At 64.9% G+C, this 56,299-nt stretch carries 51 protein-coding genes and 2 tRNA genes (2 of these 53 only partly in view); 29 read left to right on the top strand and 24 right to left on the bottom strand.

What is annotated here, in order from left to right; all coding sequences use genetic code 11:
• On the top strand, positions 1-1,398 hold the 3' portion of the coding sequence (locus OOZ48_RS06625) for a bifunctional acetate--CoA ligase family protein/GNAT family N-acetyltransferase (protein WP_269496705.1). Its footprint begins 1,077 nt before the window's first position; 1,398 of the gene's 2,475 nt are visible here — the last part of the coding sequence; the start codon falls outside the window, past its left edge; its stop codon occupies positions 1,396-1,398.
• 26 nt (positions 1,399-1,424) lie between these two features.
• Here OOZ48_RS06625 and OOZ48_RS06620 read toward each other — a convergent pair whose 3' ends face one another.
• Both OOZ48_RS06620 and yjgA read right to left on the bottom strand, forming a co-directional pair.
• The gene (locus OOZ48_RS06620) at positions 1,425-2,108 is read right to left on the bottom strand and encodes an alpha/beta hydrolase (protein WP_269496704.1); all 684 of its coding nucleotides are present in this window, start codon (positions 2,106-2,108) and stop codon (positions 1,425-1,427) included.
• The gene (gene yjgA, locus OOZ48_RS06615) at positions 2,105-2,665 is read right to left on the bottom strand and encodes a ribosome biogenesis factor YjgA (RefSeq protein ID WP_442867545.1); all 561 of its coding nucleotides are present in this window, start codon (positions 2,663-2,665) and stop codon (positions 2,105-2,107) included. Before yjgA ends, OOZ48_RS06620 begins: the two co-directional genes overlap by 4 nt.
• A gap of 75 nt (positions 2,666-2,740) precedes the next feature.
• On the opposite strand from yjgA, the gene pmbA reads away from it, so the two are divergent.
• The 7 genes from pmbA to erpA all read left to right on the top strand — a co-directional run bounded on the left by pmbA (position 2,741) and on the right by erpA (position 8,717).
• Positions 2,741-4,108: a metalloprotease PmbA gene (gene pmbA / locus OOZ48_RS06610; protein WP_269496702.1), complete on the top strand. Its 1,368-nt coding sequence runs from the start codon at positions 2,741-2,743 to the stop codon at positions 4,106-4,108.
• A 123-nt stretch (positions 4,109-4,231) separates the two neighbouring features.
• Complete coding sequence (locus OOZ48_RS06605; RefSeq protein ID WP_269496701.1) at positions 4,232-5,329, top strand: TRAP transporter substrate-binding protein; 1,098 nt, start codon at positions 4,232-4,234, stop codon at positions 5,327-5,329.
• Between the two features lie 251 nt (positions 5,330-5,580).
• Positions 5,581-6,009 carry a 50S ribosomal protein L13 gene (rplM, locus tag OOZ48_RS06600; RefSeq protein ID WP_269496700.1) on the top strand — a complete coding sequence of 143 codons (429 nt, stop codon included), beginning with the start codon at positions 5,581-5,583 and terminating at the stop codon, positions 6,007-6,009.
• A gap of 12 nt (positions 6,010-6,021) precedes the next feature.
• Positions 6,022-6,414: a 30S ribosomal protein S9 gene (gene rpsI / locus OOZ48_RS06595; RefSeq protein ID WP_269496699.1), complete on the top strand. Its 393-nt coding sequence runs from the start codon at positions 6,022-6,024 to the stop codon at positions 6,412-6,414.
• Between the two features lie 129 nt (positions 6,415-6,543).
• Entirely contained in the window at positions 6,544-7,602 is a 1,059-nt protein-coding gene (gene argC / locus OOZ48_RS06590; RefSeq protein ID WP_269496698.1) for an N-acetyl-gamma-glutamyl-phosphate reductase, read from the top strand.
• An 18-nt stretch (positions 7,603-7,620) separates the two neighbouring features.
• A complete protein-coding gene (locus tag OOZ48_RS06585; RefSeq protein WP_269496697.1) occupies positions 7,621-8,355 on the top strand; it encodes a DUF6776 family protein in 735 nt (244 codons plus the stop codon).
• On the top strand, positions 8,352-8,717 hold the full coding sequence (gene erpA / locus OOZ48_RS06580) for an iron-sulfur cluster insertion protein ErpA (protein ID WP_269496696.1): 366 nt from the start codon (positions 8,352-8,354) through the stop codon (positions 8,715-8,717). Before OOZ48_RS06585 ends, erpA begins: the two co-directional genes overlap by 4 nt.
• Before the next feature lie 69 nt (positions 8,718-8,786).
• Here erpA and OOZ48_RS06575 read toward each other — a convergent pair whose 3' ends face one another.
• Both OOZ48_RS06575 and OOZ48_RS06570 read right to left on the bottom strand, forming a co-directional pair.
• Positions 8,787-9,932: an anhydro-N-acetylmuramic acid kinase gene (locus OOZ48_RS06575; protein ID WP_269496695.1), complete on the bottom strand. Its 1,146-nt coding sequence runs from the start codon at positions 9,930-9,932 to the stop codon at positions 8,787-8,789.
• A 41-nt stretch (positions 9,933-9,973) separates the two neighbouring features.
• Positions 9,974-11,317, bottom strand: coding sequence for a M23 family metallopeptidase (locus OOZ48_RS06570; protein ID WP_269496694.1), 1,344 nt, complete (start codon positions 11,315-11,317; stop codon positions 9,974-9,976).
• 189 nt (positions 11,318-11,506) lie between these two features.
• On the opposite strand from OOZ48_RS06570, the gene tyrS reads away from it, so the two are divergent.
• The 7 genes from tyrS to OOZ48_RS06535 all read left to right on the top strand — a co-directional run bounded on the left by tyrS (position 11,507) and on the right by OOZ48_RS06535 (position 17,269).
• Entirely contained in the window at positions 11,507-12,733 is a 1,227-nt protein-coding gene (tyrS, locus tag OOZ48_RS06565; RefSeq protein ID WP_269496693.1) for a tyrosine--tRNA ligase, read from the top strand.
• Between the two features lie 30 nt (positions 12,734-12,763).
• Positions 12,764-13,396 (top strand): YbhB/YbcL family Raf kinase inhibitor-like protein, encoded by a 633-nt coding sequence (locus OOZ48_RS06560; protein WP_269496692.1) that lies wholly within the window; start codon positions 12,764-12,766, stop codon positions 13,394-13,396.
• Positions 13,397-13,514: 118 nt separating this feature from the next.
• Complete coding sequence (gene glyA, locus OOZ48_RS06555; protein ID WP_269496691.1) at positions 13,515-14,759, top strand: serine hydroxymethyltransferase; 1,245 nt, start codon at positions 13,515-13,517, stop codon at positions 14,757-14,759.
• 35 nt (positions 14,760-14,794) lie between these two features.
• Positions 14,795-15,262 carry a transcriptional regulator NrdR gene (gene nrdR, locus OOZ48_RS06550; RefSeq protein WP_269496816.1) on the top strand — a complete coding sequence of 156 codons (468 nt, stop codon included), beginning with the start codon at positions 14,795-14,797 and terminating at the stop codon, positions 15,260-15,262.
• Between the two features lie 7 nt (positions 15,263-15,269).
• Positions 15,270-16,403, top strand: a complete 1,134-nt coding sequence (gene ribD, locus OOZ48_RS06545; protein ID WP_269496690.1) for a bifunctional diaminohydroxyphosphoribosylaminopyrimidine deaminase/5-amino-6-(5-phosphoribosylamino)uracil reductase RibD — start codon at positions 15,270-15,272, stop codon at positions 16,401-16,403.
• Positions 16,404-16,445: 42 nt separating this feature from the next.
• The gene (locus OOZ48_RS06540) at positions 16,446-17,069 is read left to right on the top strand and encodes a riboflavin synthase (protein WP_269496689.1); all 624 of its coding nucleotides are present in this window, start codon (positions 16,446-16,448) and stop codon (positions 17,067-17,069) included.
• Between the two features lie 109 nt (positions 17,070-17,178).
• Positions 17,179-17,269 (top strand) — tRNA-Ser (locus OOZ48_RS06535).
• A gap of 21 nt (positions 17,270-17,290) precedes the next feature.
• Here OOZ48_RS06535 and OOZ48_RS06530 read toward each other — a convergent pair.
• Positions 17,291-17,704 (bottom strand): low affinity iron permease family protein, encoded by a 414-nt coding sequence (locus OOZ48_RS06530; protein WP_269496688.1) that lies wholly within the window; start codon positions 17,702-17,704, stop codon positions 17,291-17,293.
• Positions 17,705-17,774: 70 nt separating this feature from the next.
• On the opposite strand from OOZ48_RS06530, the gene OOZ48_RS06525 reads away from it, so the two are divergent.
• Positions 17,775-18,311 (top strand): hemerythrin domain-containing protein, encoded by a 537-nt coding sequence (locus tag OOZ48_RS06525; protein WP_269496687.1) that lies wholly within the window; start codon positions 17,775-17,777, stop codon positions 18,309-18,311.
• Positions 18,312-18,342: 31 nt separating this feature from the next.
• Here the strand turns inward: OOZ48_RS06525 and OOZ48_RS06520 are convergent, their stop codons facing one another.
• Positions 18,343-19,392, bottom strand: coding sequence for a quinone oxidoreductase family protein (locus tag OOZ48_RS06520; RefSeq protein ID WP_269496686.1), 1,050 nt, complete (start codon positions 19,390-19,392; stop codon positions 18,343-18,345).
• Between the two features lie 133 nt (positions 19,393-19,525).
• Here OOZ48_RS06520 and OOZ48_RS06515 point away from each other — a divergent pair, with 133 nt between their 5' ends.
• The 4 genes from OOZ48_RS06515 (at position 19,526) to OOZ48_RS06500 (ending at position 24,534) form a co-directional block, all read left to right on the top strand.
• Complete coding sequence (locus tag OOZ48_RS06515) at positions 19,526-21,616, top strand: AAA family ATPase (RefSeq protein ID WP_269496685.1); 2,091 nt, start codon at positions 19,526-19,528, stop codon at positions 21,614-21,616.
• A 42-nt stretch (positions 21,617-21,658) separates the two neighbouring features.
• On the top strand, positions 21,659-22,615 hold the full coding sequence (locus tag OOZ48_RS06510) for a helix-turn-helix transcriptional regulator (RefSeq protein ID WP_269496684.1): 957 nt from the start codon (positions 21,659-21,661) through the stop codon (positions 22,613-22,615).
• Between the two features lie 56 nt (positions 22,616-22,671).
• Positions 22,672-23,619, top strand: a complete 948-nt coding sequence (locus OOZ48_RS06505; RefSeq protein WP_269496683.1) for a DNA translocase FtsK — start codon at positions 22,672-22,674, stop codon at positions 23,617-23,619.
• A 90-nt stretch (positions 23,620-23,709) separates the two neighbouring features.
• Positions 23,710-24,534 carry an isocitrate lyase/PEP mutase family protein gene (locus OOZ48_RS06500; RefSeq protein WP_269496682.1) on the top strand — a complete coding sequence of 275 codons (825 nt, stop codon included), beginning with the start codon at positions 23,710-23,712 and terminating at the stop codon, positions 24,532-24,534.
• On the opposite strand, the gene gorA is transcribed toward OOZ48_RS06500, so the two are convergent.
• From gorA to gloB, 5 genes are read right to left on the bottom strand one after another with little or no spacing between them, the layout of a single operon-like run.
• Positions 24,521-25,873 carry a glutathione-disulfide reductase gene (gorA, locus tag OOZ48_RS06495; RefSeq protein ID WP_269496681.1) on the bottom strand — a complete coding sequence of 451 codons (1,353 nt, stop codon included), beginning with the start codon at positions 25,871-25,873 and terminating at the stop codon, positions 24,521-24,523. The two genes, OOZ48_RS06500 and gorA, sit on opposite strands and share 14 nt — an antisense overlap.
• A 16-nt stretch (positions 25,874-25,889) precedes the next feature.
• Positions 25,890-26,720 carry a 5'-methylthioadenosine/adenosylhomocysteine nucleosidase gene (locus OOZ48_RS06490; protein ID WP_269496680.1) on the bottom strand — a complete coding sequence of 277 codons (831 nt, stop codon included), beginning with the start codon at positions 26,718-26,720 and terminating at the stop codon, positions 25,890-25,892.
• Positions 26,721-26,775: 55 nt separating this feature from the next.
• Complete coding sequence (fabI, locus tag OOZ48_RS06485; protein ID WP_269496679.1) at positions 26,776-27,558, bottom strand: enoyl-ACP reductase FabI; 783 nt, start codon at positions 27,556-27,558, stop codon at positions 26,776-26,778.
• Positions 27,559-27,591: 33 nt separating this feature from the next.
• Positions 27,592-29,025 carry a transglycosylase SLT domain-containing protein gene (locus tag OOZ48_RS06480; RefSeq protein ID WP_269496678.1) on the bottom strand — a complete coding sequence of 478 codons (1,434 nt, stop codon included), beginning with the start codon at positions 29,023-29,025 and terminating at the stop codon, positions 27,592-27,594.
• A gap of 7 nt (positions 29,026-29,032) precedes the next feature.
• The gene (gene gloB / locus OOZ48_RS06475) at positions 29,033-29,842 is read right to left on the bottom strand and encodes a hydroxyacylglutathione hydrolase (RefSeq protein ID WP_269496677.1); all 810 of its coding nucleotides are present in this window, start codon (positions 29,840-29,842) and stop codon (positions 29,033-29,035) included.
• Here gloB and OOZ48_RS06470 point away from each other — a divergent pair.
• The 5 genes from OOZ48_RS06470 (at position 29,841) to OOZ48_RS06450 (ending at position 33,776) form a co-directional block, all read left to right on the top strand.
• Complete coding sequence (locus tag OOZ48_RS06470) at positions 29,841-30,632, top strand: class I SAM-dependent methyltransferase (protein WP_269496676.1); 792 nt, start codon at positions 29,841-29,843, stop codon at positions 30,630-30,632. The two genes, gloB and OOZ48_RS06470, sit on opposite strands and share 2 nt — an antisense overlap.
• The gene (gene rnhA, locus OOZ48_RS06465) at positions 30,625-31,086 is read left to right on the top strand and encodes a ribonuclease HI (protein ID WP_269496675.1); all 462 of its coding nucleotides are present in this window, start codon (positions 30,625-30,627) and stop codon (positions 31,084-31,086) included. Before OOZ48_RS06470 ends, rnhA begins: the two co-directional genes overlap by 8 nt.
• A 43-nt stretch (positions 31,087-31,129) precedes the next feature.
• Positions 31,130-31,867, top strand: coding sequence for a DNA polymerase III subunit epsilon (dnaQ, locus tag OOZ48_RS06460; protein WP_269496674.1), 738 nt, complete (start codon positions 31,130-31,132; stop codon positions 31,865-31,867).
• Positions 31,868-31,966: 99 nt separating this feature from the next.
• Positions 31,967-32,041, top strand: a tRNA-Val gene (locus tag OOZ48_RS06455).
• 238 nt (positions 32,042-32,279) lie between these two features.
• Positions 32,280-33,776: a beta-1,3-glucanase family protein gene (locus OOZ48_RS06450; RefSeq protein WP_269496673.1), complete on the top strand. Its 1,497-nt coding sequence runs from the start codon at positions 32,280-32,282 to the stop codon at positions 33,774-33,776.
• A 56-nt stretch (positions 33,777-33,832) separates the two neighbouring features.
• On the opposite strand, the gene OOZ48_RS06445 is transcribed toward OOZ48_RS06450, so the two are convergent.
• Together OOZ48_RS06445 and OOZ48_RS06440 are read right to left on the bottom strand one after the other, a co-directional pair.
• Complete coding sequence (locus tag OOZ48_RS06445) at positions 33,833-34,594, bottom strand: glucosamine-6-phosphate deaminase (RefSeq protein ID WP_269496672.1); 762 nt, start codon at positions 34,592-34,594, stop codon at positions 33,833-33,835.
• Between the two features lie 152 nt (positions 34,595-34,746).
• Positions 34,747-35,577 carry a universal stress protein gene (locus tag OOZ48_RS06440; RefSeq protein ID WP_269496671.1) on the bottom strand — a complete coding sequence of 277 codons (831 nt, stop codon included), beginning with the start codon at positions 35,575-35,577 and terminating at the stop codon, positions 34,747-34,749.
• A gap of 337 nt (positions 35,578-35,914) precedes the next feature.
• On the opposite strand from OOZ48_RS06440, the gene OOZ48_RS06435 reads away from it, so the two are divergent.
• On the top strand, positions 35,915-37,756 hold the full coding sequence (locus OOZ48_RS06435) for a phosphoenolpyruvate carboxykinase (GTP) (RefSeq protein WP_269496670.1): 1,842 nt from the start codon (positions 35,915-35,917) through the stop codon (positions 37,754-37,756).
• Entirely contained in the window at positions 37,675-38,337 is a 663-nt protein-coding gene (locus OOZ48_RS06430; RefSeq protein ID WP_332108257.1) for a helix-turn-helix domain-containing protein, read from the top strand. The genes OOZ48_RS06435 and OOZ48_RS06430 overlap by 82 nt, the downstream gene beginning before the upstream one ends.
• 23 nt (positions 38,338-38,360) lie before the next feature.
• Here the strand turns inward: OOZ48_RS06430 and OOZ48_RS06425 are convergent, their stop codons facing one another.
• From OOZ48_RS06425 to OOZ48_RS06405, 5 genes are all read right to left on the bottom strand, one after another.
• Positions 38,361-39,638, bottom strand: coding sequence for a TRAP transporter large permease (locus tag OOZ48_RS06425; RefSeq protein ID WP_269496668.1), 1,278 nt, complete (start codon positions 39,636-39,638; stop codon positions 38,361-38,363).
• 34 nt (positions 39,639-39,672) lie between these two features.
• Complete coding sequence (locus tag OOZ48_RS06420) at positions 39,673-40,167, bottom strand: TRAP transporter small permease (protein ID WP_269496667.1); 495 nt, start codon at positions 40,165-40,167, stop codon at positions 39,673-39,675.
• A 9-nt stretch (positions 40,168-40,176) separates the two neighbouring features.
• Complete coding sequence (locus tag OOZ48_RS06415; RefSeq protein WP_269496666.1) at positions 40,177-41,151, bottom strand: TRAP transporter substrate-binding protein; 975 nt, start codon at positions 41,149-41,151, stop codon at positions 40,177-40,179.
• Between the two features lie 68 nt (positions 41,152-41,219).
• Positions 41,220-42,128, bottom strand: a complete 909-nt coding sequence (locus tag OOZ48_RS06410) for a 2-hydroxy-3-oxopropionate reductase (RefSeq protein WP_269496665.1) — start codon at positions 42,126-42,128, stop codon at positions 41,220-41,222.
• A 32-nt stretch (positions 42,129-42,160) separates the two neighbouring features.
• Entirely contained in the window at positions 42,161-42,754 is a 594-nt protein-coding gene (locus OOZ48_RS06405) for an amino acid synthesis family protein (protein WP_269496664.1), read from the bottom strand.
• Between the two features lie 541 nt (positions 42,755-43,295).
• Between OOZ48_RS06405 and OOZ48_RS06400 the strand changes: the two genes are divergently transcribed.
• Positions 43,296-45,551 carry an arylsulfatase gene (locus tag OOZ48_RS06400; protein ID WP_269496663.1) on the top strand — a complete coding sequence of 752 codons (2,256 nt, stop codon included), beginning with the start codon at positions 43,296-43,298 and terminating at the stop codon, positions 45,549-45,551.
• Positions 45,552-45,576: 25 nt separating this feature from the next.
• Here OOZ48_RS06400 and OOZ48_RS06395 read toward each other — a convergent pair whose 3' ends face one another.
• The 5 genes from OOZ48_RS06395 to OOZ48_RS06375 all read right to left on the bottom strand — a co-directional run bounded on the left by OOZ48_RS06395 (position 45,577) and on the right by OOZ48_RS06375 (position 51,972).
• The gene (locus OOZ48_RS06395) at positions 45,577-47,895 is read right to left on the bottom strand and encodes a penicillin acylase family protein (protein ID WP_269496662.1); all 2,319 of its coding nucleotides are present in this window, start codon (positions 47,893-47,895) and stop codon (positions 45,577-45,579) included.
• A 14-nt stretch (positions 47,896-47,909) separates the two neighbouring features.
• Complete coding sequence (locus OOZ48_RS06390) at positions 47,910-49,193, bottom strand: TRAP transporter large permease (protein ID WP_269496661.1); 1,284 nt, start codon at positions 49,191-49,193, stop codon at positions 47,910-47,912.
• Positions 49,190-49,705, bottom strand: coding sequence for a TRAP transporter small permease (locus OOZ48_RS06385; protein WP_269496660.1), 516 nt, complete (start codon positions 49,703-49,705; stop codon positions 49,190-49,192). The genes OOZ48_RS06390 and OOZ48_RS06385 overlap by 4 nt, the downstream gene beginning before the upstream one ends.
• A 60-nt stretch (positions 49,706-49,765) precedes the next feature.
• The gene (locus tag OOZ48_RS06380) at positions 49,766-50,737 is read right to left on the bottom strand and encodes a DctP family TRAP transporter solute-binding subunit (RefSeq protein WP_269496659.1); all 972 of its coding nucleotides are present in this window, start codon (positions 50,735-50,737) and stop codon (positions 49,766-49,768) included.
• A gap of 65 nt (positions 50,738-50,802) precedes the next feature.
• A complete protein-coding gene (locus OOZ48_RS06375) occupies positions 50,803-51,972 on the bottom strand; it encodes a mandelate racemase/muconate lactonizing enzyme family protein (protein ID WP_269496658.1) in 1,170 nt (389 codons plus the stop codon).
• A 100-nt stretch (positions 51,973-52,072) separates the two neighbouring features.
• On the opposite strand from OOZ48_RS06375, the gene OOZ48_RS06370 reads away from it, so the two are divergent.
• The gene (locus tag OOZ48_RS06370) at positions 52,073-52,984 is read left to right on the top strand and encodes a LysR family transcriptional regulator (RefSeq protein ID WP_269496657.1); all 912 of its coding nucleotides are present in this window, start codon (positions 52,073-52,075) and stop codon (positions 52,982-52,984) included.
• A 52-nt stretch (positions 52,985-53,036) separates the two neighbouring features.
• Here OOZ48_RS06370 and OOZ48_RS06365 read toward each other — a convergent pair whose 3' ends face one another.
• On the bottom strand, positions 53,037-56,299 hold the 3' portion of the coding sequence (locus OOZ48_RS06365; RefSeq protein ID WP_269496656.1) for an autotransporter domain-containing protein. It continues 1,114 nt past the right edge of the window; 3,263 of the gene's 4,377 nt are visible here — the last part of the coding sequence; the start codon falls outside the window, past its right edge — the gene reads right to left on this strand; the stop codon is at positions 53,037-53,039.

The raw sequence follows: 56,299 nt of genomic DNA, 5'->3' as shown, positions 1-56,299 counted from the left end.
GCGGTCGACGGCGTGCTGGTGCTGCTGGCGCCCGACCGGCTGTCGGACATGGCGCCGGCCATCGATGCCCTGGCGGATTTTTCCGCCCATGCCCAGAAACCCATCATGTGCTGCTTCATGGGGGATGCGTCGATGCGTCCCCTGCGCCATCGCCTGGATCTGGTGGGCCTGCCGGCGTTTCGCACGCCCGAATCGGCCGCCAACGCGTTCGGCATCCTCGCCTCGTATCAGTACAACCAGACGCTGGCCCAGCAGGCCCTGCCCCCCGAGATGCTCAATCGGCCGCCGCGCCTGGACGAGGCGCGCGCGTTGCTGGCCGACGCCCGCATGACCGGCCGCACGCATCTGGATGCGCACGCCTGCCGCTGGCTGTTCGACTGCTTCGACATGCCCGTGCTGTTCGCGGACCGTCCGCTGGACCCGGCCATCCGCGCGGGCCTGCCCATGGCCGTCCATATCCGCCAGGACCTGCGCTTTGGCCCGTACATCCAGTTCGGGCCGGGCGGACGGCTGGCCGAGATCGCCAATCCGAACCGCGAGATCGAGCTGCCGCCGCTGAACAATTACCTGGCCCGCCAGCTGATCCAGCGCGGTAAGTTCTGGAGCCGCGCACTGTCGCGCACCCTCAGCCCGGCGGTCTTCGAGCGGCTGCGCGAGACGCTCGAGCGCGTGTCCGAGATCGCCAGCGAACTGCCCGGCATCCGGCGCCTGTCGATCGATCCTCTATGGGCCGACGATACGGCCTTGTATGCCGAGGCCGTCGAGGTCGAACTCGACGTCCATGACGACGGCGAGCGGCCCGAGAACCGCGCCTATCGCCACATGGCCATCCATCCCTATCCGCGGCGGCTGGTGCGCGCCATGCAGTTCGACGACGGGCAGGAATGGCTGCTGCGCCCGATCCGGCCCGAGGATGCGGCGCTGCTGCAGGAATTCGTGCGCGACTTGTCCGACGAATCGCGCTACATGCGTTTTGTTTCGATGCTGCGCGAACTGACGCCGCGCATGCTGGCCCGCTATACCCGCATCGACTACGACCGCGAACTGGCCCTGGTGGCCACGATCCAGGTGTCCAATCCCGAGAACCGCGGCCTGCTGCGCGAGCGCATCATCGGGTTCTCGCACTATCTGCGCAATGCGGACGGACAGGGCGCCGAGTACGCCCTGGTGGTTGCCGACGATTGGCAACGCCGGGGCCTGGGCCAGGAATTGATGCGCGGCCTGATTCGCGCGGCGCGCCGCCAGGGCCTGGGTTACATCGACGGCGTGATCCTCGCGACCAACCGGCCGATGCTCGGCCTGATGGCGCATCTGGGGTTCCGCAACGATCCCGACGAGGACGACCCGGGCATGCGCCGGGTCTGGCTGGACCTGAAGGCCTCGGACGCCGGCGGTTGAGCCGCCGCGCCGCGGGCCTTGGACTCTTAGCCTTCCTGCGGCGTCGCCAGGACGCGGGCCAGAAAATCCCGGATGTCGGCGATTTCCTGCGGGTGGACCGCATGCGGCATGGGGTAGGTGTGCCATTCGGGGGCGTAGCCCAGTTCGATCAGCACGTCGCGGCCGGCCTCGCCGCGCGACAGGTCCACGACCGGGTCCATGGTGCCGTGCGCCACGAACAGCGGGACCTTGGCGTTGGCGGGGTGGCGCTCGGTGGCCGTGGTGTTGCGCAAGGGCAGGTAGCCCGAGAGCCCGATGATCCCCGCCAGGGGCTCGTCCATGCGCAGGCCCGTGTACAGCGCCATGGCGCAGCCTTGCGAAAATCCCGCCAGGACGATACCCGTGCTGGGGACGCCGCGATCGTACTCGCGGGCAACGAGTTCCATGATGGCGTGGCGCGACGCCCGGATGCCGTCGATGTCTTCGTGGGCGTCGGGGCCGAAGTCGAAGATGTCGTACCAGGCGCGCATCGGGATGCCCTGGTTGATGGTCACCGGGCGCACCGGCGCATGCGGAAAGACGAAGCGCACCGGCGGCATGCCGGGGGCTTGCAGTTCGGGCACGATGGGCAGGAAATCATTGCCGTCGGCGCCCAGGCCATGCATCCAGATCACCGCGTGGCGGGGATCGGGGCCTGTTTCGTGTTCGATGCAGTCGAGCAGATCGGTCATGGTCGGTCCTCGTCGAATTCCAGTTGCTTGAGCGCCTGGAACAGGGCGCGATAGTGCTTGCGCGCCGGTTCACGGCCCTGGGGCAGGGCCTGGTTCTGTTGTGATTCCTTGCGTGCGGCGCGGATCTGGGCCCGCAGGGCCTGGACGTCCAGCGATGGAAAGCGGTCGATCACCGGGGTCAGGGCCTCGTCGTCGGCGATGAGCTGCTCGCGCAGCGCCTCGAGGCGGTGCATGGCCCGCGCCTGCTCGCGCGAGCCGCTGTCCCAGAGGTCCAGTTGCGCGCGCAAGGCCTCGGCGTCGGCCTGGCGCATGAGCTTGCCCACGTAGTGGATCTGGCGCCGGCGGCCCTCGTGGCTGCGGATGCGCTGCGCCAGGGCGATGGCCTCGCGCAGAGGTTCGTCCAGGTCCAGCGCCGCCAGCCGGGCGGCGGGCAGGTCCACCAGCCGCCGGCCCAGGGCCAGCAGGGCGTGCATGTCGCGCTTGACCTGGGATTTGCTGGGACGATCGTGCGCGAGGGGCTCGGAGTCCTCTGGGATGTCGTCCATGGGGATGAGCATAAAATGGTCGTCAATTGACTATGATAACCGTCCGGCGGACAGATCGCCGCCGGACCACAGCAGCAGGATGCGCGCATGAAAGAGAATACCGAGGTCCTCCTGGACATTCCCACGCAGCAAGGCGTGTTTCGCCAATTGGTGGCCGACACGCTGGATCATGCCCGCGCGGCGGGCGCCACCGACGCCGCGGTCGAGGTGTCCGAAAGCCAGGGCCTGTCGGTGGCCGTGCGCCAGTGTGCGATCGAGACCATCGAGCAGACGCGCGACCGCTCCCTGGCGGTGACGGTGTTCGCGGGCACCCGTCGGGGCTCGGCCTCGACCTCCGATTTCTCCCCCGAGGCCGTGCGCAAGACCGTCGACGCCGCCTGGCACATTGCGCGCTATACCGCCGAGGATCCGGCCGCCGGCCTGCCCGACGCGGACCTGCTCGCCACGAATTATCCCGATCTGGATCTGCACCAGCCCTGGGCCATCGACGCCCGCGAGGCCGCCCGCCTGGCCATTCGCGCCGAACGTGCCGCGCTGTCCGTCAGTCCGTCGATCACCAACACCGAGGGCGCCTCGGTCGATACCATGGAAGGGCACTTCGTCCTGGGAAATTCGCGCGGATTTCTCGGTGGCTATCCGTATTCGCGCCACAGCCTGTCGGTGGCGCCCATCGCCGGGCGGGGCTCGGGCATGCAGCGCGACTATTGGTACACCTCGGCGCGGCGGCCGGGCGATCTGGCCGACCCGGTGCGCGTGGGCCGTTACGCGGCCGAGCGCGCCCTGTCGCGCCTGGCGGCGCGGCCCGTGCGCACCGGCCATTTCCCGGTGCTGTTCGAGGCGCCCCTGGCGGTGGGGCTGCTGGGGGCGCTGGTGCAGGCCGCCAGCGGCGGAGCGCTCTACCGCAAGGCCAGCTTCCTGGTCGACGCCCTCGGCAAGCCCGTGTTCGCCGATCACCTCGACGTCATCGAAAACCCCTACATCCCCGGCGCCCAGGGCAGTTCGCCCTTCGACGGCGAGGGGGTGCGCCCGCAGGCCCGCCGCGTCGTGGGCGCCGGCGTGCTCGAAGGCTACTTCCTGTCCACCTACACGGCGCGCAAGCTCGGCATGACTCCCACCGGCAACGCGGGCGGATCGCACAACCTCAGCCTGCGCTCGCGCCTGACCCGGCCGGACGACACCCTCGAGGCGATGCTGCGCAAGATGGACACGGGCTTTCTGGTGACCGAACTGATCGGCCAGGGCGTGAACTACGTCACGGGCGATTATTCCCGGGGCGCCTTCGGCTATTGGGTCCAGGGCGGCCGCATCCAGCATGCGGTCGACGAGGTCACGATCGCGGGCAACCTGGCCGACATGTTCCGCCACATCGTCGCCGTGGGCGCCGATGTGCACGGCCGCGGCGCCAAGTCCACGGGCTCGGTGCTGATCGAGCGCATGGCCATTGCCGGCCGCTGAGGCGGCGTGGTGTGCGCCGCCAGATGCGCATTCGCGGGCGTCAGGTGTAATATCGGGGCCACCCCACAATAAATTGACAGTTTGTATCGTCTTCAACGAGACCCCAAAAGGAGATCACCCACTATGCAGCGTCGCTCATTCCTCAAAAAGGCCGGCCTCGGCGCGGTCGCCGGATCGGCGGCCGTCGCGGCCCCCGTATTCGCGCAGGGCACCCCCCAGATCAACTGGAAGATGACCTCCACCTACGGCCCGCAGCAGACGGCGCTGTTCCCTACGGCGCAGATGTTCTGCCAGTTGATCAAGGAGGCCTCCGACGGCAAGTTCGACATCCGCCTCTATCCGGCGGGCGAACTGGTGCCGGGTTTCGGCGTGATGGACGCGGTGGGCAACCGGACGGTCGAGTGCGGCCAGACCGCCTCGTACTACTACTACGGCAAGGACCCGTCCTTCTGCTTCGACACGGCGGTGCCCTTCGGCCTGAACGTACGCCAGATGTATGCCTGGATGTACGAGGGCGACGGGCTCAAGCTCATGCGCGAACTCTTTGCGCCGCACGGGATCATCAACTTCCCGTTTGGGAACACCGGTACCCAGATGGGTGGCTGGTACCGTAAGGAAATCAAGTCGATCGAGGATCTCAAGGGGCTCAAGATGCGCACCGCCGGCTTCGCGGGCGAGGTGCTCGCACGCCTGGGTGTGATTCCCCAGCAATTGCCGCCCAGCGACACCTACCCCTCGCTGGAAAAGGGCGCCCTCGATGCGGTCGAGTTCGTCGGGCCCGTCGATGACGAAAAGCTCGGCTATCAAAAGGTCGCCAAATATTATTACTATCCGGGCTGGTGGGAGGGCTCGGCCCAGGTGTCGCTGTACGTCAACGACAAGGCCTATGCCGAACTGCCCAAGTCCTACCAGGCCATGATCGACATGGCTTCGCGCGCCGCGGGCAGCCGGATGGTCGCCGACTACGACACCCGCAATCCCGCCGCGCTGCGCCGTCTGATCGCCAGCGGCGCCGTGCTCAAGAGCTTCCCGCGCGACGTGATGGACGCATCCTTCAAGGCCTCCAACGAGGTCTACAAGGAATTCTGCGACAAGAACGCGGGCTTCAAAAAGATCTTCGACAACTACATGGCTTTCCGTGACGGGATCGTGCCCTGGTTCCGCGTGGCCGAAGGCTCCTACGACAACTACCTCAGCGTCGCGCTCAGCAAGGCCGGCTAAGTCACGGCCGACCAGGCAATGCAACGGCCTGGATCCTCGGATCCAGGCCGTTTTTGCTTTATTTCCAATTGCTTGCTAAAATTTATGGCTTTTCGCGGTATTGGAAAATCATCTTCACGGGCGTTTTGCCGTTTGCGCATGATTTCCAGTGGCGTTGGCGGGGTTTGTACGGACGGGGTCAAAACGTCCTGGCGGGCCTATCCATATGCGCTTTGCGGAATGCTTTCTTTCATTTTTCCTTAGGAACCATCATGAAGACCTTTGTGGCCAAGCCGCATGAAGTCAAGCGTGACTGGTTTGTGATCGATGCCAAGGGCAAGGTCCTTGGCCGTGTGGCCAGCGAAGTCGCACGCCGCCTGCGTGGCAAGCACAAACCCGAATTCACGCCTCACGTCGACACCGGCGATTACATCGTCGTCGTCAATGCGGCCGACATCGTCGTGACCGGCGCCAAGGCGCAGGACAAACGCTACTACCGTCACTCGACCTATCCGGGCGGCATCACCGAGACCAACTTCGAGAAAATGCAGCAGCGTTTTCCGGGTCGCGCATTGCAAAAGGCCGTCAAGGGCATGCTGCCCAAGGGCCCGCTGGGCTATGCGATGGCCAAGAAGCTCAAGGTCTATGCCGGCGCCGAGCATCCGCACGTGGCGCAGCAGCCGCAACCTCTGGACATCTAAGGACGGGCCATCATGATCGGTAATTGGAATTATGGCACCGGCCGCCGCAAGACCTCGGTGGCGCGTGTGTTCCTCAAGAAGGGCACGGGCAAGATCATCGTCAACGGCCGCCCCGTTGACGAGTACTTCGCCCGCGAAACCGGCCGCATGGTCGTGCGCCAGCCCCTCGCCCTGACCAACCACCTCGAGTCGTTCGACTTCCACGTCAACGTCCATGGCGGCGGTGAATCCGGCCAGGCCGGTGCCGTGCGCCACGGCATCACGCGCGCCCTGATCGACTACGACGAAACGCTGAAGCCCTCGCTCAAGCAGGCCGGGCTGGTCACGCGCGACGCCCGTGAGGTCGAACGTAAAAAGGTCGGCTTCCACAAGGCCCGCCGCCGCAAGCAGTTCAGCAAGCGCTGATCCGGTTCGCGGCCTTTCGCGCCCGCCCAGAAACCCCGGCCCGGCGCCGGGGTTTTTTGTTATAGGGCCGCGGCGGATTCAGTTAAGCTAATACCAGCCCATGGACATTTCTTCGGAATGGAACAGCATATGAACGCAGCATCACGGATCAAGGCCGGCATCGTCGGGGGCACGGGATACACCGGGGTCGAGCTATTGCGCCTGCTCTCGACCCATCCCCATGTGCAGTTGCATGCCATCACCTCCCGCAAGGAGGAAGGCATGCCGGTCGCCGACATGTTTCCCAATCTGCGCGGCCACGTCGACCTGTGCTTCCAGACCCCGGAGCACGCCGCCCTGGAACAATGCGATGTGGTGTTCTTCGCCACCCCGCACGGCGTGGCAATGGAGCAGGCCCGCCACCTGCTGGATCATGGCGTGCGCGTGATCGACCTGGCCGCCGACTTCCGCCTGCAGGACGTGGACACCTTCCAGAAATGGTACAAGATGCCCCACGCCTGCCCGGACATCCTGCGCGACGCCGTCTATGGCCTGCCGGAGCTCGACCGCGAGGCCATCCGCCAGGCCCGTGTGGTGGGCAATCCCGGCTGCTATCCCACCACCGTCCTGCTGGGCCTGGCGCCCGTCCTGCAGGCCGGCCGGCCGCTGATCGACGCCGCCCACGTGATTGCCGACTCCAAGTCCGGCGTCTCGGGGGCGGGCCGCAAGACCCAGGTCGGTTCGCTGTTTTCCGAGGCCAGCGACAATTTCGCCGCCTACGGCGTGGCCGGCCATCGCCATCACCCCGAGATCTCCGAGTGCCTGCAGCGCATAGCGGGCGCGCCGGTGGGGCTGGTGTTCGTGCCGCACCTGGTGCCCATGATCCGCGGCATGTTCTCCACGCTTTACTTGCGCATCCTGCCCGAGGCCATGGATACGGATTTCCAGGCGCTGTACGAGGCGCGCTATGCCGACGAGCCCTTCGTCGACGTCATGCCGGCCGGCAGCCTGCCCCAGACCCGCTCGGTGCGGGCCTCGAACATGCTGCGCATCGCCGTGCACCGTCCGGCCGACGGCGACCAACTGGTGGTGCTGGTGGTGCAGGACAATCTGGTGAAGGGTGCGGCGGGGCAGGCCGTGCAAAACATGAACCTGATGTTCGGGTTCCAGGAAACGGCCGGCCTGCAACACGTTGCAGTCCTGCCTTGAGGCGGGCAGGGGCGCGACATGGGCATGCGACGCCTGATCCTGCGTGGGCTGATCACGGCCTTGACGCTGCTCCTGGTGTTCCTGGCCGGCGCGCTGGCCATGCATTTCGGCATGCACGCCGGCGAACGCCAGCGCATCCTCGACCTGCAGGCACGGGTGGATACCCTGCGGATGACCGAGGCCGAGACCAATGCGCGCGTGGCCAAGCTGCAAGGCGAGCTCGACGTCGAGCTCGCCACGCGCCGCGGCCTCGAGGACACGCTTGCCAAACAGCAGCAGGAACTCGGCCGGACCCGCGACCAGCTCGCCTTCTACGAGCAGTTGATCCCGCCCGGGCCCGCGGGTGCCGTCGCGATTCGTGCCTTCGATGTCAGGCCCCAGGGCGGTTTCCTGCATTATCGGGTCCTGCTGACGCGCAATGCGCCCGCCCAGGAAACCTTCAGAGGCCGCATGCGTTTCATGGCCGATGCACTCGAGGGCGGGAATCCCGCTAAAATAGAGTTGGCGGCGGCGACGGCCGAGGAATCGGCCGCACCGCCGCCGGGCACCGAGTCCGGCCCTGCAGGCGCCGACCCGTTCGCCCTGGCTTTCGAGCAGTTCCAGCGCAGTACCGGCGTCCTGCGCCTTCCGCCCGGCGTGGCGGTCCGCTCCGTCACCCTCGAGATCCTCGAGGATGGACTGATCCGCGCCACCCAGGACGCCGTTGTTGAGGGCGCCGCGCCCGTGGCCGGCACCCCAGGAGTCACTCCATGAGCACGATCGAGCACGTCGATTTCGACATTCCCCCCACCCCGCTGCTGTTTACCGACGCCGCCGTGTCCAAGGTCCGCGAATTGCTGGCCGAGGAGGGCAATCCGGATCTGAAGCTGCGCGTATTCGTGCAGGGTGGCGGCTGCTCGGGATTCCAGTACGGGTTCACCTTCGACGAGGAAGTCAGCGATGACGACACCACGATCGAGCGCGAAGGGGTGCAACTGCTGGTGGATCCCATGAGCTTCCAGTATCTGGTCGGCTCCGAGATCGACTACAAGGACGACCTCGAGGGTTCGCAGTTCGTCATACGCAATCCCAACGCCAACACCACCTGCGGTTGCGGCTCGTCCTTCGCGCCCTGATTCCCTTCTTGCCGTCCTTGCACTCGGTCCGGTCGCCCGCCTGAAGGCGGGCGGCGGCCGTCCGCGCGTTCAGGCGGGATACAGGCAACCCGCAATCGTGGCATGTTTTGCGCCCGTCACCGCTGGCAGGCAAGCGGCATGGCCGTGGACGTGCGCGCGTGCCAGCCATGCAAAGGCCAGCGCCTCGACCGCCTGGACGGGCATGCCATGCTCGGCGGTCGTCGCCAGCCGGCAGGGCAGGGCCTGGCCCAGGGCCGCCATGAAGGCCGCATTCAAGGCGCCGCCGCCGCAGACCAGGACCTCGCGTGTGTGCGGGGCGTACCTTGCGATGGCCGCGGCGATCGTGCGGACCGAGAGTTGCAGCAAGGTGGCCTGCACGTCGGCGGGCGCCAGCCGGGCCCACTGCGGGTTCGCCGATAGGCGAGCATGCAGCCAGTCCAGGCTGAACAGGTCGCGGCCCGTGGATTTGGGCGGCGCCTGGCCGAACCAGGGCTCGGCGATCAGTCGCGCCAGCAGGCCCTCGTGGCAGCGTCCGCTGGCGGCCCATGCGCCGCCCTGGTCGTAGGCCTGCTCCAGATGCCGTTGCGCCCAGGCGTCCATCAGCATGTTGGCCGGGCCGGTGTCGAAGCCGCGCACCGGGTCCCCGAGGAGCGTGAGATTGGCGATGCCGCCCAGGTTCAGGACCACGCAGTCCGGCCGATGGCCGAACCAGGCGGCATGGAAGGCCGGCACCAGCGGCGCGCCTTGACCGCCCGCGGCGACATCCCGGCTGCGGAAGTCCGCCACCACCGCGATGCCGGCGCGCTCGGCCAGCCGGGCGGGCGCATTGATCTGCAGCGTGTAGCCATCCTGCGGGCAATGGCGCACCGTCTGGCCGTGTGCGCCGATGGCGCGCACCTGTCCGGGTGCCAGGCCCGAGGCCGCCAGCAATTGCCCGACGGCTTGCGCGTAGTGATCGGCCAGGCCGTTTGCCGCATGCGCAGCGCGAGCGAGTTCGTTGGGCCCGGCGGCGTTGAGGGCCAGCAATTCGCCGCGCAATGCCTCGGGCAGCGGCAGGCTGGCCGTGGCGGCGATCCGGATGGCGCTCTCGTCGAATTCGGCAAGCACGCCGTCGACGCCGTCGGTGCTGGTGCCCGACATCAGGCCGATATAGTGTTCGACGGATGCCGCCGGCGGCCCGCCAGAGCGATGCGCGTCCTGGGGTCCGGCGTCCATGCTGCCCATGCCGCGGCCAGCCCTGGTGGAGGCGGCAGCGGCTAGCGCTGCGCCACCTGGGTGGCGTCGTCCTGCATGTCCTGGATCCGTGCCAGGAAATCGATGTGGCCGCGATATTGGGCCGCCACCGAGGCAAAGGCCTTGCGGTCCTCGGGCCCCAGCGTGCGCGCCACCGGCAGGTCGACCGCCAGCGGATCCACGGGCCGGTTATTGATGCGGAATTCGTAGTGCAGGTGCGGGCCGGTGGCCCAGCCCGTGGAGCCCACGTAGCCGATCAGTTGGCCCTGCTGCACGCGATCGCCCTTTTTCAAGCCCTTCGCAAAGCGGCTCTGGTGCGCGTACACGGTGGAATACTTGCCGAAGTTCTTGAGGATGATGACGTTGCCGTATCCGTTCTGCCGGCCGATGAACTGGACCGTGCCGTCGGCGGTCGCATGGATCGGCGTGCCGGTGGGCGCGGCGTAGTCCACGCCCTTGTGGCCGGCCCAGCGTTTGTGGACGGGGTGCATGCGCATCCCGAAGCGCGAGCTGATGCGGGTGAACTTGATGGCCGTGCGCAGGAAGGCGCCCTTGAGGCTGGCGCCGTTGAAATCGTAATAGCCGCCGTTGCCGTCGGCGGTCCGGAACCAGACGGCGCTGTAGGTCTTGCCGCGGTTGATGAATTCGAGGGCGCGGATGCGTCCCGTGCCGACCTGCTCGCCGTCGTGCATGTAGGCGTCGTACACGATGCGGAAACGATCGCCCTTGCGCAGATCCTTGAGGAAATCGATCCGGCTGCCGAGGATCTCGATCATGTCCATGGTGACGGCGTCGGGAATATCGGCCTCGTCGGCTGCGCCGAACAGCGAGCTGTCGATGTCGCCTTCGGCCATGCGCAGCTGGGCCTGCGCCGGCATCGAGTGCTCTGCGGCCTCGAAGCCGCCCTGGCCGTCGGGGCGCACCTCGAGCCAGCGCGACACGTAGTCGGCCTTGTCGCGCGTGCCCGGCGTGTGCGCATAGCGCAGCCACACGAGCGACCCCGCATCGTCCAGCGCGGCCTGCAGCACGCGCCCGGGATAGAGTTTGTAGATCGAGCGCGCGCCCTTGTTCTGGATCAGAAAGGGCAGCAGGCCGTCCTCGTCGACGCCCAGGCGCTGCAGTACCGCCGCCACCGTGTCGCCGCGCCGGATGCGGGTCTCGGTAATGAAGGGCGCCTCGTCTGCTGCAGCAACCGGCTCGTCGAGCGGGCGCAGGTCGAGCGTGCGATGCGCCTCGTAGACGGGTTCCGGTGGAGCGGAGGGCTTGACGACCGCCAGAGCCGCGGCGGTGATGAAGAGACCGCCTGCAGCGATCAGCAGGCTCCGGGTGATGTGTTTGCGGCGCGGTTGATGGTCTTCGGTCGTCATGGACGGTGGTGGGTTGGTGTGCTCGGGCCACACCCGTCGGGTGAAGGCCGAGGCTCTGATAATATGTGGCCCCTGGCCGCCCGGCCAGGCGGCGAATTGTTGTACAGAAGCTGCGATGGCACGTTATGCTAGCGCATCGGCCAAGACTTTTCGAGCCTTTTTTCATTTTTTTCCTCAAAAGCGTATATCATGTCGTCCCCATCCTTCCCCGCCGACCCTCGGAACGACGCCGATCTGCGTGTCGTCCAGCGGGGATCCGACGAACTGCTCGTCGCCTCGGAATTCGCCGCAAAGCTCGCGCGCAGCCGCGCGACCGGCACGCCTTTGCGCATCAAGCTCGGCCTGGATCCGACGGCCCCCGACATCCATCTGGGCCATACCGTGGTGCTCAACAAGATGCGCCAGCTGCAAGACCTGGGCCACACCGTGATCTTCCTGATCGGGGATTTCACCGCGCTGATCGGCGATCCCAGCGGACGCAACGCCACCCGGCCGCCGCTCACGCCCGAGCAGATCCAGGAAAACGCCAAGACCTACTACGCGCAGGCCAGCCTGGTGCTGGATCCGGCGCGCACCGAGATCCGCTACAACTCGGAATGGTGCGACAAGCTCGGCACCCGGGGGCTGATCCAGCTGGCCTCGCGCTATACGGTGGCCCGCATGATGGAGCGCGACGATTTCACCAAGCGCTACAGGGGCGGCATCCCGATTTCGGTGCACGAGTTCCTGTATCCGCTGCTGCAGGGCTATGACTCGGTGGCCTTGCGCGCCGACCTCGAGCTCGGCGGCACCGACCAGAAATTCAATCTTCTGGTGGGCCGCGAGCTGCAAAAGGAATACGGCATCGAGCCGCAGTGCATCCTGACCATGCCGCTGCTCGAGGGCACCGACGGCGTCGAAAAGATGTCCAAGTCCAAGGGCAACTACATCGGCGTCACCGAGACGCCGGATTCCATGTTCGGCAAGCTCATGTCGATTTCCGACACGCTGATGTGGCGCTACTATGAGCTGCTGTCCTTCCGCTCGCTCGAGGACATCGGCGCGCTGCAGGCCGAGGTCGTCGCCGGGCGCAATCCGCGCGACGCCAAGGTCATGCTGGCGCAGGAACTGGTCGCACGCTTTCACAGCGCGCGCGAGGCCGAACGCGCCCTCGAGGGCTTCAACGCCCGGTTCCGGGACGGCGCGATTCCCGAGAACCTGCCCGAGGTCGCCGTGGGCGGCGCGCCCATGGGCATACTCAAGGTGCTGCGCGAGGCCGGCCTGGCGGCATCGGCCTCGGAGGCCCAGCGCAACGTCGAGCAGGGCGGGGTGCGCGTCGATGGCGACCGGATTTCCGACAAATCCCTGCAATTGCCGCCAGGGACTTATGTGATGCAGGTCGGCAAACGCAAGTTCGCGCGGGTGATCCTCACCTGACACGCCGGCCATCGAACCACGGGAGGCACCATGAAACTGCACAGCGATTCCTTTCCCGACCAGGGCGTAATCCCCGAGCACAATGCGTTTGCGCGTATCGACCCCGAATCCCACGTGACGCTGGCGGGCAACGTCAATCCGCATCTGGCGTGGTCCGAGGTGCCCGACGGCGTGCGCTCGTTCGCCGTGGTGTGCTGCGACCCGGACGTGCCCAGCAAGCCCGACGACGTCAACCAGGAAGGCCGCGAGGTTCCGGCCGACCTGCCGCGGGTCGATTTCTACCATTGGGTGCTGGTCGACATCGCCGCCGAGATCCGCTCGATCGCGGCCGGCGACTATTCCAGCGGCATCACGCCGCGCGGCAAGGCCGGGCCGCTGGCCCTGGACGGCACCCGCCAGGGCGTCAACGACTATACGCAGTGGTTTGCCGCCGACCGCGACATGAGCGGGGACTATTTCGGCTATGACGGGCCCTGCCCGCCCTGGAACGACGCCCTGGTGCACCGCTACGTGTTCACCGTTTACGCGCTGGACGTCGCGGAACTGGGCGTCGAGGGGCGCTTTACCGGCCAGCAGGCGCTCGAGGCGATGCAGGGCCACATCCTGGCCCAGGCCTCGATCACCGGCACCTACACCCTCAACCCCCGGTTGCACGCCTTGTAGCCGATTGCATCCCGCATGCGCCACCGGCGCCCGCGCGGGCGCCGGCCGCGGGGCACGACGCCGGGGGTTCACGATAGAATAGTCCATTCGATCGCCCGTCCATTCTCTAGGAACCTTCATGTTTGACCGCTCCCGCACACTCGATCAGGTGGATCCCGACCTCTGGGCTGCCATCCAGCAGGAAAACCTGCGCCAGGAACAGCACATCGAGCTGATCGCCTCCGAAAACTATGCCAGCCCCGCCGTCATGCAGGCCCAGGGCACGCAGCTCACCAACAAGTACGCCGAAGGCTATCCGGGCAAGCGCTACTACGGCGGTTGTGAATACGTGGACGTGGTCGAACAGCTCGCCATCGACCGCCTGAAGGCGATCTTCGGCGCCGAGGCGGCCAACGTGCAGCCCAATTCCGGCTCGCAGGCCAACCAGGGCGTGTACATGGCGGTGCTCAAGCCCGGCGATACGGTCCTGGGCATGAGCCTTGCCGAGGGCGGCCACCTGACCCACGGCTCGCCTGTGAACGCCTCGGGCAAGCTCTACAATTTCATCTCCTACGGCCTGGATGCCAACGAGGTCCTGGACTACGACCAGCTCGAGGCGCTGGCGCGCCAGCACAAGCCCAAGCTCATCGTCGGCGGCGCCTCGGCCTATGCCCTGCGCATCGACTTCGAGCGCATGGCGCGCATCGCGCACGACAACGGCGCCCTGTTCATGGTGGACATCGCCCACTACGCGGGCCTGGTGGCCGGCGGCGTCTACCCCAACCCGGTGCCGCACGCCGACTTCGTGACCTCCACCACGCACAAGTCCCTGCGCGGCCCGCGCGGCGGCGTCATCATGATGAAGGCCGAATACGAAAAGGCCATCAATTCGTCGATCTTCCCCGGGATCCAGGGCGGCCCCCTGATGCACGTCATCGCCGCCAAGGCGGTGGCCTTCCAGGAGGCCCTCGGCCCCGAGTTCAAGGCCTATGCCGCACAAGTCGCCGCCAACGCGCGCGTGCTGGCCGACGGCCTGGTCGCGCGCGGCCTGCGCATCGTGTCCGGGCGCACCGAAAGCCACGTCATGCTGGTCGACTTGCGCGCCAAGGGCATCACCGGCAAGGAAGCCGAGGCCGTCCTGGGCCAGGCGCACATCACGGTCAACAAGAACGCCATCCCGAACGACCCGGAAAAGCCCTTCGTCACCAGCGGCATCCGCGTGGGGACGCCGGCCATGACCACCCGGGGCTTCAAAGAGGCAGAGGCCGAACTCACCGCCAACCTGATCGCCGACGTGCTCGACAATCCGCACGACGAGGCCAACATCGCCAGTGTGCGTGAACGCGTCCATGCGCTCACGACCCGGCTGCCGGTCTACCGCTAACCACCACCACGGGCGCCTTGGGCGCCCGCATGCTTATGAAGTGTCCGTTCTGCAGCAGCTTCGACACGCAGGTCATCGACTCGCGGGTCTCCGAGGAAGGCGACACGATCAGGCGCCGGCGCCGCTGCACGGCCTGTGACCGGCGGTTCACCACCTACGAACGCGTCGACCTCATGATGCCGGCGGTGGTCAAGCGCAACGGCACCCGCAGCGAGTTCGATGTGTCCAAGCTGCGCGCCAGCATGGGGCTGGCCCTGCGCAAGCGGCCGGTCAGCACGGCCGAAGTCGATGCCGCGGTCGCCCGCATCCAGGATCGGCTGATGGCCAGCGGACGCCGCGAGGTGCCCTCGGGCCACATCGGCGAACTGGTCATGGCGGAACTGCGCCAGCTCGACCAAGTGGCCTACGTGCGCTTTGCCTCGGTCTACCGCAGTTTCGAGGACATCCAGGAATTCGTGCGGACCATCGACGAGTTCCAGTCCTCGCCGGACCCCGAAGACTGAGGCCGCCGTGTTTTCGCCCCAGGATCATCGTTGGATGCGCCGCGCCCTGGCCGTGGCCGAGGGCTCGCTGGACATCAGCACCCCCAATCCGCGCGTGGGCTGCGTGCTGGTGCGCGACGGCCGCTGGCTGGCCGAGGGCTATACCCGGCACGCCGGCGGACGCCATGCCGAGGTCGATGCCTTGCACGAGGCGGCCAGCCAGGGGATCGACGTCCGCGGCGCCACCGCTTACGTCACGCTCGAGCCCTGCAGCCATTTCGGCCGTACGCCGCCTTGCGCGGATGCCCTCGTGGCGGCCGGCATCGTGCGCGTGGTCGCCGCGATGGGCGACCCCAACCCCAAGGTCGCCGGTCAGGGGGCGGCCCGCCTGCGGCGGGCGGGCATCCAGGTCGACATGGGCCTGTGCGCATCCGATGCGCTGGCGCTCAACCCGGGTTTCGTCGCCCGCATGACGCGGGGCCGACCCTGGGTGTGGCTCAAGACCGCCGGATCGCTGGATGGCCGCACGGCCCTGCCCAACGGCTGGTCCCAGTGGATCACCGGCGAGGAGGCGCGTGCCGACGGGCACCGCTGGCGCGCCCGCGCCTGCCTGATCCTGACCGGCATCGGCACCGTGATGGCCGACAACCCGATCATGAATGTACGCGTGGTCGCCACCACCCGGCAGCCGGTGCGTGCGGTCCTGGATACGGACTTCCGGATCGCCGAGGATGCCAACCTGTTCAACGGCGACCCCGTGTGGATCTTCACGGCGCGCCCGGACGCGGCCAAGATCGATCGGCTGTCCCGGCGCAACGCGCGCGTGATCCGCCTGCCGCAGGACGCCGCCGGCGGACTGGACCTCGGCGCCCTCATGGACTGGCTGGGCGCACACGAGATCAACGAGGTGCACGTCGAGGCGGGCGCACGCCTCAACGACGCGCTGGTGGCCGGCGGCTGGGTGGACGAATGGATCGCCTACGTGGCGCCGCGCGTGCTGGGGGCCGGGCATGGCCTGGCGGGGAATTCCGGTGCGTTCGACGACTTGTCCGAGGCGCCCCGCTACGAGTTCGTGGATGCGGTACAGTTGGGTCGGGACATGCGCCTGCGCTTGCGCGATCAGGCGCGTTGGCAGGCATTGTGCGCGGTGCTCGAGGCCTGAGGGCCCGGCGCGTCCGCCATTCATTCTTTTGACGGAATCACCATGTTTACTGGAATTGTGGCGGCCGTGGGCCGCATTACCGAGGTGCGCCCGCTGGGCGAGGTGCCCGAGGCCGGCGTGCGCGCCCGCATCGAGGCCGGCGGCCTGCCGCTGGACCGCACACGGCTGGGGGATTCGATCGCCGTCCAGGGCGCCTGCATGACGGTGGTGGCATTGCACGAGGGCGCCTTCGAGGTCGACATCTCGCGCGAGAGCCTGGATCGCACCTGCGGCCTGGACCGCCCGGGCGAGGTCAACCTCGAACACGCGATGCGCCTGGGCGATTCCCTGGACGGCCACCTGGTGTCGGGCCACGTCGACGGCGTGGGGCAGGTGACCTGCATGGAGGCCGTGGGCGAATCCTTCGACTTGCGGGTCATCGTCCCCGCGCACCTGTCCAAGTACCTCGCCTACAAGGGCTCGCTGGCGGTCAACGGCGTCAGCCTCACCGTCAATCGCGTGGTCGACCAGGAGGAAGGCACCGAGGCCTACATCAACCTGATCCCCCACACCGTCGAGGTCACCACCTTGCGCCACCTGGACGTCGGCTCGCCGGTCAACATCGAGGTCGACATGCTGGCGCGCTACGTCGAACGCATGGTGGGTGCCGGGGGTGTGCCCGGCTGAAGCGGCGGCCGAACCGCGCCGGACATGGGGGGCGGCGATCTGCTAAAATGGCGGACTTTCGCCCAGGCCCCTCGGATCCATCCGGGATTTGCGTCCTGCGGCCGAATCAGGACAGGTGGCCGAGTGGTTGAAGGCGCACGCCTGGAAAGCGTGTATACGTGAATAGCGTATCGGGGGTTCGAATCCCCCTCTGTCCGCCAGAATTCCCCGCTGCTGCAGATTCACGGCGCGTTGCCTGCCGTGGGGTTTTCGTTTCTTTCGACTGGTTCTTTCGAGCCCCCCTTTGCGTGCGCCAGCTGTTGAAAATTTCTGCGCAGCGTAGCCAGATCCGCCTCTGTCAGTTGATCCAAATCGATCATTCCCACGCGGGCGCCTCGCACTGCACATAGCAACTCATCCAGTTTCAACTGCAGGGTCAGCGAGTCTCTGTTTTGAGCATTCTGGATCAGGAATACCATCATAAATGTCACTATCGTGGTGCACGTATTGATGACCAGCTGCCACGTATCAGAGTATTCAAAAATGGGCCCCGACACTGCCCACGCCAAAACAAGCGTTACCGCTATACAGAATCCCCAGGGCGACCCCGCAGCCTTGGAGGCGATCTCGGCACATTTTCGAAATTGTTCTTGCATGATTTTTCTCTCGTGGATGAAATTCCTCTGATAGTGGCAAATTGCATGCCGACGCAGGCGGGTACGGCGCTTGCTGAAACAGACTGCTGGTTACGGCACGCCTTTTTCAGGGAGAAGAATAATGGCTATGAATAAAACGCACGTTCCTACAGCGCAGCGAAGTGTGCTGGGCATGTTGATCGATGATCATCGCGAAGCGCAAAAGCTGTTCAAGGAATTTGAGTCCGCTAAAGATGACGCTCAAAAGAAGCAGATCGCCCAACGGGCCTGTGCAGCACTAACGGCGCACACTGAGATCGAGGAACAGCATTTTTATCCTTTGCTGCGGGAGGCGGACCCCAAAGAGTTTGGTAGCCTGCTCAACGAAGCGAAGGTGGAACATGCCAGCGCAAAGGATCTCATAGCCCAACTTCAAACGATGAAACCTACTGATGAAATGTTTGACGCACACTTCACAGTACTCGGAGAATATACCAACCACCACATCACCGAAGAAGAGGATGAATTGTTCCCCAAGGTGGTAAAGAAAGACATTGACCTACGGGATCTAGAAGCGCCTATGAAGGAAACCAAGGAGGCCATACTGGCCGCTACCGCGCACGCTTAAACGATTCCATTGACGTAAGCGGCCAGGCAAGCTAACCCGGCGCGCTGGCGCGGCCGCCCGGTGCGCAAATCCCCCCTCTGCCTGCATGACTACGATCCCCCGTCGTCAAAATGACCGACCCCTGGGTCGCCCGGCTTTCGATCATCCGGTGCGCCTCGCCGGCCCTGCTCAAGGGCAGGGCGGCGTGGATTCGCGCATGGATCACGCCTTTTCGCAGCGCGTCGAAAACCCGCTGGGCGCCCGCCTCCAGGTCGTCGCGGCTGGCCGTGTAGTCGCCGATGGTGGGCCGCGTCACGAACAGCGACCCCATCTGGCGCAGGCGCGCAAGCGGAACCGGGTCGACCTCGCCCGAGGCCCAGCCATAACTGACCAGCAGGCCGAACCGGGCCAGTGCGGCCAGTGACAGATCGACGGTCGCGCGGCCAATGGAGTCGTAGGCAATCTGGACGCCTTGCCCGCTCAGCCACTGCCTGATCTGAGCGACCCCCTGGTCAACGCCGACCGGCAGCACCAGGACATGATCGCAGCCGATGGCTCGCGCGGCGTCGACCTTGTCGGGGCTGCCCACGGTGCCGATGACCGTGGCGCCGGCCTGTTTCAGCATCGGCACGGCCAACTGGCCGACGCCGCCCACGGCCGCGGTGAACAGGACGGCATCGCCGGGCGCGATGGGGCGCAGGCGATGAACCAGGTAATCCGCCGTCAGTCCCTTGAAGAAGATCGCCGCCGCCGTCCGGTCGTCGACGTGATCGGGCAGGCGCACTGCGCGCGCCGCCGGCAGCAGCCGTGCCTCGGCATACGCCCCCATCGGGCCCCCGGCATAGACGATCCGGTCCCCAGGGTTGAACCCTTGCACGTCGGCGCCCACGGCCAGCACCTCGCCGGCCGCCTCCAGGCCGAGGCGATAGGGCAGGTCGGGCGCCAGGTCCCCGCGCCGCTGCAGGATGTCGATGAAATTGATGCCGATCGCCGTGTGGCGCACCAGCAGTTGATCGGGACCAGGGTTCCCCAGTGTCTCGGATTGCAGAGACAGGACGGTGGAATCGCCGAAGGCGTGTCCCTGGATGAATTGGGCGTGCATCGTGGTCTCCACATTGGGGCCGTGTTTTTCAACCATGAATATACGTGAGGCACACCAGGCAGGTGCGTCCGAGCACGACACATAATGTCGCAGTGATCCATATCATGGTGATTCCCAGCCAGGAGAATTCGCCATGCTTCGGCACTACATCAGAGATATCCGCCACATCACTGACATTGATGCGATAGTGCGCCTGTGGCTGTTGCGGATTCTGGTTCCTTTGGGCGCACATCGCAATTTCGTGGCGCCGCAAAGTTTCGCGGACGACGGTGTGGCGGCATCCATTGGTCTTGAGCACTGGATCGAGCAACCTGACAACAGTTTCGACGCGGGGGCGGTGCTGTCTGAATTGCGGCAATTGCATCGCACGGCGGAACAGCAAAGTGCCAAGGCGGTGCTGCCAACTCGTTTGCGCGGGAATGTCCAGAAACTATCCGGCTTGATGAGGTTGGATAAGGCTGATTCCCAGATACTGGAATTTACCGTGACGCTGCACAGCGAGCGCGTGCTGGATGACGCAGCTGACTTACTGGGTGGCCTATCGTCGATCAAGGTGTTCAGAACACTGTCTATTATTCTGGATCTGCCTGAATCCGTTGTCCGTAGCGCGCTTGACGAAAACAGCGTACTCGCCCGCACGGGCCTAGTCTCGGTCGATCATAGGGGCACAGGCGTTTTGCGAACGAAGCTGAAGCTCCTGTCCGATACATTCGCGGATCTGATGGTCTCCTCCGAGGCAAATCCGATCGCGCTGCTGCGCGGCATGGTGTCCGCTGTCGGCCCAGGCCGCCTACAGTTGTCGAATTACAGGCACATCCAGTTGGCATTGGATATTCTGTGCCCTTACTTGCGCCATGCCATGGCAAGTGGGCAGCGCGGCGTCAATGTTTACATGCATGGGGCGCCGGGGACGGGTAAGACCCAACTCGCGCGCGCCTTGGCGTCGACGCTGGGCGTGGAGTTGTTCGAAGTCGCCAGTGAGGCTGTTGACGGAGAACTAGCCAGCGGCGAGCAGCGCTTGCGTGCTTATCGCGCTGCACAAAGCTTCTTTTCTCAGAGGCGGGCGATGCTGGTTTTTGATGAGGCCGAGGATGTATTCAGTGACGGGGATGGCCCGTTTGGCCGCAAAAGCACGGCGCAGTTGCGCAAGGCGTGGATCAACAACATGCTCGAGGATAATCCCGTGCCAACCTTGTGGCTGTCCAACTCCATCGGCGGTCTGGATCCGGCTTTTATCCGCCGTTTCGATCTGGTGTTCGAAGTGCCTGTGCCTCCCAGGCAACAGCGCCAGCGGATCCTGCATGAAAACTGTGCGGATTTGCTCGATGCGGATACGTTGTCTCGTGTCGCCGACATTGAAACATTGGCACCCGCTATCGTAACCAGGGCTGGATCCGTTGTGCGGTCGATTCGAGATCAGCTTGGTTCGGTAAATACGGGCGCAGCATTCGAGTACCTGATTTCGAATACGCTGGCGGCTCAGGGCCACCAGCCCTTGCCGTCCCATGATCCCGCCAGACAATCAGGCCCCTACGATCTGGACTTCATTCATGCTGACGCAGATCTGAGTGTTGTTGCGGAGGGATTGATTGCGGCGCGTGCGGGCAGACTTTGCCTGTACGGGCCGGCCGGCACCGGCAAGACGGCGTATGGGCGTTGGCTGGCGCAGCAGCTTGACGCCCCCTTGCTGGTCAAGCGCGCCTCGGATCTGATGTCAATGTGGGTGGGTGAAAACGAAAAGAACATTGCCGGCGCTTTTCGCCAGGCGGAAACCGAAGGGGCCATCCTGCTGATTGACGAGATCGATACCTTTCTGATGGATCGGCGCGATGCGCGATTGGGGTGGGAGACCCGCCTGGTCAACGAGGTGTTGACCCAGACCGAGTCTTTTTCAGGTGTGTTCATCGCCACGACAAATCTGATGCAGGGGCTGGATCAGGCCGCCTTGCGTCGATTCGATCTGAAAGTGAAGTTCGACTTTCTGCGTGGCGACCAAGCGTGGAAGCTACTGTGTCGCGTTTGCGAGGTGCTTTTTTTGGCGCCGCCGATGGCTGCGGAACAGGCCAGAATCGCGCGCCTGCATCAACTGACGCCCGGTGATTTCACGGTTGTTCTGCGGCAGCACCGATTCCGCCCGCTGAAGTCCGCAGCCGCCTTGTTGTCGGCGTTGGAAGCCGAATGTGCTATGAAAGAGGGGGTTCGGCAATCCATGGGGTTTCTGTGATTGTGGGTCTGAGGGGTTCTATATTGAACAAAGGATTCGGCGATGGCAAAGCGCTCTGACACTCTCGAGACCGCCCTGTTGGCGGTTGAGTTGTTGCGTCGTATTCCGCGTGGCCGCAAGGTGACGGTCAACGAGCTACACCGACAGCTCGAGGAGGCCGGGATATATCGTGACTTGCGCACCATTCAGCGACAGATGAAGATGCTCAGTGAGCATTTCGAGATCGAGTGCGATGATCGCAGCAAACCCTACGGATATCGGTGGCTGGACCGCGCCCGGGTCTTGGCGGTCCCCACTCTCACACCGCAAGAGTCACTGTTGCTCCAGTTGGCGGAAGACCACTTGAAGCATTTTCTGCCGCCCCGCCTGATGAAGTCCATGGAGGGCTTCTTTCACCAAGCCAGGCGTAATCTTGGTCCTGATGGTGATGCTCGGCTTGAGCGGGAGTGGCCAAGCAAGGTGCGAGTGGTCGCCACCAGTCAACCCCTGCTGCCGCCCAGGATCGAGCCGGAGGTCTTTGAAGTCGTCAGCGATGCACTATTTGCCAATCGCTGGTTGTATCTGGACTACCAGAATGCCAGCGGCTGGCGTAGTACCGTCGATGTCATGCCGCTGGGACTCGTGCAGCAGGGGCCGCGTCTGTATCTTGTTTGTCGTTATCGTGGTTTTGACAATGAACGCAATCTTGCATTGCATCGCATCATCAGTGCACGGATGTCGACGCTTGCGTTCGAGCGCCCCAAGGATTTCGACCTGAAGCAATATGACGACGATGGGCGTTTTGGTTTTGGTGATGGTGAGAAAGTGCGCTTGAGCTTCCATATCACTCACGATGCTGGCCAACACCTGATCGAGTCGCCGCTATCCGTGGACCAGAAGGTGGTCCGACATCGGGATGGCTCTCTTGGCATTACTGCGTCCGTCGTGGATAGCGCCATGCTGGAGTGGTGGCTGCGCGGATTCGGTGATGCAATCTGGGATATCCAGCGGCGATGTTAACCTAAGGCGGCAGATGGCATAACCGCCGGCACCTCAATCATCAACAGGAGCGGACTATGCAAGAACCTTCGATCGATCATACAGCCGACGAATGGTATGAGCAGGCCAAAACCATCGTCATTCAAAGACAGTCCGTGTCGATCTCGCTGATTCAACGCCATTTGCGGATCGGTTACAGCATTGCTTTGTCACTGATGGAGCGGCTCGAAGCGGACGGTATTGTCACCTCTTTGATGCCTTTGGGGGGCCGTCAACTTACGAGTTCGTACAGGAGGAACCACTCAATGCAGGCACACATGAACCCCAACTTGATTGAGATGCTGGACAAGTTCTATGGCTGCGAAGGCGGCGATGCGGGTAATGCGACATCCCCAACGATCTGGCTCTTTGGTCTGGAGCCTGGGTGGTCAAAACGTGATCAGAAACGCGCTGAATCACCCTCCGGCCAAGAGGATGATGGCTATTCCGTGGAGACTCAACTGGGATGGGTGTATAACCGCAAGGCATTTAAATTGTTCGCTGCCATTGATGGCATTCCAGTCTCGCGATATCGTGAATTCGCATTCGAGCGTCGGCCGTTCGAACGGGGTTCCAGCGGTTACTTCAAGGGCAATCTGTATCCATACGCCTGCACTGACCTTGCTCATTGGCCTGAGGATGCAGTGGAGGAAACGGGGCTGACGAGTAAGGCTGAATACCAGGCATGGTGCGCACAATATCGTTGGCCGGCCATCAAGAACTGGGTTGACGAGCATCAGCCCAAGCTGTTTATCGGTGTGGGCAACTCCTTCCGGACAGATTTTGCCTTATCCGTATTCGGTTACGACCTTGAGTCTGAATATCATGAAATCCTTATAAACGGGTATAGGAAGAAGATCTATTTAAGCCAGTTCGATGGCCGAAAGCTGGCTGTCGTACCCCATTTTTCTGGAAGGAATGGCTTGAATAGTGATGCTGCCATCGAGCAAGCTGGGGCGCTCATCAGCGATTTTCTGCAACGCTAGAGGCATGGGAAGGGCATGCCAGGAACCCCGACAGTCGTTCGTCGGCCTCTGCCCTATACTGCATGAATCATTCATCGTCAGAGCCGACTCATGATTTCTCAAGCGGACAAAGCCCGCGCATTCCGCGCCTTGCATGAACGAGACCAGGCGTTCGTCATCCCCAACCCCTGGGATGTCGGCACGGCCCGCCTGCTGGCCGACATGGGGTTCGAGGCGCTGGCCACCACCAGCGCCGGCTACGCCTACACCCTGGGTGTGCCGGACATGCGGGTGGGGCGGGATCGCATGCTGGCGCACGTGGCCGAACTGGTTCGCGCCACGGACCTGCCCGTCAGCGCCGACCTGGAAAACGGTTTCGCCGATACGCCCGAGGGTGTGGCGCAGACCTATCGGCTGGCGGCCGAAACCGGCCTGGTGGGGGCCTCGATCGAGGATGCCTCGGACGATGCGGATGCGCCGATCCAGGACCTGTCCCGGGCTGTGGAGCGCGTCCAGGCCGCGGTCGAGGCTGTGCGCGGCCTGCCGTTCCCGTTCACTCTGACGGCGCGCGCGGAAAACTATCTGCACGGGCGCCCCGACCTGGGGGATACGATCCGCCGCCTGCAGGCCTACCAGGAGGCCGGCGCCGACGTGCTGTATGCGCCGGGCCTGCGCACGCGCGACGAGATCGAGGCGGTGGTGCGCTCGGTCGACCGGCCGGTCAATGTGCTGATGGGCGCGCCCGGGATGGCTTTCAGCGTGGCCGAGCTGTCGGCGATGGGGGTGCGGCGCATCAGCGTGGGCAGCGCGCTCAGCCGTGCGGCGCTGGGGGCCTTCCTGCGCGCCAGCCGCGAGGTGCTGGAGCAGGGCACGTTCACGTTCGGCGAAGAGGCGGTCAGCTATCCCGATATTGCCCGAATGCTCAGCGCATGGTGACGAATTCCTCGGCGGCCGTGGGGTGGATCGCCACGGTGTCGTCGAAATCCTTTTTGGTGGCGCCCATCTTCAGTGCCACGGCGAATCCCTGCAGGATCTCGTCCATGCCGTGGCCGATGCCGTGGATGCCGACGATTTTTTCCTCGGGGCCGACGCATACGAGCTTCATGCGGCAGGGCTGGCGGTGTTGCGTCACCGCGGTGTACATGGCGACGAACGACGCCTGGTAGACCGTGACGGCCTCATCGCCATGGCGTTCGCGAGCCTGAGGTTCGGTCAGGCCTACCGTGCCGATGGGCGGGTGGCTGAAAATCACGGTGGGGACGTTTTCGTAGTCGAGGCGCTCGTCGGGCTTGTCGTTGAACAGGCGCTCCGACAGGCGGCGGCCGGCCGCGACCGCGACGGGCGTGAGTTCCAGTTGCCCGGTGATGTCGCCCACCGCATAGATGCCTGGCACATTGGTGTTCTGGTAGGCATCCACGGCGACGTGGCCGCGATCGTCCAGCGCGACACCGGCCGCTTCCAGCCCGAGCGCCGAGGTGTCGGGCTCGCGGCCGGTGGCCCAGATGACGCAGTCCGTGTCATGGCAGGTGCCGTTCTTGAAGTGCAGGGTCAGGCTGCCGTCGTCGTTGCGGACCAGGGACTCGGCATCGGAATGGGGATGCACCGTCGGGCCTTCGGTTTGCATGATTGCCACCAGCGTGTCGCGCAGTAGCGGATCGAAACGACGCAGGGGGGTGTCCTTGCGGACGAACAGGTGCGTGTCCGATCCCAGGGCGTTGAGGACGCCTGCGAGTTCGACGCCGATATAGCCTGCGCCCACGACGGCGACGCGCTGGGGCAGGGCGTCCAGCGCAAAGAAGCCGTCCGAGTCGATGCCGTGCTCTGCGCCCGGGATGTCGGGGCGCGAGGGCCGGCCGCCGGTGGCGATCAGGATGTGGTCGGCGGTATAACGGTCGTCGCCGACCGCCAGGGTGTGGGCGTCGATGAAGCGGGCGGACCCTTCGATCAGGTCGACGCCGTTCTTGTCCAGGCCCGACCGGTACGAGGCATGGATGCGATCGATGTAGGCGCTGCGGTTGCGGACCAGGCGCGTCCAGTCGACGGGGCCCGCCTGGGCGTCAAAGCCATAGTCGGGGCCGTAATGGCGGATCACATCGGCCACCTGGGCGGCGTGCCACATGACTTTTTTCGGGACGCAGCCGACGTTCACGCAGGTGCCGCCAATGACCTGAGCCTCGATCAGCGCGCAGGTCTTGCCGTGCATGGCGGCGCGGTTGACGGAGGCGATACCGCCGCTGCCGGCGCCGATGGCGATGTAGTCGTAGTGCCTGGTCATCAATAGCCTCCCCGAATCATGTTGCGAGTGTCCATCCGCCCGGCGCATCCGGCGGTGTGCCGGCGTGCCGCTCAATGGCGCCGGCGGGCGGGATGCCCGCCTGGAACAGGCATTGTAGGATGCCGTGGGCGTAATGGCTGGCGACCTCGACGAGGAAGGCGGGGAAGTCCTGATGGGCCTGGTCGTCGGCGGTGTCGGATACCGTGCGCATGACGGCGAAGGGGATGCCGTATTCATGGCAGACCTGGGCGACGGCCGCGCCCTCCATTTCGACGGCCAGCGCGTCGGGCAGCGCCTCGCGCAGGGCGGCGACCCCGGCGGCGCTGCCGATGAACTGGTCGCCGCTGGCGATCAGGCCGCGGTGCACGCGCGGACGGTCCAGGCCGAAGCGTTCGCAGACCTCCGGAGAGATCCGTTGCCGCATGGGACCGTCCAGGAAGGCGCGCGCCGCTGCCTCGAGCCGGTCGGTGAGGCCGGCGTCCGTGGCGCAATGGCTGGTGCCCAGCAGCGGGATTTCATGGCGGCGGAAAAAAGGCCGCGCATCCAGGTCGTGCTGGACCAGGGCATCGGCGATCACGATGTCGCCGATCCGCAAGCCCGGCGCCACCCCGCCGGCCACACCGGTAAAGATCAGCCGGTCGGCGCCGAAACGCTCGATCAGTGCAGTGGCCGTGGTGGCCGCGGCGACCTTGCCGACGCGTGCGAGCACGATGACGCAATCATGCCCGTGGATCGTGCCGGCGGTATAGTCGCGCAGGGCGATTTGCGTGCGGCGACCGCCTGGCTCGAGATCCTCGAGCAAGTGGGCGGCCTCCTCGCGCAGGGCGGCCAGGATGCCGATGGTCATGGGTCGTATGGAGGCCGGCGGCCCCGTCCCGCAACGAGGCGGCCGGTCGCGGCGTTCAATCCATGCCCGGCACGGTGTTCGAGAATCCGCAGTCCACGTGCAGGATCTCGCCGGTGATGCCGGAGGCCAGGTCCGAAAGCAGGAAGGCCGCGGCGTTGCCCACGTCCTCGATGGTGACGTTGCGGCCCAGGGGGGACTGGGACTCGACGTACTTCAGCATGTTCGAAAAGTCCTTGATGCCGCTGGCGGCCAGGGTCTTGATCGGTCCGGCCGAAATGCCGTTGGAGCGCAGGCCGCGCTTGCCCAGGGCCGTGGCCAGGTAGCGCACGCTGGCCTCCAGCGAGGCCTTGGCCAGGCCCATCATGTTGTAGTGCGGGATGGCCTTTTCGGCGCCCAGGTAGGTCATGGTCAGCACCGAGCCGTTGCGGCCTTCCATCAGGGGCAGCGCCGCCTTGGCCAGGGCCGGGAAGCTGTAGGCCGAGATGTCGTGCGCGATGCGGTAGTTCTCGCGGCTCATGCCGTCGAGCAAGTCGCCGGCCAGCGCATCGCGCGGGGCGAAGCCGATCGAATGCACCAGCCCGTCCAGGCCGTCCCAGTGTTCGCCCAGGGTGGCGAATGTGGCCTCGATCTGGGCGTCCTCGGCGACGTCGCAGGGAATGACGATCGTGCTGCCCAGTTCCTGGGCGAACTCCTTGACGCGATCCTCGAAGCGCTCGCCCACGTAGGTGAAGGCCAGTTCGGCGCCCTGTGCGCGGCAGGCCTGCGCAATGCCGTAGGCGATGGACCGGTTCGAGATCACGCCCGTGATCAGGATGCGTTTGCCATTCAGAAAGCCCATGTCTTGAAAGTCCTATTTGGTGGAAGGGCGGGGTCAGCCCCGGACGTCCGCGCCGGGCACGCGCAGGCGCACGCCGGTGGACAGGGTGCTGCCCTTGAGGTTGTTGAGTTTGCGTAGCGCGTCCACCGACGTGTTGTAGCGCCGCGCGAGCGAGTACAGGGTGTCGCCGCGGCGCACCGTGTGCGTCCGGGCGACGACCTTGGGCCGCATGTCCGGCGTGGACGCCTGTGACCGCGGGATGCTGACGACCCGCACGTCGTTCGAGGTCTGGGGGCCTACGGTCCGTATGGTCCGGGGCGCCGTGTCCCGGGTGCCGCCCGGCGTGTACGACACCAGGCGGATCCCCGGGGCTGGCTCGGCATCGGAGGCGCGGGAGGAGGGTATGAGCAGGATGTCGCCGTTGGCGACGGTGCGCTTCCGGCTGAGCCCGTTGGCCTCGCGCAGCGCGCTGACGGTCACGCCGTGGGATTTCGCGATCGCCGCCAGAGACTGGCCGCGCTTGGGGTGGTAGATCTGCCAGGAACTGAGCTGGCCGGTGTAGGTCTCGAGATTGCTGTTGAAGACCGCCACCTTGTCCATCGGCAGGTGCAGCGCCGGGCTGTGGGAGGCCAGCATGATGGGCCGGTTGTAGGATGGATTCAGGGCCTTGAAGTCCTCGAGGGGCATTTCGGCCAAGGCGGCGGCGACCTCGATGTCCATGTCGCGGGCCTTGTGGACGGTGGTGAAGTAGGGGGTGTTGTTGACCTGGGGGAGGGTGATGCCGAATTTCGCGGGGCGCGCGATGATGTTCTTGATGGCTTGCAGCTTGGGCACGTAGTTGCGGGTTTCGTCGGGCAGGTCCAGCGTCAGGTAGGTCGGCTGGATGCCGGCGCGCTCGGTCTTTGCCATCGCGCGCTTGACCGCGCCCTCACCCCAGTTGTAGGAAGCCAGGGCCAGGTACCAGTCCCCCTGGAAGTCGTACAGATAGCTGAGGTAGTCCAGCGCCGCCTGGGTCGAGGCGACGGGGTCGCGACGCTGGTCGCGCCACCAATCCTGTTGCAGATTGTAGTACTGGCCGGTGCTGGGGATGAATTGCCACAGGCCCGAGGCCTTGGAGCGCGACAGCGCCGTCGGGTTGTAGGCGCTCTCGACAAAGGGCAGCAGCGCCAGCTCGGTCGGCAGCCCGCGGCGGTTGAGCTCGTCGACGATGTAGTACAGGTATTTTCCGGCGCGCTGGCTCATCAGCAGCACCGACTGCGGATGGGACGCGTAGTAGTCGGTCCAGTAGTCCACGCGCTCGCCGCGCAGGTTGGGGATGGCGAAGCCGCGCCGGATCCGGTCCCACATGTCGCGCGGCGGATGGGTGAGATCGATGGTGCGCGAGGTATCCTCGGCGACGTAGGCCTGCCGGTCCGATGAGGGGTTCTGGGTGGCACAGCCAGCCAGGGCGACGAGGACCAGCAGGAGATAGAATCGCAGAAGTCTCATGACCGGTTTATTTGAAGTTGTTCTTCCATTCGCGCAAACAGGCGAACACCGCCTGCGGTGTGTCCAGCCGCGTGCCCGCATGGGCCGAGGCAGCCGCGCCGACCTGCGCGCAGTCCGTCCGCATGAACGGATTGGTGCGCAATTCGGCCTCGATGCTCGACGGCACGGTAGGCAGGTCCAATCCCCGTAGACGCGTGACCTCGCGCTCGCGTTCGTGCAATGCCGTGTTGTCGGGTTCCACCTGCAAGGCCCAGCGGATGTTTGCCGCAGTGTACTCGTGTGCGCAGCACACGAGGGTTTGCGGTGGCAAGGTCCCAAGTTTACCCAAGGAATCGACCATTTGTGCAGGGGTGCCCTCGAAAAGGCGTCCGCAGCCGGCCGCAAACAGGGTGTCGCCGCAGAAGACGGCGGGCCGGCCCGGATCGAGTTCGCCGAAGTAGGCAATGTGCCCGGCAGTGTGTCCCGGGACGTCCAGCACCTCGAAAGACAGACCGCAGCCGGGCAGGTGGATCCGGTCCCCCTCGCCGAGCCGCACGTCGCAATAGGGCAGGGTTTCGTTCCTCGGGCCGTAGACGCGCGCGCCGGTTCGCTGGTGTAATGCACGCAATCCGCCCACATGGTCATTGTGGTGATGGGTGATCAGGATGGCCTCGAGGATCACGCCGGGCGGCAGCGCCGCCTCGACGGGGGCGGCCACCCCGGGATCGATGATGATGGCATGGCCGTTTTTTCGTACCATCCAGATATAGTTGTCCGAGAGGGCGGGGATGGGCGTCAGGATGGCCGGCGCGCCGGTGGTCGTGGCGTGATTTTCCATGGATTTAGGAGTCAATGTGCCGCTGGACCGCGCGATGCCGATCGAACTGGCCGAATGGCTGGAAACCCCCGCGGGGCTGTATGTACGCGCCTGGGAACAGCGGCAGGTGGATGCCATGGTGGCAAATGTGTTTGGCTATCATGCCATACAAATCGGCCTGCCGCATTGGGACCTGCTGCAGGCCAACCGCATGCCGCACAAGGTCTGGGCCCATAGCCCGGCCGCGCCGTACGGCACGCGCAGCGGGCGTCTGATCTGCGAACCCGAGCAGTTGCCCATCGATAGCCAGAGCGTCGACCTGCTGGTCCTGCCGCACACGCTGGAATGGAGCATCGACCCGCACCGGCTGCTGCGCGAGGTCGAGCGCGTGCTGGTGCCCGAGGGCCATGTGGTGATCACCGGCTTCAACCCTTTCAGCCTCTGGGGGGCGCGCGAGTCCCTGCCGGGCCTGGCCTTGCGTTTGCCCGCGGCCGTACCCTCGCAGGTGTCGCCGGGGCGCCTCAAGGATTGGTTCAAGCTGTTATCCTTCGAGCCCGACCGCGGGCGTTTCGGCTGCTATGCGCCCTTGTGCGAATCGCAGAAGTGGTTGCTGCGCTGGCGTTTCATGGAGCACGCGGGGGACCGCTGGTGGCCAGCGTGCGGCGCTGTCTATGCGATCTCGGCGGTCAAGCGCGTCGCCGGTGCGCGCCTGGTCGGCCCGGCATGGCGCAAGGGCAAGCGCCGCCGGGTGCGCCGCGCCGCGGTGGCGCCGGTGGCCAATCAGATCAAGGACAACAACTGCAATGGCTGATCCAGTGGTACAGATATGGACGGACGGGGCCTGCAAGGGCAACCCCGGACCCGGCGGCTGGGGCGCGCTGCTGCGCCAGGGCGCCCATGAAAAAAAACTGCATGGCGGCGAGGCGAACACCACCAACAACCGCATGGAACTCCTCGCGGTGATCGAGGCCCTGCGCGCGCTCAAGCGCCCCTGCGTCGTCACGATCCATACGGATTCATCCTATGTCCAGAAGGGCATGACCGAGTGGCTGCCCAACTGGAAGCGCCGCGGCTGGCGCACCGCCGACAAGAAACCCGTCAAGAACGCCGACCTGTGGCAGATGCTGGATGCCTTGGCCGGGCAGCATGCATTACACTGGAAGTGGGTCAGGGGCCATGCCGGCGACCCCGGCAACGAATGCGCCGATGCCCTGGCCAATCTCGGCGTCCAGGATCTGCTGCGCAGCCGCGCCACGACCTGCTGAAATCCCATCCACGTCCGCCCGGCGGACGGCCGCCTCACACATTATGCGACAGATCATTCTCGATACCGAAACCACCGGCCTGGAGCCCGAGCAAGGCCACCGCATCGTCGAACTGGCCTGTGTCGAGATCCAGAACCGCCAGGTCACCAAACACCACCTGCACCTGTACATGAATCCGGATCGCGACAGTGATCCCGAGGCCTTGCGGGTGCATGGCCTGACCACGGATTTCCTGTCGGGGCACCCACGGTTTCCCGAGCTGGCCGAGCAATTGATCGAGTTTGTGCGCGGTGCCGAGATCATCATTCACAACGCCGCTTTCGACGTCAAGTTCCTGAACGCGGAACTGGCGCGTGCAGGCCATCCGCCGTTCACCGAGCTGTGCGGCAAGATCACCGACTCGCTGCTGGTGGCGCGCGAGATGTTCCCGGGTAAGCGCAATAACCTGGATGCCCTGTGCGAGCGCTTCGGGATCTCGAACGCCCACCGCACCTTGCACGGCGCGCTGCTGGATTCCGAGCTGCTGGGCGAAGTCTGGCTGGCCATGACGCGCGGGCAGGACTCCCTCCTTATGGAGGGCGAGGACGAGGGCTCCGGCCAGGGACGCGGGGCGGGCTTCGTCGGCGGCGGCTTCGATGTCTCGAAGCTCCCCGTCATCGAGGTCGACGAGGCCACCGCACAAGCCCATGAAGCCTATCTGGATGCGCTGGACAAGGCGGCGGGCAAGCCCTGCGTCTGGCGCGCCCAGGGCGCCACCGTCGACAGCGAAGTCGCTGCATAGGCCTGCGCCTGCATCGCAGGCCCGGATCGTGTACAATTCTGGCCTTCCCAGTCGTTTGCCCGCGCGGACCGTCCCGCACCCTCAGGGCAAGCCCAGATTGGGCGGTTAGCTCAGTGGTAGAGCACTGCCTTCACACGGCAGGGGTCACTGGTTCGAACCCAGTACCGCCCACCAAGTCCATACGTTCAGACATCCCCGCCGGCCGCGCAAAAAAAGCTGGAAATCCTGTCTCGATCCGCAATACACTGACAAGAATAATTAAAGCTTGAAATTTTTGGGCGTACAAGACACCCCTGAGTCGGGGGGCGTGCCCGAAAGTTGGAGGGGCCTCCGCCGGGCATCAGCGCCGGAGTCTCGCAGCCAAGGCCGTTCACGGTCAGGCATAGATTGGGTGTATCCAAGGAGAGGCATCATGGCGGATGTCAACTGGAAGCGGCGGGCCGTGTTCAAGGGTCTGGGCGCGGCAGGGATGGTGAGCATTCTCGGCGGTTGCCTGGACGATTCCGGGTCCGGCGGCGATGCCGCCGCGGCGCCGCGATTGGGCAGCGGCGGCCCGGGCGATGTGGCCAACAAACTTCTGATCGACGCCAGTGTCGATGCCACCGGCATTCCCGCCAATATCCCGATCTATGCCTATATCACCGGCCTGGTCAAAATACCGGGCCAGGTGTTCTATCGCTACGACTCGGCCATGGGGCGTCCCGTCGAAATGTCGACCCGGGACAATACGATCACCGACAGCTTGAAGATCGAAACAGGCCTGTATGGCGTCAACTACACCAAGAACTATCCCACGCCCTGGGCCAATTACAGCATTCCATTGAGCCGTTCGGACGTCACCGTGGTCGCGGACCTGGCCAGTTTCAACAATGCCAATATTCCGGGTTACGGCAGTGGCGCGGCCGCCTTCAGCGGACGCATCTGGATCTCGGTGGGCAAGCCCCTGCTGCCGTTCACCCCCCGGGTGGGCGCCGATTTCGAGGGGGCGGGAACGGTCGATGGCTATACGACGCCCGTCGTCGCGGCCGACGGCATCGGATCGCTTTGCTTTTACGACTGGATGGAATTCTCGTTCGACGTGAACGGGCTGCTGTACATCAACACCACGCAGGTCGATCAATACGGATTCCCGGTGTCCGCGGCGGCCACCGGCGACAATGTCCACGGCAGCCCGCAAGGCGTTTTCAACAAAAAGCGGTCCGAGATCCTCGCCGCACTGGCGTTGCTGGATGCGCCGTTCAATACGTCGGTCGCATTCCCGACGGCTGACGTGGATGCCGACGCCTATCCACCGACGGCCAATACGCAGGGGAAATTGCGGGCGCTGGCACCGTCCAAGACCCCGGACATCGGCACCAGCACCTATCTGGATGCGGAGATCAGCGCGGCGCTGGCGTATTGGGAGGACAACTGGCTGAGCGTGACGTGCCCGTCCAATGCCCTGCAAAAGACGTATTACGGGCAAGCCGATCCGCACAGCACCCCGAAGACACTGACTTTCTATAAAGACAAGGTCAAAACGGGTGGGGCACAGTTCACGTTTGATGACCTCACGACCGCGAACGTCCTGGATTGCGATGGCACGATGACGGGCGTCGGCGTGCCGCAGACCGGCGATCTGCTGGGCGACCTCAAAAATACCGGCAAGGCCATACTGGCCGGGTTCAACCGCGGCGTCATCAAAAACACCACCGAGCTGAATATCGAGTCGGGGCCCAGCTATACCCCGCCTCTGAGCACCAACTATCCGCCCGGCACCGCCTGCAATGCCTGGGCGCAGCACTTCCACCAGTACAGCGCCAACGGCCTGGCGTATGGGTTTGCCTACGACGACGTCGGTGATCAGCAGCCCATGATCATCGCCACCAAGACCACGGGCCTGAAAATCACGCTGGGCCGATTCGAGTAGCGGAACGGACGGTTGACTGCGTCGGCAGCACCCGTACCGGGCGACCCTGACGCCGGCTACGCCGGCATCGCCGCCAAGGTCTTCCGGGCTTGATCCGGCAGCAGGCTGGCGGCCGCCTCGTCCAACAGGATGCGGGCCCGGCGGTGCCGCTTCAGAATGGTGAAGGGCACGGCCTCGGTGACCTCGTTGTGATACCAGTGGGCGACAATCCGCGCCTTGGCCTCGCCTGTCGCCACCAGCAGGATTTCCCGCGCCTGCATGATGTCCGCCATGCCCAGGGTGACGGCATGGGCGGGCACGATGGCATTGCCTTCGAAAAATCGGCTGTTGTCCCGACGGGTGTCCTCGGACAGCCGCACAACGTGGCACTGGCTGTCGAAGGGCGTGCCGGGCTCATTGAAGCCGATATGCCCATTGCTGCCGACCCCCAGCAGTTGCAGTTCCACGCCGCCGGTCTGGCGCAGCCGCAAGGCGTAGTCTTTGCTGTGTTGTTCGAGGTCTGGCGCCAGGCCATTGGGCAGGTGCAGGCGCGACTCGTCAAAGCCCAGTTGCCCAAAGAGATGCTTGCGCATGTAGGCCGCATAGCTTTTGGGGTGATCGGGCGCGAGACCCACGTACTCGTCCAGGTTGAAGGACGTCAGCTTGGACACGTCGACGCCTTGCCGTCGCACCTTGATCACGAACCGTTCGTAGATCGGCTCCATGGTTCCGCCGGTGGCCAGGCCCAGCACCACGTCGGGCTTGCTTTGGATCTTGTCGATCAGGATGTTGCTGACGTGCTCGGCAATCGCGCTCTGGTCTGGAAAAATTTGCAGCATGGCCATTGATTGGGTAAGTCGCAACAGGCAATTGGGCCGTTGCGCCGTGGTCGTCGCAAAGCTGCAAATCGTACCAGGAAATCACCCTGCCGCGCTGTCCGCGGCAGGTCCAGGCATGTGGTCGCCCCGGTGTCGCAGGGCCAGGCGGATGGTCACTGCGTCAGCAGCACCGGCACCGTCATGGACGACAGCAGCGTGCGCGAGGCGCCGCCCATCACCCATTGGCGCATGCGGCTGTGGCCGTACGCGCCCATCACGATCAGGTCGCTGGCCGCGTCGCTGGCGGCGTTCAGGATGACGTGGCCGACACCGATGTCGCCGCTTTCCGTGATCCGGTGCCGTGGCTTGGGATAGCCGCGCCGGACGCAGTAATCACTGAAGTCGCCATCCTGGATGTCGCGCACCTGCAGCATGTCCTGGTCGCGGTCCACCTCGAGGACGACGAGTTCTTTGCAGCGTTCGAGGAAGGGCGCCGCATCGGCGAACGCGCGGGCGGCCTCGCGGCGCTGGTCCCAGCAATACAGTATGCGCGTGCCAATGGATTCGATGGGCCCAGCATTCGGTATCATGAGCACCGGTCGGCCCGCGGCCATGATGACCGATTCGGGCAGATCGGGGATGAGGCGGGCGACCTGGTCGTCGTGCCGGGACTTGCTCATGATCAGCAGGTCGCAATAGCGCGCATGCAGGGCCAGGGACTCCTCGGCCACGCCCTGCGGTTCACGCCAGTCGGCCTGGACGCCGGCGGCGCGCGCCTTTTGCTCGAACTGGGCTTGCAGGGTTTCGCGGCGTTCCTGGCGCTGTTTGCGCAGGTGGCTGCGGATGTCCTGTGGCAGGACGTTGCCGTAGCGGTCGATGTAGTCTTCGGTCGGATAGACGCCGATCACCGCGGCGCCGTGTTCCTTGGCCAGCAGAAAGCCGGCGTCGACGCGTCGAGCGCAGGCATCGTCGTCACTCAGGTGGATTGCGATACGGCCTAGCATGGAAACCCCCTTGTGTCTCGTGGATTCAGTCGGATTTTCCTACCCTACAGACCTATATTAGCGAAAAGGGTGGCCGGCGGCCATGCATCCATCGGCCATGGTTCAAAACGGTGTTTCGATGCCATACACTAGTGCCGTGTCTCGGAAATACGCATCCATGAAATCGTGTCTTCGCGCCCGGGGCGGCGTTGCAAATGCTCGCGATAGCACGGGCTATCGCTGCGCTTTGCGCCTTGCCCCGGACACGAATCCATCGATTTCATCATGGCTGCGTATTTCCGAGGCACGACACTAGCAGGATTGAACCCGGAACAAGAACAAGGAGGCCAGGCATTTCATGAACGCAGCCAATCCGAAATCGTCAGTGCGGGTGGATGCGCCCGAGTGGGTGCGCCACCGGCGCCTGCAGGCCTGGGTCGGGGAAATCGCCGCCTTGACCCGACCCGACCGCATCGAATGGTGCGATGGCTCCCAAGAGGAATACGACCGATTGTGCGCGGGCTTGGTGCGCGCGGGCACGCTGCGCCGGCTGAATCCGGAAAAGCGGCCCAATTCCTATCTGGCCTGGTCCGACCCCGATGACGTCGCCCGGGTCGAGGACCGTACCTTCATCTGCTCGGAACGCCAGGAGGATGCCGGCCCCACCAACAACTGGGCGCCGCCGGGCCAGATGCGGGAAACCCTCCATGGCCTGTTCGATGGCTGCATGCAGGGTCGCACCTTGTACGTGATCCCGTTTTCCATGGGGCCGCTGGGTTCCCCGATCGCCCACATCGGGGTCGAACTCACCGATTCGCCCTATGTGGTGGCCAATATGCGCATCATGACGCGCATGGGCCGCAAGGTCTACGACGTGCTGGGCGAGGACGGCGATTTCGTGCCCTGCGTGCATTCCGTGGGCAAACCGCTGCAGCCCGGCGAGGCCGATGTGCCCTGGCCATGCAACCCAACCAAGTACATCGTCCACTACCCCGAGGCCCGCGAGATCTGGTCGTTCGGCTCGGGCTATGGCGGCAATGCCTTGCTGGGCAAGAAATGCTTCGCGCTGCGGATCGCCTCCAACATGGGGCGGGACGAGGGCTGGCTGGCCGAGCATATGCTGATTCTGGGCGTGACCTCGCCGCAGGGCCGGAAAATGCACGTGGCCGCGGCCTTCCCCTCGGCTTGCGGCAAGACCAACTTCGCCATGATGATTCCGCCGGCCTCGCTGCCGGGCTGGAAGGTCACTACCATCGGCGACGACATCGCCTGGATCAAACCAGGGTCCGACGGCCGGCTGCGTGCCATCAATCCCGAGGCCGGCTATTTCGGCGTCGCGCCGGGCACCAATGAAAAGACCAACTACAACTGCATGGCCTCGCTGCGCGAGAACGTGCTGTTCACCAACGTGGCGCTGACCGACGACGGCGACGTCTGGTGGGAAGGCATGGGTCCGGCGCCAGCCCACTGCCTGGACTGGCAGGGCCGGGACTGGACGCCGGACTGCGGCCGCAAGGCGGCGCATCCCAATGCCCGCTTCACCGTGTCGGCCCAACAGAACCCCGCCATCGACCCTGATTGGGACAACCCCGAGGGCGTGACCATAGACGCCTTCGTGGTGGGCGGGCGGCGCGCCGATACGGTGCCCCTGGTCACCGAGGCGCGCAACTGGGTCGAAGGCGTGTACATGGCGGCGACGCTGGGATCGCAGACCACGGCCGCCGCCGCGGGCGCCCAGGGCGTGGTGCGCCGCGATCCCTTCGCCATGCTGCCGTTCTGCGGCTACAACATGAGCGACTATTTTGCCCATTGGCTGCGCCTGGGGGACAAGCTCCAGACCGCGGGCGCCACGCTGCCGCGGTTTTTCGCCGTCAACTGGTTCCAGACCGACGACGAGGGGCGTTTCCTCTGGCCTGGATTCGGCGAAAACATGCGGGTGCTGAAATGGATGCTCGAGCGCATCGAGGGCGACGCGGGCGGGCGCGATACCCTGCTGGGGACCACGCCCCGCTACGAGGACATCGCTTGGGACGGCCTGGATTTCGGCCGGGACGCCTTTGACCGGATCACCGCCATCGACGCACAGGCCTGGCAGCACGAACTGGCCTCCCACGCCGAATGGTTCGACAAGCTCGCCGCGGGCCTGCCGGCTGCGTTGCGCGCCCATTGCGAGCGGCTGACGGCACAGCTGGTTTCATAGATCAAGTCCAGATCATGCACTCTGGTATCGGCAGCAGACTGCGGGAACTGCGACAATCCCGAAAGCTGAATCTGAGAGACGTTTCGCAATTGAGCGGGGTCAGCCGCTCGATGCTTTCCAAGATCGAAACGGGCCGTTCCTCACCGACGGCGACGACCTTGGGCAAGATCTGCGAGGGCCTGGGCATCTCGATTTCCCAATTGGTGGGCGGTGTCGCGCCGCGTGACGTGATCGTGATGCGGCAAAGCGAACATCCGGTGTTCCGGGTGCCCAAGACGGGATTCGAGCGCTGGTCGCTGTCGCCGATCAGCGAGGTCCGGACGGTGGATTTCGCGATGAATGTCCTTCCGCCGGGCCGCAGTTCGGGCTATTTTCCCCCGCACAAGGAGGGGGTCGAGGAAACCCTCTACATCATGTCGGGTGCCATCGTCCTATGGCATGGGGAAACACCTTACGAGCTGTCCGAAGGGGACTCGATCTTTTATAGGGCACACTTCCCCCATCGGTTCGATAATGCCTCGGCGGTCCAGGAGGCAAGGTTCTTCGTTGTGGTCAACAACAACGATACGGGCAGCTTCTGATGCCCGCCTGCATGGCCCTTTCGTCAGTGTCCGTAGGCCAGATCGCGCAAGGTGAGCGACAGGGGCGGAAAGTAGGTGATGACCGCCAGGCAGAATACGATGACGAGCACGAACTGCAGCAGGTTCGGCACGATCTTGTCGAGGGGCAGCTTGGCGACTGAGCAGGCGGCAAACAGGTTGACGCCGAACGGCGGGGTGATCATGCCCAGGGCCAGGTTGACCACCATGATCATGCCGAAGTGGATCGGATCCACGCCGAAATGCATGGCGACCGGCGTCAGGATGGGCGCCAGCACGATGACCGCCGCGCTTGTTTCGATGAACATGCCGATGATGAACAGGGCGAGGTTCGTGCCGATCAGGAACATCGCCGGCGAGCTCATGTTGGCTTCGAGCCAATAGCCGATTGCATCCGGGACGCCCGCGCGCGTGATCAGGAAGGCGAACAGGCCCGCGTTGGCGATGATGAACATGATGACCGTGCTCGAGATCACCGATTTGCGCAAGACCTGGACCAGCTCTTTGTATCGGATCGTCCGGTAGATCAGCATGCCGACGACCAATGCGTAGAACACGGCGACGGCGGCGGCTTCGGTGGGCGTGAAGACGCCGCCATAGATGCCGCCTAGGATGATGACCGGCATGAGCAGCGCCCAGCCGGCGCGCCAGGTGGCGCGCAGCAGGCCCATGCGCCCGTCCCCGTCGTGTTTGCCCAGCCCCTTGATCTTGCAGTAGAGGTAGACGTAGAGCATCAGGGCGCCGGCAATGAGGATGCCCGGGCCGATGCCGGCGATGAACAGCTCCCCGATCGAGACCTCGGCGCTGACCCCGAACAGGATCATGGGGATGGAGGGCGGCACGATGACGCCCAATTCCGCGCTGGTGGCTTGCAGTGCCGCGGCGTAGGGGGTGGGGTAACCGTTCTTGATCAGGGCCGGGATCAGGATGGAACCCACGGCGAAGGTGGTGGCGATCGACGAGCCCGACACCGCCGCGAATATCATGCAGGTCAGCACGCAAGTCATCGGCAGCCCGCCCTGGACGTTGCCGACGATGCTCTTGGCAAAGGCCACCAGCCGCTCGGATATCCCCCCGGCCTCCATCAGATTGCCGGCCAGGATGAAGAACGGAATCGCGGCCAGCGGGAACTTGTTGATGGCGGCATACATTTCCTTGACGGCCAGCAGCATGTTGATGCCGGCGACCTGTATGCCCAGCACCGCACCGAGCCCGATGGCCACGGCGATCGGTACGCACAATGCGAAGCCGATGGCCATCGTGGTCAGCATGACGGTGGTCATGGTTGTCGCTCCAGGGTGTCGGTTTCCAGGGCCGTCATGTGGCGGTTTCCAGCTCTTCGTGCTTCGGATCGAGCATGTGCCCGATCAGGGCGAAGATGCAGAACACGCCGCCGATGGGCATGGCGATATAGCCCCAGATCATCGAGATGGACTCCAGGCCCGCCATGGATTGCACCCGGCTGCGCAGTGCGTAGTCCCAGCCCCAATGGATGATCACCAGGACCAGCGCGAGCGCGGCGATGAACACGATCCAGTCGATGGCGCGCCGCCAGAACGGCGTGGCGAGACGGTGCAGGACGTCGACGCTCATCATGGCGCCCAGCCTGAACGCGATGGGGGAGCCCAGGAACACCATCCAGATCAGGCTCAAGCGAATCAGGATCTCCGTCCATTCGGCCGGCTGCTCCAGAACGAATCGTGTCAGGATCTGGAACATGGCCAGGATGGAGGACGCCGCCATCATGACGCAGGCCCCCGCGGTGGCAAGCTGCGTCATCCTGCGCTCGAATGCGAGAAAGGCCTGCTTCATGATGGGCGGCTATTTGAAATCGCGAATCTGCTGGATGTTGTCGGCGCCGAATTCCTGTTCAAAGTAGGCGTTGGCCTCCGCCAGGGCTGCAATGAACTTTGTCTTGTCGACATCCTCGATGACCTCCATGCCGCCCTTGCGCAGGTACTCCACCCCGCTGGCGTCGTCCGCATCGACGCGGGCCCGGTTTGCCTTCGTGCCCTCGATGGCGGCCTCGAGGAAGGCCTGCTTGTCGGCGTCGCTGAGCTTGGCGTAGGCATCCGGGTTCATCAGCCAGACGCAGGGCGAGTAGACATGGCCCGTGAGCGAGATGTGCTTCTGCACCTGCTCGAACTTGCCGGCGATGATGATGGACAGGGGGTTCTCCTGGCCGTCCACGGTGCCTTGCTGCAAGGCGGTGAAGACCTCGGGGAACGCCATGGGGGTCGGAATGATGCCCAGCGCCTTGTAGGCCCGGATGTGCACCGGGTTTTCCATGGTGCGCATCTTCAGGCCATGGAGGTCCTCGGGCGTGTGGATGGCGCGGACGTTGTTGGTCATATGGCGAAAGCCGTTTTCACCCCAGCCCAGGGCCTTGAAACCCCGGCCGTCGAACTTTTTCAAGAGCTCCGCGCCGATGGGGCCGTCCAATACCGCACGGGCATGGGCCTTGTCGCGAAAGAGGAACGGCATGTCGAGGATCTTGGTCTCGGGCACGAAGTTCGGGATGGGGCCGGTGGTGGACAGGGCCAGTTCCTGGGTCCCCATCTGCACCGCCTCGACGTACTCGCGTTCGCCGCCCAGGGCGCCGTTGTAGAAGGTCTTGATCTGGTATCTGCCGTCGGTGCGTTTTTCGACCTCGCGGGCGAAGGTGTCGATGGCGACGCCCTGGTGCGAATCCTGCGCCGTGGCGATACTGATACGCATGACGGTCTGCGCTTGGGCGCCGCCCAGGGTAAGTCCGAACGTCAGGCACAAGCTGAGCAAGAGTCTGGTGGGTTTCATGATGCCTCCTGAGATGGGTTGCGGTCGATCCCCGGGGTTCAGACCAGATGCGGCGCGACGGGATCAGGTCATGCCGTGGGGTCCTGTCCGATTTCGAATCGGGATAGCTGTTCCAGCGCGCGGACCATGCCGGAATGGTCCCAGTCCGCGCCGCCATGGGCGACGCAGGCGTTGAACAATTGCTGGGCGAGCGCGGTTGACGGCAGCGCCAGGCCCAGTGCCTTGGCGGAGCCCAGCGCGAGGTTGAGATCCTTTTGATGCAGCGCGATGCGGAATCCCGGCTGGAAGGTTCGCCGGATCATCCGCTCGCCGAGGATCTCGAGGATGCGCGAGGTTGCGAGACCGCCCATCAGGGCTTCCCGGACTTTGGCGGGGTCGGCGCCCGCGCGTGCGGCAAACAGCAGCCCCTCGGACACTGCGGCAATGGTCAGCGCCACCACGATCTGGTTGGCGACCTTGCAGGTCTGGCCGTCGCCGATGTCGCCGACGCGTGTGATGTTCTTGCCCATCAGGGCAAAGACCGGCTGGGCGCGCTCGAAGACCTCCGGCCGGCCGCCGACCATGATGGACAGGGACGCATTCCGGGCGCCGACGTCTCCGCCGCTGACGGGGGCATCCAGATAGTCGCATCCCAGCGCCTCGATCCGCTTGGCGAAGGACTTGGTGCCGACCGGCGAAATGGAACTCATGTCCACGACCGTTTTGCCGGGCTCCAGGCCCGCTGCGACGCCGTGCTCGCCGAACAGCACCAGCTCTACGTCGGGCGTATCGGGCAGCATGAGGATGATCATGTCCGCCTGGCGGGCGACCTCGCCGGGGTTGTCGCAGGGCACGGCGCCCATGCCCGCGATCGCCTCGGGGACCCCGCTGCGGCTGTGTGCGTAGACCTCATGTCCCGCCGCAATCAGGTGGCCCGCCATGGGGGTGCCCATGATGCCCAGGCCGATAAAACCGATTTTCCTGATGGAAGTGTCCATGTCGTCACCGCTGTAAAAGAAAAAATTCAGGATCAGGCGTTTTGAGGGGTGTTGCGCATGCCGTTCACCAAGTTGCGCACGGTTTCCTCGCTGGCGCCCACGATGCGCGCGTTCGGGCGCCCGGTAGCATAGGCGACGATCAGCAGGATTTCATCCGCGCGCGGCGCGCCGGGCACGTGGATCTCCATCGTGTCCATGGCGTCGTAATGCCAGCCGTCATCGATGCCGCCCAGCACGACGTCGATGGAGGCGCCTGGTCCGCCTCGTTTCGCGTTGCCCGGTATCAGGGCATAGCCGGCCTTGATGGCGGCGCGAATCGACAGGCCGATCTTGCAGTGGATCATGGCCGCACCTTGCTCAAGGTCACCGGCCTCGCCGACGATCACGCCCTTGCCGAAAGCAATCGGCTGGCGCCCGCCCAGGGCATCGAGGCTGCGGCGCACCAGGAGGTCGCCGATGCGGGAGGATTCGGCGATGCAGTCGTCCAGCGTGTCGGGGCCGGCGCTCCCGCGGGTGGGGTTGCCCAGCACCGCGCAAGCGGCAACCCGCAGCGCTGGCGGGTCGATGGCCACGCCCGAGGAATGATGAATTTCTTGCGTGATGAGGTGGATTTCTCGGATGTCCATGGCTGCGTTCACCTTGTCGATGCTGCGTATAGTCGGGCAGGAAGCGTTTTGGGGCTGGGGTCTGTCTACCAGGCCGTGGGCTCATAGTAGACATTGCTGCGAATAAAGATCAATCCAGGCGCGGCGAGAGGAAACGGTCTGAAATTTGACATATCGGATTTTTTATTGATTGATTAAAAAGGAAAAATTCTATTTTTTTTGATCTATAGATTTTTTTGTCGAGCCCGGAGTGGAAGAATAATTCTGGTAAACCATGATGTTTTCGGATCAAGAAACATGAGTTTGTCCACTATAGAATAAATTTTTTCAGATGGGGGATCGAATAGGTCAATGCTATGGCCGGCCATGAGACACGGCCTAAAAATGCAGAAAACGCATCGAATACGCTAAAATAATGCAATAGATATCTAAGGGCCAGGCACATACACTGAGTCTCCGGATCAACCCGCCGCCAGGCCGGCGTCGCGCCCCGGGCCGCGAACCGCAGCCGGTCGGCAAGGCACGCCCGCGCGGCGCCGCGACGGGCATCAGGAGACCAGGCATGGCCCATCCCCAGCGTATCGGCAGGACAATCGAGGAGTCCACGCCCCATTGGCCCGCGCAACCGACCGCGCCGCGAGGGGCGCCCAATGTATTGGTGGTGCTGTTCGACGACGTCGGGTTTTCGGACTTCGGATGCTATGGGTCGGCGATCCGCACCCCGGCCATCGATGCGCTGGCCGCCGGTGGCCTGCGGTACTCGGGATTCCACACGACCGCGATGTGCTCGACCACCCGCGCGTCCCTGTTGACGGGCCGCAACCATCATTCGGTGGGCATGGGCTGCCTGGCCAACTTCGACAGCGGATATCCAGGCTATCGGGGCAAGATCGCCAAGGAAGCCTGCACGCTCGGCGAAGCCCTGCGGCCGGCCGGCTACCGGAATTACTTCGTCGGCAAGTGGCACGTGACGCCGATGAATGAGGCCGGATCCACAGGGCCATTCGACGGCTGGCCGCTGGGCCGTGGATTTGATCGGTTCTATGGGTTTCTGAACGCGGAAACCGATCATTATTCGCCTGAACTCGTCCAGGACAACACGCACATCGCGACCCCGGGCGACTATGCCGGCGGCTATCACCTGACCGCCGACCTCGTGGACAAGTCCATCGGCTTCATCGCGGACCACATCGCGCAAAAGCCCTCGGCGCCGTGGCTCACATGGCTCGCGTTCGGCGCCTGCCATGCGCCGCACCAGGCGCCGCGCGCCCTCATCGACAGCTACGAATCCGTATTCGCCGACGGCTGGGACGTCGACCGCCGGCGGCGCCTGGCCCGGCAGATCGAACTGGGCATCGTGCCGCCGGGCACGCCGCTGCCGCCGCGCAACGACGGGGTGCGTCCCTGGGACGAGCTTTCCGGAGACGAACGCCGCTTGTTCGTGCGCCTGCAGGCGGCGTACGCGGCGATGCTGGACCATGCCGACCAGCAGATCGCGCGCCTGGTGGACTTTTTGCGCACCACCGGAACCCTGGACAATACGATCGTGATCGTGATGTCCGACAATGGCGCAAGCCAGGAGGGCGGACCGCTGGGTGCCGTCAATACCCTGGGCAGCTACAACTACCAGCCGGAGTCCCTGCAGGACAAGCTCGAACGCATCGACACCATCGGTGGACCGGGCAGCCACTCGAACATCCCCCATGGCTGGGCGATGGCCTCCAATACGCCGCTGAAGCGCTACAAGCAGAACACGCATGGCGGCGGCATCCGGGATCCCTTCGTCATGTCATGGGATCGGGGGATCGCGGCCCGAGGGGAGATCAGGCACCAGTTCGTCCATGCCTGCGACCTGTACCCGACCCTGCTGGACCTCATCGGGGTACAGAGCCCCGAGTCCGTCAACGGCATCGCGCAGATGCCCATCGAGGGGGTGAGTTTCAAGGCGTCGCTCGCCGATCCCGAGGCGCCTTCCAAGAACGTGCCCCAGCATTTCGAGATGTTTGGTCACCGCGGCTTGTGGCTGGCGGGCTGGAAGGCCGTGGCCTACCATCCGCCTGGCACGCCGTTCGACGACGACCAATGGGAGCTCTATCACCTCGACACCGATTTCTCCGAAGTGCGCGACCTGGCGGCGCAGAAGCCCATCCTGCTCGACGCCCTCAAGGCGATCTGGTGGGAGCAGGCCGCCCAATACAAGGTCCTGCCGCTGGACGACCGGTTTGGTCCCCGCTTTGCCGAGAATGCCCAGCGCATACTCGGCGAACGCCGGCACTTCGTCTTTCACCGTGGCGTGGGCCACGTGCCGACCGACTTGGCCCCGGACGTCCGCAGCCGCAGCTATACCATCCGCTGTTTCGTGGACATGAAACCGGGCGCGCAGGGCGTGCTGATCGCCCATGGCGACGCCACGACGGGCTATGCGCTGTACCTCAAGGACGGCCACCTGTTTCACGACCTCAACCTCGGAGGCAGCCACGAGATCGTCCAATCGAACCACCGGGTGCCGTCCAGCGCAAGCACACTGGGCCTGCGGGTCGACAGGCTCGAGCGCGGGGCGCAGGGCGAGGCCTTGCGCAGCCGCTACACCCTGCTGGTCGATGATGAACCCGCGGGCAGCATCGAGAGCACGCGCTACTTCAAGTCCCTCATTTCATGGTCCGGTTGCGACATCGGCTGCGACCGGGGTTGCGCGGTGTCCCTGTACGAGGCGCCGTTCCCGTTCACGGGCTTGCTGTCCCGCGTCGAGGTCGAGCTGGACGACGACCAGGCCTTCGACGGCGAGGCCGTCGGCCTGGCCGAGATGAGCCGCGAGTGAGTCAGAACCGGAGCGTGGGCGCCGGCTAGGGTTCCAGCAGGATCCGTTCATGGCAGTGTGCCTGGATCTCGGTGCATGCGTACAGCAGCGGAAAGCTCTCGCCGCGCGCCCAGGGTGCGAACAGATTCGCATAGTGCTCCGAGCGCGGGTCGCCCGACTGCCCCGGCGCGTTCATGGCGCGGCTGCGATCCCATGCGCCGACGTCCACGACCAGACGAAAGGTCGAGCCGGAGGTTTGCTGCCAATCGGCGTTGTAGGCGGTGTCGCAAACGGTGTCGCCGCTGCCGCCGCGGCTTTGCGGGCCTATCGACAGCAATTGATCGTCGACGCCGTGGGCCAACAGGCGGGTGCGCATGGGGTGCCGCATATAGGACACATGGAGCGTGCCCCAACGCCAGGAACCCATGTCTGGCCCCAGCCGTTCCGCAACCGCGGCCACGGCTCGCGCCAGCGAGTCGCGGACGATGGCGGCCAGCGATTCCCGGCCCGTATGGTCGTCCGGCCAGCCTTCCAGCAAGGCGATGTCCACACGCGCGTCAGCCAGGAAGTCCTCGGCGACCGCCGTGGCAGCCAGTGCATCCTCCAGACGTGCGGCGTCGAGGATGCTGCGGCTCAGCGCCATGCGCTTGAGTGCCGGGCGCAGAAACTTCCGATACCAGGTCTCGAATAGGACGGCGGCGGCGGAGTCCCGCTCCAGGCGGCAATCCCATGCCAGCAGCATCTCCAGACCGGGGACGGCGCCGCCGTCCGGCACGATCCGGCGGATGCTGTCGAGGATGCGGCGGGCGGGAATGCTCAGGACGTCGTTTTGCAGCGCCAGGGAGTGATCGACGGTGCTTTTGGGGGCGTCTTGAAAGTATTCCTCGATGCGCTGCTTGCGGTACGGCGCGAACCAATCGTAGGTGACCTTGCGGTGCAGGGGGTGGGTGTCCGGAAGATTGCATTCATTCGCCGAGGCCACCATGCCGGAGGCCGGATTGTGGACCTCGGGCAGCTCGTCGCCATCGTGAAAGCCGTCCCATTCGTAGCGTCCGTCCCCCGGCACGGGCAGGGTCCCGTCCCAGTTCGGGCGGCGCGGCATCAGGCCCGAGGGCTTCCAGCCGATGTTGCCCGCCGCATCCGCGTACACCTGGTTGAGCGGCGGTGCGCCCCAGCGGTTCATGGCGGCGGTGAAGTCTTCCCATGACTTCGCCTGCATCGATTGTGTCGCTGCCAGGTAGGGCGCCATGCCGGGCTCCAGCCAAGCTGCGCGCAGGGCAAAGGCACTGTGCGTCCGTGAGTCTTGGCGAATGACGGGGCCGTGCCGGGTGTAGAGCAGGGTTTCCGTCCGTGGCGGGCCGTCCAGCACCTCGATGCTCTCCTGGACGGCGTGCATCGGCTCCCAGCGTCCCTGGTACCAGTATTCGAGCGGATTCTCTGGGTTCGTTCGATAGACGTAGAGGTCTTCCTGATCGATGGCGAATGTGGTGAGGCCGAACGCAGCCGTGCCATTGTGCCCGATGGAGACGCCCGGGAGCCCGGGTTCGCCGGCACCGATCACGTCCAGCCCGGGTGCCGTCAGGTGGGTGATGTAGCGCAGCCCGGGGATCGCGGCGGCCGCCCGGTGAGGATCGTTGGCCAGGATTGGGCGCCCGCTTGCCGTGCGGCTGCCAGCGAGCGCCCAGTTGTTGCTGCCATCGGGCACGAAGCCAGGGGGGCGGATGTTCATTTCCGGCAGGACCGCGGTTGCCAGGTCATAGACGCGCAGGACATCGTCTGGAATCAGCGATAGATCCAGTCCGTCGGGGATTTCCAGTTCGTGTGCGGGTTCGCGCTGGCGTCGCAGGTTCTCGGTTTCCGGCCCGTGGTCGCGCAGGGCCAGGGCGCGGGCCACTTCCTCGCGCACGTTGGCGGCCACGCCATGGCTGCGCATGCGGGGGATGTCGTCGATATTCCATAATTCGGGCAGGTAGCCCAGGGCGCTGAATTCGACGGGCAGGTATTGGGGGTCGGAGCGGCACAGTTGGACGTAGGCGTTGATGCCCGCCACGAAGGCCGATACGATGCGCTTGGTTTCCATGCCGTAAGCCAGCCACTCGCTGCGCATCTCTCCGCGATACAGGAACAGGCGGGCGGCCCGGTCGCGTTCGATATAGTCCGGTCCGAAGACCTGGGCGAGGCGCCCCAGGTTGCGCCGCCGCCAGAAGTCGATTTGCCAGAGTCGGTCTCGCGCTGCGTTGAAGCCTTGCGCAATGAAGACGTCCCGCTTGGATCGGGCCTGGATGTGGGCGATGCCCCACTCGTCCACGAGGATGTCTACTGGGTGCTCCAGCGCGTCGACGGTGAAAGTTCTGCTTTGTCGCATCACGGTGATCCTTTCTATAGCAGGCCCAGCAACCTGGGCAGGCCGAGCGTCACGGAAGGCACGTAGGTGACGATCATGAGGACCAGGAAAAGTGGCGCCAGGAGCGGCACTACGCCCCGGGCGATGCGGCCGATGGGAATGTTCGTTACCGAGCTGAGCACGAAAAGGACCAGGCCGACGGGAGGGGTCAGCAGGCCCATCATCAGGTTGAAGATGATGATGGATCCCAGTTGGACCGGCTCGATGCCATAGGCCGCGGCTGCCGGCATGATCACAGGCACCAGGATCAGGATGGCCGAGTTCGGCTCGATCACCATGCCGATCAGCAGCAGGAATATATTGAGCAGCAACAGGAAGACCAGGGGATTCTGGGTGACGTCCAGTATGCCCGCCGCCAGCATCTGCGGCACCTGCTCGCGTCCCAGTACCCACCCGAACACGGCCGCCGCAGCGACGATGAACATGATCGAGCCCGTGGTGGAGGCCGTGGACACGAAGACCGATTTGAAGGCCCGCAGGCCCAGCGTCTTGTAGGCCAGGCCCAGTACGATCATGTAGAACACCGCCGCACCGGCTGCCTCCGTGGGCGTGAAGACGCCGCCCAGGATGCCTCCGAGCACGATGACCGGGGCCAGGATCGCGAATGACGCGGACCCCGCCGCCCTGGCCAGATCCTTGCGCGGGGCCTTCGGCAGGCGGAGCTCGGGCTTGTTGCGGGCGTGCAGGTACACGACGATGGACAGGACGGCGGCGATCAGGAGCGCGGGGACGACCCCGGCCATGAACAGGCTGCCGATCGACACACCCGACACGACGCCGTATACCACGGCCGTGACGCTGGGCGGCATGATGGGTCCGATCAGCGTCGCTGCTGCCGTCAGGCCGACGGAAAACCGCTCGTCGTATCCCCGGGTCGTCATGGCCGGCACCTGGATCTTGCCCAAGCTGGCGGCGTCTGCCATGGCCGAGCCGCTCATCCACGAGAAGACGACGCTGGAGGCGACGTTGACATAGCCCAGGCTGCCGCGCACGTGGCCCAAGGCCGCCAGCGCGAAGTTGAACAAGCGGTCCGCGATCCCAGCCTGGTTGGCCAGGTTGCCCATCAGGATGAACATCGGTACGGCCAGCAGCGGGAACGAGTCCACGCCCGAGGTCATCCGCTGCAGGACGATGGTCAGGGTGATGCCGTCGGCAAAATGGATGTAGAACAGCGAGGGGATCAGCAGCGAAAAGGCAACGGGCACGCGCATCAGCATGAGCGCCGCCACGCCGCCTAGCAGCCATATCAAGGTGGTCATGCTGCGGGCTCCTCGAGGATGCCGGTCTCTTGCTGTTCCGGCGGCGCGGTGGCCGGAATCCGGTCCAGGGCGACCAGCAAGGCACTGATCAGGGAATGCAGGGCAATGAGCACCATCCCCGCGAAACTGGCCAAGTACACCCACCCCATGGGGATGGAGGCGGCCGGCGACGAGATGGCGAACATCCGGGAGACGAACCGCCAGCCGTAGGGAAGCAGCGCCACGCAGCCGCCGGCAACGATCAGGCGCGAGACCACCACCACCCATTTCACCATGCAGCCGGGTAAGGCCTTGTCGATCAGTGTGATGGCGATATGCCCGTCCGTGCTCGTCACCTGGGCCGCTGCGATGAAGATCAGCCAGATCATCGTGTAGCGGGCTACTTCCTCGGTCCAGGTGAACGGATGGGCGAAGAGATAGCGGCTGAGGACCTGCGCCACGATCAGCAGGAACAGCATGAGCAGCAGCAAGGCCGAGATCGTCCTTTCCGCGTTGACGAGCATTCTATTCATGAGGCGTGACTCGCAAGAGGAAAGCGGCGGATGCCCGCCGCCGGATCTGGATGATAGGTGTTATTGAGCCTGGACGAGGTCTCTGTAAATACTTGTCCAGACGAATCGTCCATCGTCCTTGGAGAAGCTTTCTATCACCCGGTTGCGGAAGGCGTCGCGATCGACGTCGATCACTTCGATCGTATTGCTGGCCTTCCAGCGGTCCACGATAGTGGCTTCCTCGTCCTGTATGCAGGCCGCTACTGCGCCCGTCGCCTCGTCGGCCGCCTTGCTCAAAGCCGCGCGCTGGTCGTCATTCAGCGATTGCCAGAACGGCTCGGCGACCATGATCAGGGTGGTTTCGACGACGTGGCCCGTGAGCATCAGATAATCCTGTTCCTCATAGAATTTCATGCTCTGGATGGTCGGCAGCGGGTTCTCCTGCGCGTCGATCACCTTCTGCTGAAGACCCAGGTACACCTCGCCGAAGGCCATGGGGGTGGGGCTGCCGCCCATGGCCTGGAGGTTGGCTAGCATGATGGGCGCATCGGGCACGCGGATTTTTTGACCGGCTAGGTCCTCGGGTGTGCGGATGGGTTTGTTGGCCGTGAGGTGGCGCGTCCCATATAGCCAGGTTCCGATGATCCGGATGTTTGCTTTCTTCAGCACCTCGTCGTATAGGCGCTGGCCGATGTCGCTATTCACGAATTGCTTGACGCCGTCATAGTCCTTGAAGGCGTACGCGGCGGTCATGACTGACAGCGGCGGATGCCAGACGCCGAGGTCCGAGGGCGATCCCATGGCGATTTCCAGTTCGCCGATCGCCAGCTGCTCGATCATTTGCGGCGCAGTGCCCAGTTGAGCGGCCGGATAGACCTTGGCCGACAAGCCCACGCCCGCCTTGGCGATGGCATCGACCATCGGGTTGGCGCCGCAGCGATTGTTGGGGTGCCCCGGCTCGTAGTGGTTGCCGAAGCGCGCCTCGGAGGCGGCAAGGGCCTGGCTCGACAGGAACGTCGCGAGGCACAGGGTGAGAAGCAGGCGTTGTTTCATTGTTGTCTCCTAGAAATTTCGAGTGTTCGATTCGATCGAGGCGGCGGCCGCGGCCCGTGTCGGGCTCAAGGCTCGTAGACTTCGCGCATGGCCTTGAACAGTTTCGAGTTGGTCTCGAATCCGATGCCGGGCACCGAAGGCAGCCCGACGTAGCCTTCTTGCACAACGATGCCGTCCGCGAAGCCGCAGAACGGCTTGAAGACGTCCGGGTAGGATTCGTTGCCGCCCAGGTGCAAGCCTGCGGCGATGTTGAGGGACATCTGGTGGCCGCCGTGAGGCACCACACGCCGGCTGGACCAGCCACGTTCGTCGAGGACGTCCAGTATGCGCAGATACTCCACCAGTCCATACGACAGCGCGCAATCGAATTGGAGGAAATCCTGTTCCGGACGCATGTCCGCGTAGCGCAGCAGATTGCGGGCGTCTTGGTGTGAGAACAGGTTTTCCCCGGTCGCCATGGAGCCCGGGTAGGTTCGTGACAGTTCCGCCTGGAGCGCATAGTCGAGCGGATCGCCAGGCTCCTCGTACCAGTACAGGCCATAGGGTGCGAGCATCTCGGCATAGGCCAGCGCCGTTGCCGTATCGAGGCGGCCGTTCGCATCCACGGCCAGGGACTGTCCCTTGCCGACGACCTCGAGCACGGATTCGATGCGCCTGCGATCCTCATCAATGGAGGCGCCGCCGATCTTCATCTTGACGACACGGTATCCGCGATCCAGGTAGCTTTGCATTTCCTGCTGGAGCTGACTGTCGTCCTTGCCGGGATAGTAGTAGCCGCCGGCGGCATAGACCCAGACCTTGTCGTCCGCCTGCCCGCCGCGATAGCGGTCGGCCAGTACCTGGTACAACGGCTTTTGCTCGATCTTGGCGACGGCGTCCCAGACTGCCATGTCGAGAGTGCCCACCGCCACGGACCGTTCTCCATGCCCGCCGGGCTTCTCGTTGCGCATCAGGACGTCCCAGATGGCGAACGGATCGAGGTTGTCGTGCTTTTCATCGATCAGCCGGGCGGGGTCTGTCTCCAGCAGCCGGGGCAGGAAGCGATCGCGCATCAGGCAGCCTTGTCCGTATCGGCCATTCGAGTTGAATCCGTATCCGACGACCGGCCTGCCGTCCCGGATCACGTCCGTGACGACGGCGACGACCGAGCACGTCATTTTCGAGAAATCGATGTAGGCGTTGGCAATATCGGACCCGATGGAGAATGTCTTTTCCCTGACATCGATGATGCGCATGTTCCTGCTCCGCAACGTGAATGAAAGACCTAATGGTAGGGACCGGGGTGCGGCGAGGCCAATGCTATATTCGACTGGATCTATGCCGATCAGGACTGACATGGAATTGCTGTGGTTGGATGATTTCCAGTTGCTGGCCGAGACGGGCAATTTTTCCCGGGCTGCCGAATTGCGTCATGTGACGCAGTCCGCCTTCAGCCGGCGCATCAAGGCCCTGGAGGACTGGGTCGGCGCCAGCTTGTTCCTGCGCACCTCACGCGGATGCCATTTGACAGAGGCGGGGGAGTTCTTCCGCCTCAAAGCACCGGAGCTGGCCAGACAGTTCCTGACGCTGCGCGAGGAAACCTGCGCGGTGGCTCAGGCTGATGCCTTGACCCTTCGATTCGCCGCCACGCAGACGCTGTCCTCCACATTCTTTCCCGAGTGGATACTCGGCCTTGGCGAGGTCACGCAGATGGCGTCGCTGCAATTGATCGCCGGCACCATGGCTGCCTGCGAGCAGCAGATGTACCAGGGCAAGGCCCAGTTCCTGCTGAGCCATCAACACCCGGCATTGCCACCCGGGCTGCCAGCCGACAGTTTCGTTTCCGCCATCGTCGGCCATGATGCCCTGATCGCGGTTTCAGCCCCGGATGAGCATGGAAATCCTCGTTGGCGACTCACCGACGGCCAGTCTCCCAGCTTGCCGTACCTGGCTTATACCCGGGATTCGGCGGTGGGGCGCATCCTGGAGCATTGCGAACCCTTGCTCCCGATCCAGTTTGTCCGGGCACCGGTGATGTCCTGCACCCTGGCGGCGGTGCTCAAGTCGATGATCCAGAACGGCAAAGGGATGGGGTGGCTGCCGTTGAGCCTTGTCCGTTCGGCTTTGGAATCGGGCGAACTGGTTCGGGTCTTCGATCCTGTCAACGACATTCAATTGGAAGTGCGGCTGTATCGTCCCGACTTCCCCTTGAGCGCGGCCGCGGAGCGTTTGTGGGCCGCGGTACAAGCAGGGCGGCCCGGCGTTTGACGGGATGGAGGCCCGGTCGGGATCACCGGCTCGGGCGAAGGGGCGAAGCGAGTCAGAACCGGATCTTCAGGTTCAGCGACGCCGAGTGGTCGGCGTTGCCGCCGCCGAACTGGCCGCTGTAGGCCAGCCCCACGGCCGTATTGCGGCCGACCGCCACCTGGGCGCCCAGGTCCAGCACCGCTGCATCCCGGGCGATGGGCGCACCCGACACGCGGAAGCTGCTGCCGCCGCCCTCGACGAAGGACAGGCTGCGTCCTGGATCGACGTCGCCCGCGGCATGCCGCCAGCCCACGCCCGCGGACAATTCCGCGGCGCCTGCGCCGAGTTCGACCCGGGTCTTGCCGCGCAGGCCAAGGGTGAGGGCGGTGATGCTGTCCCTCTGGCTGTCGCTGTGCAGCGCCGCCGAACCGCCCGACTCGGTGAAGTCGTCGGTCTTCTGGCCGATCCAGGTCACGCCGGCATAGGGTTCGATGACGCTGGCCTTGCCGGCCGGCATGGCATAGGCCAGTTCCGTGAACAGTTGCGTGGCATTGGCATGATAGTCCGCCTTCAAGGTCTGGGCACCGCCCGCGTCCACATTGCGGCGGCTGTCGATGTCATGGCGGGTGTAGGCTGCACCCGCGAGGACGCTGACCTTGCCGGGGCCGGCGTCCCAGGCCTTGCCGCCGTACAGGGCCACGGTGTAGCTGCTGACGTCCGAGCGGGAGCCCCGGTCATCGACCTCGACCCGGCCGTCCATGTAGCCCAGCGCCCCGCCCACGCGCCAGCCGTGGCCGAGGTTCCGGTCGCCGCCGACGAACAGTCCGCCCGTCCGCGTCCGGGCCGTCGCGGCATTGCCGTCGCCCTCCAGCGAACTCCAGTTTCCCGTCACCTGCGCCCACAGCGGATAGGCAGCCGAGCGGGGCATGGCGCTGCCTGGCAGGGTGCCGCCCGACTGGGCGACCGGCGCGCCCGGCAGCATTCCGATGCCAAGATTGCCGCGCAGGTGTCCGGCCAGTGTGCGTACGATCCGGTCGCCGGACTGCATCAGCGCGGCCTGTGTGCTGGCGTGCGCCTCGCCGGACAACTGGTTCAGCGCGTTCCTGCGTGCTTCCGCCTGCATCTGCAGGGTGGCATCGGCGGCGCTGTTTCGGCCGGCCACCGAGAGCACGCCGTCGAGGGTCGCGTTCTGGTTGCCGGAAAGTCCGCTGCGGTCCGCGGCCTTGCCCGAGTCGACCGACAGGCTGATGCGGACGTTGTCGAGGCCGTACTTGACCGGATCGAGCTTGACCAGGGTGCCGGCAAATGAATCATCCAGCGTGCCGCCGTTGGAGAACGTGTTGAGCACGTGGCCCGCCTCGGTCTTCACGATGGTGTAGTCGTGATCGAGCAGGTAGCCGCCGTTGCCGTTTTCCTGGCGGACGGTCAGTCCGATGCCGGACAGGTCGAAGTCGCCGTTGCGGATGATGATCAGGTCGGACTGGCCGGCCGAGTTGACTTCGGCGACGTAGTTCCCGCTGAAGCCCGCGCTGGTGCCGTAGCTTTGGACGCCGACCGAGTTGCCGGGGCTCAGGGTGCCGCCGTTGCCGCCCAGGCTGCCGCTGACCAGCAGGTTGCCGCCCAGGGTGGAGCCCGAGTTGGCGGTTGCGCCGCCCTGGATCGAGATGGGCGTCTGGACCGTGCCGCCCTTGAGCGAGGAGCCGATGTCCAGGACCACGCTGCCCTTGATGAGGGTGGGTGCGGTCTGGCTGAACTGGAACGACGTGTTGTTGCCCGAGACGGTCTGTCCGACGGTCGTCGAACCGAGGAATACGTAGCGGGAGCCGGTGCCCACGACTGCGCCGCCGATCGTGGTCGTGCCGTTGAAGCTGGCCGTGCTGCCGGTCTGGGTCTGGACGCCCTCCGAGATCGTCGCCCCGTTGGTGAAGACGATGGTCGAGTTCTGGCCGCCGGTGACGTTGCCGTCGATGGGCGCGCCGCCCGAGTCCTCGAACGAGCCGCCGTCGCCGACCGAGGTGTCGTCGATGCCCCAGACGATGCCGGCCCACTGGGCACCCGCGCCGATCGTGAAATTGGTCTTTCCGCCCGCGGCCCGCGTGCCGTCCCCGTTGGGGTCCAGGCCGTCCTGGTCGATAATGTCGCCTGATGACACCGAGCCGGCCTCGAGCGTCAGGTTGACGATGCCGTCCATGCCCGCGTCGCCGCGGTTGACCTGCAGCAAGGTGCCATTGTTGACGGTCAGGTTCGAGCCCGCGCCGACGGTGATGTCCTGGACTTGCCCCGCCTGGTTGATTTGCGAGGTGATGGACGCGGACTTGGATTCGGCGCGTACCTGGTCCAGGATTACGCTGCCGCTGTCCTCCAGATAAAAGGCCGAGGCGTGTTCGCCCGAGGCCAGGATCTGCGTACCGGCGATCTGGGCGCTGGATCCGCCCGTGAGGTATACCGCATCGGCGGCCACGCCTTCGGCGGACTGGCCGCCACGCGCGTGGATGGTGCCGCCCGACAGGAACAGGGTGCTGGCCGTCAGGGGGTTGGGCGGCGTGCCCGGCCGCTGTGTGGTGCTCATGGCGTTGAGCGAGATGCCGCGCGCGCCGTCGGCCCAGGTGTCGATGCTGGTGTCCGTGAGATCCAGGACGGCTCCGTTGTAGGCGACCGCCCCGTACGCGTTCTCGCCATGGGTCTCGATGGCCGAGCCCGTCGTCGTGATCCGGCTGCCGATGTTCTGTGCCGACAGGCCGTAGGCGTCGTTCGCGTAAGTCCGGATGCGGCTGTTTTGCAGCGCGATGGTGGGCGTGTCTTCGGGTTTGCTGTCCGTCGTGCGGCCGCTGTATGCGTGCACGGCGTTGGACGCCAGCCCGGTCGTGGTGGAGCCTTCCGTGCCTGTAACGATATCGACGTTGTTGGCGCTGATGGTGGCGCTGGTGCTGGCCAGCAGGCCGCGGCCGTACTGGAGGCCGAGATAGCGGATCCGCCCTCCATTGAGTTCGATGTTGGCCTCGTGGCTGGCGGCGACCGCGTTGGAGAGTTCGCCCGGGCCGGTGTAGGCCCCCCAGGTGCCGATGTCCACGTCATGGGTGGTCACCCGCGTTTCGGCGCCGTCAGCCGCGATGCCCGTGCGTCCCGACGAGGTGCTGGCGTTTGTGACTGATCCGCCGGACAAGTCCATCGACGCGCCGTTTGAGGCGTAAGCGCCGTACTTGCCGCCGTTCGTCAAAATCGTCGTGCCGTTCGTCGTGATCATTGAACCGGTGCCGTTCGCGCTAATGCCGTAGCCCTGCTCGGCGGTCACCGAGTCGTCGCCGGCCAGGCTTACGCTGCCGCCCGTGGACGCCG

This window comes from Castellaniella sp. S9 (assembly GCF_027257175.1).
In the GTDB taxonomy this organism is placed as follows: domain Bacteria; phylum Pseudomonadota; class Gammaproteobacteria; order Burkholderiales; family Burkholderiaceae_B; genus Castellaniella.
This window is presented reverse-complemented; position numbering and strand designations above follow the sequence as displayed.

Bases quoted from the DNA above. Each gene is read 5' to 3' on its own strand.
- OOZ48_RS06620 (WP_269496704.1), bottom strand. From the start codon at position 2,108: ATGACCGATCTGCTCGACTGCATCGAACACGAAACAGGCCCCGATCCC.
- yjgA (WP_442867545.1), bottom strand. From the start codon at position 2,665: ATGCTCATCCCCATGGACGACATCCCAGAGGACTCCGAGCCCCTCGCG.
- pmbA (WP_269496702.1), top strand. From the start codon at position 2,741: ATGAAAGAGAATACCGAGGTCCTCCTGGACATTCCCACGCAGCAAGGC.
- OOZ48_RS06605 (WP_269496701.1), top strand. From the start codon at position 4,232: ATGCAGCGTCGCTCATTCCTCAAAAAGGCCGGCCTCGGCGCGGTCGCC.
- rplM (WP_269496700.1), top strand. From the start codon at position 5,581: ATGAAGACCTTTGTGGCCAAGCCGCATGAAGTCAAGCGTGACTGGTTT.
- rpsI (WP_269496699.1), top strand. From the start codon at position 6,022: ATGATCGGTAATTGGAATTATGGCACCGGCCGCCGCAAGACCTCGGTG.
- argC (WP_269496698.1), top strand. From the start codon at position 6,544: ATGAACGCAGCATCACGGATCAAGGCCGGCATCGTCGGGGGCACGGGA.
- OOZ48_RS06585 (WP_269496697.1), top strand. From the start codon at position 7,621: ATGGGCATGCGACGCCTGATCCTGCGTGGGCTGATCACGGCCTTGACG.
- erpA (WP_269496696.1), top strand. From the start codon at position 8,352: ATGAGCACGATCGAGCACGTCGATTTCGACATTCCCCCCACCCCGCTG.
- OOZ48_RS06575 (WP_269496695.1), bottom strand. From the start codon at position 9,932: ATGGACGCCGGACCCCAGGACGCGCATCGCTCTGGCGGGCCGCCGGCG.
- OOZ48_RS06570 (WP_269496694.1), bottom strand. From the start codon at position 11,317: ATGACGACCGAAGACCATCAACCGCGCCGCAAACACATCACCCGGAGC.
- tyrS (WP_269496693.1), top strand. From the start codon at position 11,507: ATGTCGTCCCCATCCTTCCCCGCCGACCCTCGGAACGACGCCGATCTG.
- OOZ48_RS06560 (WP_269496692.1), top strand. From the start codon at position 12,764: ATGAAACTGCACAGCGATTCCTTTCCCGACCAGGGCGTAATCCCCGAG.
- glyA (WP_269496691.1), top strand. From the start codon at position 13,515: ATGTTTGACCGCTCCCGCACACTCGATCAGGTGGATCCCGACCTCTGG.
- nrdR (WP_269496816.1), top strand. From the start codon at position 14,795: ATGAAGTGTCCGTTCTGCAGCAGCTTCGACACGCAGGTCATCGACTCG.
- OOZ48_RS06540 (WP_269496689.1), top strand. From the start codon at position 16,446: ATGTTTACTGGAATTGTGGCGGCCGTGGGCCGCATTACCGAGGTGCGC.
- OOZ48_RS06530 (WP_269496688.1), bottom strand. From the start codon at position 17,704: ATGCAAGAACAATTTCGAAAATGTGCCGAGATCGCCTCCAAGGCTGCG.
- OOZ48_RS06520 (WP_269496686.1), bottom strand. From the start codon at position 19,392: ATGCACGCCCAATTCATCCAGGGACACGCCTTCGGCGATTCCACCGTC.
- OOZ48_RS06515 (WP_269496685.1), top strand. From the start codon at position 19,526: ATGCTTCGGCACTACATCAGAGATATCCGCCACATCACTGACATTGAT.
- OOZ48_RS06510 (WP_269496684.1), top strand. From the start codon at position 21,659: ATGGCAAAGCGCTCTGACACTCTCGAGACCGCCCTGTTGGCGGTTGAG.
- OOZ48_RS06505 (WP_269496683.1), top strand. From the start codon at position 22,672: ATGCAAGAACCTTCGATCGATCATACAGCCGACGAATGGTATGAGCAG.
- OOZ48_RS06500 (WP_269496682.1), top strand. From the start codon at position 23,710: ATGATTTCTCAAGCGGACAAAGCCCGCGCATTCCGCGCCTTGCATGAA.
- gorA (WP_269496681.1), bottom strand. From the start codon at position 25,873: ATGACCAGGCACTACGACTACATCGCCATCGGCGCCGGCAGCGGCGGT.
- OOZ48_RS06490 (WP_269496680.1), bottom strand. From the start codon at position 26,720: ATGACCATCGGCATCCTGGCCGCCCTGCGCGAGGAGGCCGCCCACTTG.
- fabI (WP_269496679.1), bottom strand. From the start codon at position 27,558: ATGGGCTTTCTGAATGGCAAACGCATCCTGATCACGGGCGTGATCTCG.
- OOZ48_RS06480 (WP_269496678.1), bottom strand. From the start codon at position 29,025: ATGAGACTTCTGCGATTCTATCTCCTGCTGGTCCTCGTCGCCCTGGCT.
- OOZ48_RS06470 (WP_269496676.1), top strand. From the start codon at position 29,841: ATGGATTTAGGAGTCAATGTGCCGCTGGACCGCGCGATGCCGATCGAA.
- gloB (WP_269496677.1), bottom strand. From the start codon at position 29,842: ATGGAAAATCACGCCACGACCACCGGCGCGCCGGCCATCCTGACGCCC.
- rnhA (WP_269496675.1), top strand. From the start codon at position 30,625: ATGGCTGATCCAGTGGTACAGATATGGACGGACGGGGCCTGCAAGGGC.
- dnaQ (WP_269496674.1), top strand. From the start codon at position 31,130: ATGCGACAGATCATTCTCGATACCGAAACCACCGGCCTGGAGCCCGAG.
- OOZ48_RS06450 (WP_269496673.1), top strand. From the start codon at position 32,280: ATGGCGGATGTCAACTGGAAGCGGCGGGCCGTGTTCAAGGGTCTGGGC.
- OOZ48_RS06445 (WP_269496672.1), bottom strand. From the start codon at position 34,594: ATGCTGCAAATTTTTCCAGACCAGAGCGCGATTGCCGAGCACGTCAGC.
- OOZ48_RS06440 (WP_269496671.1), bottom strand. From the start codon at position 35,577: ATGCTAGGCCGTATCGCAATCCACCTGAGTGACGACGATGCCTGCGCT.
- OOZ48_RS06435 (WP_269496670.1), top strand. From the start codon at position 35,915: ATGAACGCAGCCAATCCGAAATCGTCAGTGCGGGTGGATGCGCCCGAG.
- OOZ48_RS06430 (WP_332108257.1), top strand. From the start codon at position 37,675: ATGGTTCGACAAGCTCGCCGCGGGCCTGCCGGCTGCGTTGCGCGCCCA.
- OOZ48_RS06425 (WP_269496668.1), bottom strand. From the start codon at position 39,638: ATGACCACCGTCATGCTGACCACGATGGCCATCGGCTTCGCATTGTGC.
- OOZ48_RS06420 (WP_269496667.1), bottom strand. From the start codon at position 40,167: ATGAAGCAGGCCTTTCTCGCATTCGAGCGCAGGATGACGCAGCTTGCC.
- OOZ48_RS06415 (WP_269496666.1), bottom strand. From the start codon at position 41,151: ATGAAACCCACCAGACTCTTGCTCAGCTTGTGCCTGACGTTCGGACTT.
- OOZ48_RS06410 (WP_269496665.1), bottom strand. From the start codon at position 42,128: ATGGACACTTCCATCAGGAAAATCGGTTTTATCGGCCTGGGCATCATG.
- OOZ48_RS06405 (WP_269496664.1), bottom strand. From the start codon at position 42,754: ATGGACATCCGAGAAATCCACCTCATCACGCAAGAAATTCATCATTCC.
- OOZ48_RS06400 (WP_269496663.1), top strand. From the start codon at position 43,296: ATGGCCCATCCCCAGCGTATCGGCAGGACAATCGAGGAGTCCACGCCC.
- OOZ48_RS06395 (WP_269496662.1), bottom strand. From the start codon at position 47,895: ATGCGACAAAGCAGAACTTTCACCGTCGACGCGCTGGAGCACCCAGTA.
- OOZ48_RS06390 (WP_269496661.1), bottom strand. From the start codon at position 49,193: ATGACCACCTTGATATGGCTGCTAGGCGGCGTGGCGGCGCTCATGCTG.
- OOZ48_RS06385 (WP_269496660.1), bottom strand. From the start codon at position 49,705: ATGAATAGAATGCTCGTCAACGCGGAAAGGACGATCTCGGCCTTGCTG.
- OOZ48_RS06380 (WP_269496659.1), bottom strand. From the start codon at position 50,737: ATGAAACAACGCCTGCTTCTCACCCTGTGCCTCGCGACGTTCCTGTCG.
- OOZ48_RS06375 (WP_269496658.1), bottom strand. From the start codon at position 51,972: ATGCGCATCATCGATGTCAGGGAAAAGACATTCTCCATCGGGTCCGAT.
- OOZ48_RS06370 (WP_269496657.1), top strand. From the start codon at position 52,073: ATGGAATTGCTGTGGTTGGATGATTTCCAGTTGCTGGCCGAGACGGGC.